Origin of the sequence: Pandoraea pnomenusa (genome assembly GCF_000767615.3) — a bacterium.
Classification (GTDB): domain Bacteria; phylum Pseudomonadota; class Gammaproteobacteria; order Burkholderiales; family Burkholderiaceae; genus Pandoraea; species Pandoraea pnomenusa.
On the sequence record NZ_CP009553.3, the window covers coordinates 288358 to 346028 of the forward strand.

Sequence of the window (57671 nt, forward strand, 5' to 3'; positions counted from 1 at the left end):
ATGGTCTGGGCGCTGTGGATCGAGTCCTTGTCGCTCGGGCCGAACATCATCAGCACCGGCCACCACCAGCGGTTCACTGCCTCCTGCACCATGTCGCGCTGGGCTTGCGTGCCGTTCATCATCGCGAGGAGGGCGTCGAAGCCCTGGCGCTGGTGGAACGATTCCTCCTTGCATACGCGGATCATGGCGCGTGCATAGGGGCCGTACGAACAGCGGCACAGCGGCACCTGGTTCATGATGGCGGCGCCGTCGACCAGCCAGCCGATCACGCCGACATCGGCCCACGTGAGGGTCGGGTAATTGAAGATGCTGGAGTACTTGGCCTTGCCCGAGTGAAGCGCATCGATCATTTCGTCGCGCGACGAGCCGAGCGTTTCGGCGGCCGAATACAGGTACAGACCGTGACCGGCTTCATCCTGCACCTTGGCCAGCAGAATGGCCTTGCGCTTCAGGCTCGGCGCGCGCGAGATCCAGTTGCCTTCCGGCAGCATGCCGACGACTTCCGAATGGGCGTGCTGCGAAATCTGGCGCACGAGCGTCTTTCGGTACTCGGCCGGCATGTAGTCCTGCGGCTCGATCTTCTGATCGGCGGCGATGCGCGCGTCGAAGCGGGCGTGTTGCTGCTGCTCCGCCTCGCTCAGGGCGCGCACGCCCTTGGGGCTGTTGCCGGCCAGGTCGATGGCTTGCGTATACATAGAGGAAGGCCTCCGCGACATGTGGGGATATGCATCGCATTATAAACCGACCGGCCGGTCGGTCAATAAATGTTTTCCATGATATGGCCGATGCGATCCATTTCGTTGGTCGGAGCGTTCCCGTCGGGGCGTTCCCGCCGCGGGGGCATGGAACGTGACGCCAACGCCAGTTACATATCGGTTGCCCTCGGGGAGGCGCCGAGCTTCGAGAGGGGGCAATCCATCGAATTTCAATTTTCAAACGGGGGAGAAGGGCATTAATTTCCACAGGAAACGTATCGCCGCGACGGACAGAAGCGGCATCCAGGGTCGAGATCGGACAGACGGCGCATGCCGCCAGTGCGGCTGCGACAGGCGCTGTGCTGTCCTTCCTGGGGCGCGCACTCGAATTGAACGCGGCCGCCAAACTTTCCCCGGTACCCGAATTCTTTCGTCTGGCCGGGCGCGCCGCATCCGGCAATCATCCAGAAATCAGGCTGCATCCGGCCTTTTCCGCATTGTTTGAGAATCCCGGCGAGCGGACCGGTGAGACGCTGACAACGAACAAATCCAAGGTGCTGACGTTGATGGCGGTCTTGCACGACCCGCGTTGCGTGAATCCCAACAATGGCGAGGTCCGTCCGACCTATACACAGTCAGTGATTGACTCGCTCGGTCGACAGCACGGGCTTCGCACGCAGGATGTGACAGTGGGCGAGGGCGTTGTGTTCAGCCCGAACGACGACACCTTGACGTTTCCCGGGGAGCCGCCTCTCGCGCTGGCCGGCATGCCGAGTCGCGTGATCGCGGCCCGGGAAGCGGCGATGGCGCGTCAGCCGAAGGCGCTGGCCTCCGATTTGAATACTTTGGTCCCGAAGCGCGACCCGGCCATCGGGGAACTGCAGGAATTGGCGTTGGGCGATATGCACGGGAACGTCCAGTTGTTGCATTTTTCAACTCGTCGGCGCCGGTGTGTTGAAAATCAACAACGAAGACATTTGGCTCCGGTGCATGAGCGCCTTGCAAGGATCGTCGAAGCACACGCCTTTCGGTCCGGGCGGCCAGTCCGTCGCTTCTCTGGACGACCGAGCGGCGGAATCGCTGAAGGAGAACGCGGAGCAGTTCAAGTTCCTTCTGTCCAGGGCCGTGGCTGCGGGGGACAATGCTGCCGCAGGGCTGGTGCTGTTGGGCGATCTGCTCAACGATCGTGGGCACAATGATTATTGCATGCTCTCGGCGATTGGCGTTCTGCGCAACATGGGCATCGACATGACCGTGATTGTCTCGAATCACGATGTCGAGTTCCTTCGGATCTACGATCGCGTGAAGTCGCTTCCGGGGACCGAGTCCTGGGGCAGCAAAGTCACGGAAATGAACAATTCGAACGTACTGCGGCTTAAACACGACTCGCTCGATTCGATGATTGCGATGATGGATCATGGCGACGCCGAAGAGCGCCTGCTTTATCGCAACGCGCTTATCGACATGGTGGAGAACACCTACCTCAAGTCCACGAAAATGCTCGCATGCAGTCGCGGCGATGCGGCCTATTACACGCATGGCGCGGGGCTCAGGCTGGTGACCGACGCGAATGAACGAAACGCAGGTGTTGCCGATGACAGCATCAGCTTTGGCGACAAGGTGACGATGATCAACCAGACGTGTTTGCCGGTGGCGCTGGAGAGCACCGACGCGTTTGACCGGACGTTTCTCACGGCAGAAGGTCACAGCCAGATGTCGGCGGATAATCGTACCGAAGAGAACTTCAACGCCGATGTGCTGGCCGCCACCGCGCTGGTGTGGGGGCACGGGGTCTCAGGGCACGGGGCAGCGCGAGTCGATCAGTTGTATTCCCGCCTGTCCGACGATTTCGCATTGGCGGATCAGTTCCGCCGGAACATTCATGGACACACGCCGTACGGGCCTGACGAGACGTTGTGCCTGGACGTGCTTCGGGAGCAGATTCACGAATTGCCCGCGGTAATGGCGCAACAGGGGCGCCCGGCAATGGTTGGGGCATTCGTCCGGAACTATTTGGACAATGCGGACCGACTCGACGGAAAAGTCCTGCTCGATGCCCTTGGCCTTCTCATGCGGGCATTGCAATCCACCGGCGCAATTGTGGGGGAGGAAACGCCGGGCGAAGCGGTCATCACGCATCTGTCGCAACGTCTGAATGTTGGTGTTTCCGACAACGTGGCGAAGTTCCTGCGGCAATTCGATCTCGAGAGCGAAAGGATCAACGAAGCGTTCCGCGACGGTGGGAACCATGCCGACGAGATCGGGAATGTGTTGGAAGACTTCGACAGGATGCCGTCAGGGGGCTATTCGCTGTTCGAGATCAACTTTGCGGTCGACCGATTTGTGGGACTCGCGCTGAAGCATGGGCTGATTCAGCAGGGCTCCGATGAAACTCAGCCGACGTCGTTTTCGAAACAGCTCGAAGCAAAAGGGTTCTCATTTTCGGAGACAACCGCCACGGCGCTTGATGCCTTGCAAGGGCAACGGGCCAGTGACGCAGGCGTGATCGACGCACAAAATTGCCTGAGCGCCGACGTGGAGGCGCGCAATGTGATGCGAACGCGCTTCGCGAACCTCGACAAAATGCGCTTTTACAACTCGCTTGACGGCAACAAAGGGAAGTTGGTGTTCGAGACCGATCACGAGGGGCACCAAACGAACGTGGCGAAGCGGATAAAGAATGAAGACTTCCCTGGCGACGCCGGGCCGTCTCCCGTCGGATACTTTGCTTACGAAAAGACCGCACTGGAGAGGCAAGTCTTTGCCATTCCGGCCGGTGTCCCGATCTCGTTCTACCAATGACGGGTTGATGGACATGGAGGCAGGCCTCGGCTTCTCGCGGGAAACCAATGATCTGCGCGTCGGCAGCTCGCTTTTCCATGTCCAATGCTTTGACTACGTGATTGGACGCTAAATCGCCGCGCCACCCAAACCGGGGAGAGGTCGCCCGGGCGTATCAACGCCCGGGCGTCTCGCAACGGCGCGTGGTTTCAGAAGTCCCAGATCACCGGGACCCAGCGATAGGCCTCGCCGTTGCGGGCAATCCGTCCCACCGATGGGAACGGCAGATGTGACGCCACGAGCAGGCCACGGTTCTGCGCGAGTTCCTCGAACAGGCCGATGCGCACGCGCGTCGACGCTTCAGGATCGTGCTCGAAGCCGTTCTGCCAGTCGGGATGGTCGAAGCCCACCGGGAACATGGCGTCTCCCGCGAAGGTCAGGCGTTCGTCACCCGACACGAGATCGACCACGCTGTGCCCGGGCGTATGGCCGCCCGTGATGCGAACGATCACGCCCGGCGCAACTTCACGCGTGTCCTCAAACATATGCAGTTGTTCACGGTACTCATTGTAGAAGCTTGTCGCCGTCGTGCGCAGCACGGCAGGCACCGGCGTCGGCATGACGGTGTGGGAGAAGTCCGGCGACGTCCAGAACGCGACTTCGGTCGCCGAGACGTGGATACGCACGTCCGGGCGCAAGCGCGACTTGACCTCGGGGACCAGCAGTCCGCCCACGTGATCCATGTGCATGTGGGTGACGATGATGTCGGTGACGTCCTCCAGCGCGATGCCCGCCGACTGGAGGCGCTGCGGAAACTGACCCGCGCGCGGGAAACCCGGGAATTGCCCGCCCAGACCGGCATCGACGAGGATGGTCTGACGGCCGCTGCGAACCACCATCACGTTGAGCGGCCAGTCGAAGGCGTCCGGCGGCATGTACATGCTGTCGAGCCACGCGGCCAGGTCTGGCGCGGCCACGTTGGTCGCCATGGTCGAGGTCGGCAGCGGCAGCACGCCGTCGCTGATCACCATCGCTTCGATGGTGCCGACGCGCAGTGCGTAGCGGGAAGGCACCAGATCGACGGGGCCGTTGTCGCTGGCAAACAGCGTGTTGACGGTGGTGGACATCGTATGTCTCCTGAAGAGCGGTCGGCGCTGCCGACCGAGTGCGGTTTCGTGGAAGCCCTTGAGTGAAGAGCGCGTGAGAGGCATCGTAGGCAGGGGATCGCGAGGGCGGTAGGTACCCCCGAGGAAGCTTGCTGTTGCGTCGCAGACACCAATGCCGTGGCCCCGCGCGGGCGGTGCATGCTTGTCGGCGCGCATGCGCTGCGGCAGAATGAGTCGCCCGCCGCTTTTCCGCCTCTGGCGTTCGCCATGACATGACCGACTCCCTGACCCTCTTCGAATGCCACCGTCCTCGCCTGCATGCGATCGCATACCGCATGCTGGGCGCCGTGGCGGAGGCGGAAGACGTGGTGCAGGAAGCCTGGCTACGCTGGTACGGCACCGATCGCCTCGCCGTGCAGAACGCCGAGGCGTGGCTCGTGGCCATCACCACGCGCTTGTCCATCGACCGCCTGCGTGCCGCGAAGGCTGAGCGCGAGCATTACACGGGGGTCTGGTTGCCGGAGCCGATGTTGATGTCCGCGCCATCGACGCCCGAGCAGGACCACGAGCGTGCCGACGATGTTTCCGTGGCGTTCCTGTACATGCTCGAGCGCTTGTCGCCCGACGCCCGGGCGGCCTTCCTGATGCGCGACGTGTTCGACGCCGACTATGAGGACATTGCCCAGACGCTGGGCAAGACCCCCGCCGCCGTGCGCCAACTCGTCAAGCGCGCCCGCCAGCAATTGCGCGAAGGCACGCCGCGCGAGGCGGTGCCGCGCGCCACGTTGCACCGCCTGTTGCTCGCCTTTGCCGACGCCATGCAGCGCAGCGACTTCCGCGGCCTGCACGCCCTGCTGAGCGACGACGCCGAGTTGATCGGCGACGGCGGCGGCAAGGTTGGCAGCTTCAGCAGCCTCATCGGCGGCAAACGCCTCGCGCAACTGTTCTACGCGGGCAAGCGGCGGTTTCGCGACGCCCTGCGCATCGAAGTGCTTCAGGTCAACGGCCAATGGGCGCTGCTGCGTTTCGTCGACGAGAAGCTGGAATCCGTGCAGTCGTACGAGACCGATGGCACGCGCTTCACCCGCATCCTGGTGCAACGCAATCCCGACAAGCTGGCCCGTATCGCCGCCCTGACGGAGCGGCGCTGACGCAGGTGTCGCCTCGGTGACCCGATGCTTTGGTGCCTGGTGGGCAACATGATGATCCCCTGCGCGAGACTACCGCCGCAGTGTGCCGGCTCCTACGATGAGGACCTCATCCACCTTGCCGAGGACACGCCATGTTGAAGATGAAATGGGGACCACTGCTTGTCGCGGCCGGTGCAATGCTGAGCCCGATCGCTCACGCCGCACCGCCGCAACCGATCGTGACCGAACTGATGGACAAGGCGCTGCCGGACATGCCCGGCAAGGACGCGCTGATGCTCACTGTCGACTACCCGCCCGGTGCTGCGGATCCGATCCATCGTCACAATGCCCATAGCTTCGTGTACGTGCTCGAAGGCAGCATCGTGATGCAGGTCCGGGGTAGCAAGGAAGTCACGCTCACGGCCGGCCAGACGTTCTACGAAGGTCCGGGCGACATCCACACCGTGGGCCGCAACGCCAGCCAGACCAGGCCTGCCCGGTTTCTGGTGGTGCTGATCAAGCCGCAGGGCGCACCCGCACTGATTCCGGCCAAGTGAGACTTTCTCGATAACCCCCTGTCACCACAGTTCTCTTGCACGCCATGCCGGGCGTGCTTCCTGGACGGCGTTTCCCTACGAAACGCCGTTTTTTTTGGCTTGATGTCACAGAACGCTCGGCTGGGCCGTCTTATCAGCAGGAACAACCACTGTGGCGCACTCACCATGTCGACACCTTCATCTGCCCCTGCCTCTGCCGCTACGCAGCCCTCCCGGTGCGCGGATTCGCTGGCCGACAGCTTTGCGACAAGCTATGCCGGCGTCGTCGCCTTCATCGCGGTTGCCACCGAGGGCAACTTCGCCAAGGCGGGCGACCGTCTTGGTATCGGCCGCTCGGCGATCAGCCGCAGCGTTCAGAAGCTCGAAGACCAGCTCGGCACACGGCTCTTCGTGCGCACCACGCGCAGCACTTCGCTGAGCGCCGAAGGCCGGCGTTTCTATGAGCGGTGCCAGCCGGGCGTGGAGCGAATCATTCAGGCCATGGACGACATGCGGGAGCTGCGCGAGGGGCCGCCGTCGGGCCGGCTTCGCATCTGCTCGACGGTCGGTTTCGGGCGGAAGATCGTGGCCCCGCTGCTCCACGGGTTTCGCGAAGCGAATCCGAACATCTCGATCGAGCTGGTGCTCGACGACGGCCCCACCGACTTCGCCACGGACCGCATCGACGTATCGTTCCGCAACGGTCGCATGGAAGACAGCCGGGTCATCGCCAAGAAAGTGATTCCCATGCAGATGATGCTGTGCGCGTCACCCGGTTATGTCGCCGAGCGCGGCCTGCCCACGAGCGTCGACGAGATTGCGAATCACCGCTGTGTGAACTTCCGACTGGCGTCGGGACGCGTTTTCGAATGGGAATTCAAGTCGGGCGGGCAACTGCGCAAGCTGTCGCCTAACGCCTCGCTGACCTTCAACGACGCGGACCTGGTCCTGCAATCGGTGCTGGACGGGCACGGCCTTGCGCAAATGGCGGCGTATCAGGTTTGCGACCACCTGCGCGCAGGCCGACTGGTTTCCTGTCTGCCGCAATATGCGCCCGATGATCGGGGGCACTTCATGTGCTTCCTGAGCCGCCAGCATCTGCCGGCCCGCATCCGTGTGTTCATTGACTACATGACGGAGCACATCCGGGCGATGGACCTGCAAATCCTGGACAACCCCGTGGTGAAGGCGGCGTAGGCGACCGCCCCCCGGCGAGTTATTGGGTCAGGCCCAGAATGCTTGGAATGCCGTCCTGCGTCATCTTGGAATACGGGCACAGGCGCTCGGTGTTGCGTACGAGTGCTTCGGCCACCTCTCTCGACATGTCAGGCAGGTGGATGTTGATTTCGGCCTGGAGGGCGAAAAGACCGTCGACGGGATCGCGGCCGAAGGTGATCGTCGCGGTGACCGAGGCGTCGGGAATGGACAGGCCCGCGCGTTCGGCCAGCATGCTGAGCGCGCCGTGAAAGCACGCTGCATAGCCTGCCGCGAATAGTTGCTCGGGGTTCGTGCCGCCCCCGGACCCTCCCAGCTCGACCGGCAGGCGAAGGTTCACGAACAGTTCGCCGTCGTCGGACGCAGCGATGCCGGAGGCGCGACCATGCGCGGCCTCCCCGCCGTGTACCGTCACGCTCGTGGCGTACAGGGGGTGAAAGTCCCTGCCACGGTACTTGTCCAGAAGACTGGGAGGGGGAGGCCGCAGTTTGCTCATGTCACGTCCAGGTGAGGGCCGCGAGTTCAATCGTTCGCGCGGCTGAACCAGGTGTCGAAGTCGATCTTGCCCAAACGCGGGCTGGCGCCGGGTACCAGCGTGTCATCGTCGAGCACGGCGCCGAAATAGCGCGCGCCCGGATCCGCCTGCACGGTGCGGTTATCGCCGATTTTGCGCATGTAGCATTGCGCCAAGTCGGCCAGCCGCATGCGCTGCGGGCCGGCAACTTCGACGATACCGTTGACCGGGGCGCCGAGCGCGGCGTCGGCCACGGCGATCGCCACGTCGTCGGAGGCGATCGGCTGCACGAAAGCCGTCGAGAGCCGCACCTGGTCGCCTTGCAAGCCCGATTGCACGATGCTGCCCAGAAATTCGAAGAACTGGGTGCAATGAACGATGGTGTAGGGAATGCCGCCCTGATCGATCAACGCTTCCTGCGCGATCTTGGCGCGGAAATAGCCACTCTCGGCCAGACGCTGCGTGCCTACGACCGACAGCGCGACGTGATGACGAACACCGGCCCGGGTTTCCGCGGCGAGCAGGTTTCGCGTCGACGTCTGGAAAAACGTCAGTACGGCCTCGTCTTCGAACGAGGGCGAGTTGGCCACGTCGACCACGGTGTCGACCCCGACGAGTGCGTCGTCCAGGCCTTCGCCGGTGATCGTGTTCACGTTCGTGGCAGGTGATGCCGCGATGGCCTCGTGACCGCGTTCGTTCAGTACTTTGACGAGTTTCCTGCCGATCAGGCCGGTGCCTCCGATGACGAGGATTTTCATGGATGCCCTCAGCTCAGGTTGGCCTTGTCCAGACCGTAGGCTTTGTCGGCCGAACCGGGCACGGTCCGAAAGCCCACGTTCAGACGGTTCCAGCCGTTAATCGCCATGATGGCGAAGCTCAGATCGGAAATTTCCTTCTCGGAGAGCTGGCTGCGTACGCGCTCGTAGACTTCGTCGGACACGCCTTGTGCGCCGAGCGTGGTCAGCGCTTCGGTCCAGGCGAGGCAGGCACGCTCGCGCGGCGAGAATTCAGTCGACTCGCGCCAGATGGCGACGTGATGCAGGCGCAATTCACGCTCCCCGTGAATCTTGGCTTCCTTGACATGCATGTCAAGGCAAAAGCCGCAGCCGTTGATCTGGGAGGCGCGGATATCGATGAGGTCCAGGATCGATTGCTCGATGGCGCTCGACTTCAGGAGCATGCCGAATTCGATGAACTTCTTGAATAGTTCGGGCGATTGGGCGAAAGCGTTCAGACGTTGACTCATGATGGCTACCTCGATGGGTTGACGCGTCCCGCCGATACCTGGCGAGAGTGGCGCATGTTTGAACAACGACTGAATCGTAGGCTTGCCGGCCCGACAGCAGAAGACCTCGACGAGGGAGCATCGTGTTGCACCAATGACAACAATCGCGCAACCGCATGTCGTGCCTCCCCTCGGGGCATAGCGCACGCACACCAGGCGCATCGCCTCGCCAGCGAATGCCCCCCGAATTGCCGGAGGCCGGCTCCCGGCACCGTTTTGCTATACTGCGAACGATTCTCATTTGCATAAACGATGCCTGTGCCGCTGAGCCTTTTCGGCCGCACCTGGCCCGGGACAGGAGGGGCGCATGCCCGCCGACGACACGCTGCCGCCCGATACCACGCTTACGACGCTTACCACGCTTACCACGCTTCGCGGCCTCTACAACGATCATCACGGCTGGCTGCATGGCTGGCTTCAGCGAAAGACCGGCTGCTCGCACCGCGCGGCCGACCTTGCGCACGACACGTTCGTGCGTATGCTGGAGCGCGATCCGCCGCGACGGCTGGCGTCGCCGCGCGCGTTCATCACGACCGTAGCCCAGCGGGTGCTTTACAACTTCTGGCGTCGCGAGCAGATCGAGCGCGCGTATCTGGACGCACTGGCACAGCAGCCCGAGTCGCTCGTACCGTCGCCCGAGGAGCGCGCCGTGGTGCTCGAGACACTCCTCGAGATCGATCGGTGTCTCGACGGCCTGCCGCCCCTCGTCAAACGCGCCTTCCTGCTCGCCCAACTCGACGGCCTCACCCAGGGGGAAATCGCCGACACACTCGGCATCTCGCTGGCGACGGTGAAACGTCATCTGGTGCGTGCCGGCACACAGTGCTTCTTCGCGATGGAGGCTTCATGACGCCGGTGCGCGCGGGCGGATTCGATGCCGGGGTTGCGCGACAGGCCGTTGAATGGTGGGTGACGCTGCATGCCGACGACGCCACCGACGCGCTTCGCGCGGCCTGCTTGCGCTGGCGCGAGGCGCACCCGGAACACGCACGCGCCTGGCAGCACATCGAGAACGCCGAACGCCGCATGCGTCATATGTCCGGCACGCTCGGTGCGTCCGTGGCGCAGGCGGCGTTGAATGCACCCCGCTCGCGCGGTCGCCGCCTGGCGGTGAAGGCACTCGTGGGCGTGCTGTTCGTGGGCACCGGCGCCTGGGTCGCCGGCGATCCACCGGCCGTGCAGTGGTGGCGCGCCGACGTCCGTACCGGAGCGGGCGAGCGTCGCACCCTGCAACTGGCCGACGGCACCACGCTCGTGCTCAATACCCGCAGCGCCGTGCGGCTGACGATGGCCGGGGGCGTGCGGCGCATCACGCTCGTCGACGGTGAAATCATGGTGAGCACCGGCAAGGACGCCGCTCATGTGCCGCCGCGCCCGCTCATCGTCGCGACGGCGCTGGGCACGCTATCGCCGATGGGCACGCGGTTCTCGGTGCGACAAGCGCCGCAGGCCGACGGCGCGACCGTGCAGGTGTTCGAAGGCGCGGTGCGCGTGGCGGCCAGGGAAGCGTCGGCGCCATCGGGGGCGCCGGGTGCCGCCGCCGCACGCATCGTACGTGCGGGCGAACAGGCGAGCTTCACCGCCGACGGCGTGAGCCCCGCCACGCCGCTGACATCAGGCGACGGTGCGTGGACGGAGGGCATGCTCGTCGCCGTGGACATGCGCCTCGATGTCTTCCTCGCCGAACTGTCGCGCTATCGCCGTGGCTACTTGCGCTGCGATCCGGCCGTGGCGGCGCTGCGAGTGTCCGGGACCTATCCGCTGGGCGATACCGACGCCGTGCTCGCTGTGTTGCCTCACGCGTTACCCGTGTCAGTGGCCTCGGTAACACGCTATTGGGTCAGCGTCGGGCCGCGCAGCTGAAATGCCGCCGCGTGCGCTCGGCATTTTTCTTCCCTGAATGGGCACATGTTTGAGCTGTTTCGCAGGTCTCGCGTGACAAGGGGAGTGAACCCCCTCTTTCCGTTGCCTGAACCAGACCTCTGCGAGACTTTTCATCATGGCCGTCGCTTCTCCCGAAATCCCCCACCTTAGGCGCTTCCGGTTCCCGTCGGGGTTCCGACGCGCGACGCGGGCACTCTCTCGGCTAGGTGCGCGCGGTTGCGCAGCTGCCGTGGACGTCAGCGGCCCGCAATGGCGGCTTCGCGTGAGTTGCGCAAGCGTTGCGGCGACTTTCGCAACGACGCTCGCCAGCGGTGTCGCGCACGCACAGACGGTCGGGCAAGCGCCCGCCGCCGCGTCGGCACCCTCGGCGCAGATCCGTACTTATGCCATCCCGGCCGGCCCCCTCGACGGCGTGCTTGCGCGGTTCGGCCGGGAGGCGGGCATTCTCCTCACGTATGCCCCCGCGCTCACTGTCGGACGGCAAAGTCCCGGCGTGCAAGGCCGCTTCGACGTGCCCGGTGCGTTCGGCCAACTGCTGGCGGGCACGGGGCTCACCGCATCGCCGCACGGTGCGGGCTATGCGCTGACGCCGCAAGGTGCCCCCGTTGCGGCGGCGATCGTCGCGGGCGGCAGCTCGGCGGACGTGGCGCTGCCGACGACGCATGTGCAGGCGCAGGCCTGGGCGGACGCGTATCGCATGCCCGTCGACGCGAATGTCTCGCGCTCCGACGCCCCCATCCTCGACATTGCGCAAGCCATCAACGTCGTGCCGCAGCAAGTGCTGGCCGACCAGCGCGCACGTACCCTCGACGACGCGCTCGTCAACGTGAGCGGCATCGTGCAAGGCAACACGCTGGCCGGCACGCAGGACACGTTGCTCAAGCGTGGCTTCGGCGGCAACCGCGATGGCTCGATCATGCACAACGGCATGCCGCTGGTGCAGGGGCGCGGGCTCAATGCCAACGCCGACTCGGTGGAGGTGCTCAAGGGGCCCACGTCGCTGCTGTACGGCATCATGGACCCGGGCGGCGTGATTAACGTGGTGAGCAAGCGTCCGCTGCTCAAGCCCTATACGGCGGTGAGCCTGGCGGGCACGACGTTCGGCCACGGCAAGCACGGCGCGCAGGAAACGCTCGATACCACGGGACCCATCGGCGATACGGGGCTGGCGTACCGACTGGTCGTCGACCAGAACAACCAGTCGTACTGGCGCGCCTTCGGCACCCAGCGCGAGACGCTGGTCGCGCCGACGCTCGCCTACTACGGGCGCGACACGCAGGTCGTGCTTTCGTACGAGTACCGCAACTTCCTCACGCCCTTCGATCGCGGCACGGTCATCGATCCGACCACCAACAAGCCGCTCGCCGTCTCCGCACGCGAACGGCTGGACGACGTCCATAACGAGATGACCGGTCAGTCGCACCTCGCCCAGATCACCGTCGACCACCAGTTCGACGCCGACTGGAAAGCGCACTTCGGCTACAGCTACAACAAGGAAACCTATGACGCCGGGCAATTGCGCGTGAACGGTATCAACACGGCCACGGGGGTGGTGTCCCGCAGCAACGACGCCACGCGCGGCTCGGTCAGCACCGACAGCTTCGGTATTGCCTATCTCGACGGCAAGGTACGGCTGGCCGGTATGCGTCACGACCTGCAATTCGGTGGCGATTGGGAATATCGGCGCATCTATCGCCGCGACCTGATCCGTCAGGCGGCCAGGTGCACGTTTTCGTACCTGAACCCGGTGTACGGCTGCGAGGTCATTCCGACGACCGTGTCGGCCAGCGACAGCGATCAGACCGACACACTGCACGACGCCTCGCTGTTCCTTCAGGACGCCGTTCACGTTACCGACCGGTGGATCGTCGTGGGCGGGGTGCGTCTGCTCACCTACAGCCAACTCGCCGGCAAGGGGCGCCCGTTCCGGGTGAATACGGATCTCGGCGATACCCAGTGGTTGCCACGCGCAGGCATCGTCTACAAGGCGACCAATGATGTGTCGCTGTACGGCAGCTATTCGGAGTCGCTCAAACCCACGTCGACCATCGCGCCGTTGTCGTCGGGCGTCGTCATCGACTCAAGCGTCGCGCCGGAGCACGCGAAGTCGTTCGAACTCGGGGTGAAGCTCGATATGCCCAACGGGCTGAGCGGCACGCTGGCCGTGTTCGACATCGACAAGCGCAACGTGCTGGTGTCGCAGTTCAACGATGCGACCAAGGGCATCGACTGGCGTACGTCGGGGGCGGCGCGCTCGCGCGGTGTCGAGCTCGATGTGTCCGGACGCATCGGGCAGCGCTGGAACGTGATCGCCAGCTACGCGTTCATCGACGCGAAGACGACCGACGATCCGCTCTACACCGGCAATACGCTGGCGAACGCGGCACGTCATACGGCGTCGCTTGCCGCGGTGTACGACTGGGGTGCCGTGCTCGGCCAGGGCGGGGGCAATTTGAGGCTCGGTGCCGTGGGACGCTACGTCGGATCGCGTCCGGGCGACTCGGCCAACAGTTTCACGTTGCCCGCGTATTTCGTCGCCGACGTGTTCGCCGCCTACGACGCGAAGATCGGGCGTCACCCGGTCCACTATCAGTTGAACGTCAAGAACGTGTTCAACAAGACGTATTACCCGTCGAGCGCCAGCCAATACTTCGTTGCGGTCGGCGACGCACGCTCGGCGACGCTCTCGGCCTCGTTCGAGTTCTGACAGGCGTGGTGAGGTCGACTCGGCGATGCGCGGCTCAGAGCAAATCGTCGCTCGGCAGCAAAGTGAAGGCGCCGGCCACGGCGTTGCGCCAGAAGGGCGCGTAGGGCTCCACGTCGAACGTCCGGGCTCGGCCATTCTCCTCACCCACCCAGCGCAGCGCCGGCATTGTGGGGGGGGTGGGCGTCTGTGGCACGGCGCCGGGCGGGGCCAGTTCGACACGAAAACTTGTGCTCGGCGAGGTCGCCTGATCGAAAATGCCAGCCATTCGCTCGGCGAATTCCGGACTGTGGATCACGATCGCCAATTCGGTGTTCAGACGCACCGAGCGTGGGTCCAGGTTGAACGAGCCGAGGATGACGTCGCGCCGGTCGATCACGTAAGCCTTGCCATGAAGACTTGCGCGCGATGAGCCACCGAAGGTCACGCGCCGCGGCGCGTGCTCGCCGCCGCCATCCCCGCGGATCGGTTTGAACTCGTACAGCGCGATACCTGCTTGCAGCAACGCCGGGCGATAGCGCGCATATCCGGCGTGGACCGGGACGACGTCCGTCGCCGCGAGCGAGTTGGTCAGCACGCGGACTTTCACGCCGCGGCTGGAAAGCGTCGACAGAAAACGTACGCCGCCGTCCATCGGCACGAAGTACGGGGAGATGATCAGCACCTCGCGCTGGGCGTTGGCCGCAAGCTGACGGAGTCTTGCGCCTGGCGCGCTTTTCGTTTCGGTGGCTGGGGCGTCCAGCTTGTCGGGCGTGTCCGCCGCGAGCTCGGCATTTGCCCAGAACAGTGGCACGCGGCCGCTGCGCAGGCCATCGGCGAGCGCGGGCTGGTGGAGCGCCTGGTGCCCGGCGGGCACGGCGTCTGCGTTGCGCCAGTGACGCGCCAGAGCCTCGCGTGTGGCGTCGAGCGTCTCCTGATCGATCTTCGACTGCACCTGCTTTAGCGGGTAGGACTGCGCGCTCGTCCAGAAATGATCGAAGCTTCGCGAGACGGCATCGACGACCGGACCCGCACAAAGCAGATCGAAGTCGCGAAAGGAGAGGTCCGGATTGGCGTCGAAGTATTCGTCGCCGAGATTGCGCCCGCCGACGATGGCCAGTTGGTTGTCGGCGACCAGCGCCTTGTTGTGCATGCGGCGATTCAACTGGTCGAACCGCGTCAGCAGGTTGCCCGCGCGCTCGAGGAGCGTCGTGTCGCGTGTGCCGAATGGATTGAAAACCCGGATCTCGATGTTGCGATGTCGGTCCAGGACAGCGAAGGCCGGATCCGTGTGGCGGCGATTGATGTCGTCCACCAGCATGCGAACGCGGACGCCTCGATCTGCCGCGTTGAGCAGCGATTGAAGCAACAGACGGCCGGTGATGTCTTCTCCGGCACTGTAATACTGCACGTCGAGACTGTGTTGCGCGGCTTGCACCAGCGCGAGGCGCGTGGTGAAGGCGGCCGAGCCCGTCGCGAGCAATTGGAAGCCGGACTGGCCAGGATGGGCCCGTACGGCGGGCGCCAATGCGCTGGCAAGCGCACTCGGCGTTGCGGAAGTGATATGCGTCGCCCATTGAGAGGGCTCGGGGGCGGACGCACCGTACTGCAGGCGGTGGCCAGGAGAGCGAGCGCCAGCAGTGGTGCCATTCGCCACGCGCGGGTCAGCGGGAGCGAGCGGAAGACGCGCGAAAGAGACATCTCGGACGCTCTATATATGGGAACAGTGGAGCGGGGCGGTGGCGGCGCAGTGCCGACGTCGATATCGCCTTTCCATAGTGGCAGGCTGTCAGGAAGCATATGCGATTTCGTTGGTCGCGTCGCCGGGGGATGCCCGGATAGCGTGGTCGCGTCTCCTCCATGTGTCTCGTTCCGTGGATCCTCGGCCCGCCCATGACGCGGGCTTTTTTTCGCTTTTCAAAATATTTTCACAAAGGGCTTGCCAGCGTTCGGGGTTTTCACTAATATCTCGTCTCTCGCAACGACGGCGACGCAGCGAAAGCGGTGAAGCGGTTGGGGCGACGGGCTGGAAAGCCCGGTGGTTAGTGGTTTTCGAGCAGGCAAGTCGCTACGGCGGCGAGCGAAGAAAGCGAAAAAACTGTTGACGACGACGAGAAGCTGCGACATAATCTCACTTCTCTGCTGCTGATGCAGCGACGCAAAAAAACGAAGCGACGGCGCGGTAAGTTGGCGACGAAGCGAAGTGTGATGCGATTGATCTTTAAAAATTGAACAACCGATAAGTGTGGGCACTCGATGAATAGTGCGTCTGCTTCGGCAGATTAGCTTTAAATTTATTGAGGCTCACATAGTAATAGGTAAGTTAAGTAATTAACTTGTCAGCATACTTTGAGAGCGACCGGTTCTAGCGATTTATCGCGAAAAACCGAAAACAGTAACAGGTTTAAACTGAAGAGTTTGATCCTGGCTCAGATTGAACGCTGGCGGCATGCCTTACACATGCAAGTCGAACGGCAGCACGGGTGCTTGCACCTGGTGGCGAGTGGCGAACGGGTGAGTAATACATCGGAACGTACCTTGTAGTGGGGGATAGCTCGGCGAAAGCCGGATTAATACCGCATACGCTCTGAGGAGGAAAGCGGGGGACCTTCGGGCCTCGCGCTACAAGAGCGGCCGATGTCAGATTAGCTAGTTGGTGAGGTAAAAGCTCACCAAGGCGACGATCTGTAGCTGGTCTGAGAGGACGACCAGCCACACTGGGACTGAGACACGGCCCAGACTCCTACGGGAGGCAGCAGTGGGGAATTTTGGACAATGGGCGAAAGCCTGATCCAGCAATGCCGCGTGTGTGAAGAAGGCCTTCGGGTTGTAAAGCACTTTTGTCCGGAAAGAAATCCTCTGGGTTAATACCTCGGGGGGATGACGGTACCGGAAGAATAAGCACCGGCTAACTACGTGCCAGCAGCCGCGGTAATACGTAGGGTGCAAGCGTTAATCGGAATTACTGGGCGTAAAGCGTGCGCAGGCGGTTTTGTAAGACGGATGTGAAATCCCCGGGCTTAACCTGGGAACTGCATTCGTGACTGCAAGGCTAGAGTATGGCAGAGGGGGGTAGAATTCCACGTGTAGCAGTGAAATGCGTAGAGATGTGGAGGAATACCGATGGCGAAGGCAGCCCCCTGGGCCAATACTGACGCTCATGCACGAAAGCGTGGGGAGCAAACAGGATTAGATACCCTGGTAGTCCACGCCCTAAACGATGTCAACTAGTTGTTGGGGATTCATTTCCTTAGTAACGTAGCTAACGCGTGAAGTTGACCGCCTGGGGAGTACGGTCGCAAGATTAAAACTCAAAGGAATTGACGGGGACCCGCACAAGCGGTGGATGATGTGGATTAATTCGATGCAACGCGAAAAACCTTACCTACCCTTGACATGTACGGAATCCTGCTGAGAGGTGGGAGTGCTCGAAAGAGAACCGTAACACAGGTGCTGCATGGCTGTCGTCAGCTCGTGTCGTGAGATGTTGGGTTAAGTCCCGCAACGAGCGCAACCCTTGTCCTTAGTTGCTACGCAAGAGCACTCTAAGGAGACTGCCGGTGACAAACCGGAGGAAGGTGGGGATGACGTCAAGTCCTCATGGCCCTTATGGGTAGGGCTTCACACGTCATACAATGGTCGGTACAGAGGGCTGCCAAACCGCGAGGTGGAGCTAACCCCAGAAAACCGATCGTAGTCCGGATCGCAGTCTGCAACTCGACTGCGTGAAGCTGGAATCGCTAGTAATCGCGGATCAGCATGTCGCGGTGAATACGTTCCCGGGTCTTGTACACACCGCCCGTCACACCATGGGAGTGGGTTTTGCCAGAAGTAGGTAGCCTAACCGCAAGGAGGGCGCTTACCACGGCAGGATTCATGACTGGGGTGAAGTCGTAACAAGGTAGCCGTAGGGGAACCTGCGGCTGGATCACCTCCTTTCTAGAGCATGCACTGGAAGTTGAGTGTTCACGCTTATCGGTTGTTGACTGCGTAGATCTAAGTCGGGTCTGTAGCTCAGGTGGTTAGAGCACCGTCTTGATAAGGCGGGGGTCGAAGGTTCAAGTCCTTCCAGACCCACCAAGCTTAACCACCGCCTGACCAAGTCGGCTGGTAAATGAGGCTTGATAGGGGGGCATAGCTCAGCTGGGAGAGCACCTGCTTTGCAAGCAGGGGGTCGTCGGTTCGATCCCGTCTGCCTCCACCAAAACCTTAGATCACATCGATGTCAGTCAAAAGTGTTTTACGTCTGCGGTAAATCCCTGAATGTGAACGTTTTTGAATGACAGCAATGTCATGCAGTATTTGTTCTTTAACAATTTGGAAGAAGAAGTAGTACAACGGAAGCGCGTTAGAGATGGCGCGTGGAAATTGTACGGGTTGTGATTGTATCAACCAGTATTTAAGTGATCGAAAGATGACTTGGAATACGGCACAACGCGAAAACTCAACCTATAAAGGATGTGTCGAGAGACGCACTCGTTATAGGGTCAAGCGAATAAGTGCATGTGGTGGATGCCTTGGCGATTACAGGCGATGAAGGACGCGATAGCCTGCGAAAAGTTGTGGGGAGCTGGCAAATAAGCATTGATCCACAAATGTCCGAATGGGGAAACCCGGCCTTTTAGGTCATCCTGGACTGAATACATAGGTCCAGCGAAGCAAACGCGGCGAACTGAAACATCTAAGTAGCTGCAGGAAAAGAAATCAACCGAGATTCCCAAAGTAGTGGCGAGCGAAATGGGACCAGCCTTCAAGATTTAGCACCGGTGTTATCAAAACGGAATGGAAAGTCCGGCCATAGTGGGTGATAGCCCCGTATGAGAAAACCCTGGTGTGGAACTAAGCTTGAGAAAAGTAGGGCGGGACACGTGAAATCCTGTCTGAAGATGGGGGGACCATCCTCCAAGGCTAAATACTCGTAATCGACCGATAGTGAACCAGTACCGTGAGGGAAAGGCGAAAAGAACCCCGGGAGGGGAGTGAAATAGATCCTGAAACCGCATGCATACAAACAGTCGGAGCCTCGTAAGGGGTGACGGCGTACCTTTTGTATAATGGGTCAGCGACTTACATTCAGTGGCGAGCTTAACCGAATAGGGAAGGCGTAGCGAAAGCGAGTCCGAATAGGGCGTTCAGTCGCTGGGTGTAGACCCGAAACCAAGTGATCTATCCATGGCCAGGTTGAAGGTGCGGTAACACGTACTGGAGGACCGAACCCACTAACGTTGAAAAGTTAGGGGATGAGCTGTGGATAGGGGTGAAAGGCTAAACAAACTTGGAAATAGCTGGTTCTCTCCGAAAACTATTTAGGTAGTGCCTCGTGTATCACCTTCGGGGGTAGAGCACTGTCATGGTTGAGGGGTCCATTGCGGATTACCTCGCCATAGCAAACTCCGAATACCGAAGAGTGCAATCACGGGAGACAGACATCGGGTGCTAACGTCCGGTGTCAAGAGGGAAACAACCCAGACCGCCAGCTAAGGTCCCTAAATATTGCTAAGTGGGAAACGAAGTGGGAAGGCTAAAACAGTCAGGAGGTTGGCTTAGAAGCAGCCACCCTTTAAAGAAAGCGTAATAGCTCACTGATCGAGTCGTCCTGCGCGGAAGATGTAACGGGGCTAAGCAATATACCGAAGCTGCGGATGCGAGCTTGCTCGCATGGTAGGAGAGCGTTCTGTAAGCCTGTGAAGGTGACTTGTAAAGGTTGCTGGAGGTATCAGAAGTGCGAATGCTGACATGAGTAGCGATAAAGGGGGTGAAAGGCCCCCTCGCCGTAAGCCCAAGGTTTCCTACGCAACGTTCATCGGCGTAGGGTGAGTCGGCCCCTAAGGCGAGGCAGAGATGCGTAGCTGATGGGAAGCAGGTTAATATTCCTGCACCGTCGTATGATGCGATGGGGGGACGGATCGCGGAAGGTTGTCCGGGTGTTGGAAGTCCCGGTCCCTGCAGTGGAGAAGGCGCTTAGGCAAATCCGGGCGCGTAATTCAAGGCTGTGGGGCGAGCGAACTTGTTCGCGAAGCAATTGGAAGTGGTTCCAAGAAAAGCCTCTAAGCTTCAGTCATACGAGACCGTACCGCAAACCGACACAGGTGGGCGAGATGAGTATTCTAAGGCGCTTGAGAGAACTCGGGAGAAGGAACTCGGCAAATTGGTACCGTAACTTCGGGATAAGGTACGCCCTTGTAGCTTGACTGGCCTGCGCCAGGAGGGTGAAGGGGTTGCAATAAACTGGTGGCTGCGACTGTTTAATAAAAACACAGCACTCTGCAAACACGAAAGTGGACGTATAGGGTGTGACGCCTGCCCGGTGCCGGAAGATTAAATGATGGGGTGCAAGCTCTTGATTGAAGTCCCGGTAAACGGCGGCCGTAACTATAACGGTCCTAAGGTAGCGAAATTCCTTGTCGGGTAAGTTCCGACCTGCACGAATGGCGTAACGATGGCCACACTGTCTCCTCCCGAGACTCAGCGAAGTTGAAGTGTTTGTGATGATGCAATCTACCCGCGGCTAGACGGAAAGACCCCATGAACCTTTACTGTAGCTTTGCATTGGACTTTGAACCGGTCTGTGTAGGATAGGTGGGAGGCTTTGAAGCAGGAACGCTAGTTTCTGTGGAGCCGTCCTTGAAATACCACCCTGGCTTGTTTGAGGTTCTAACCTAGGTCCGTAATCCGGATCGGGGACAGTGCATGGTAGGCAGTTTGACTGGGGCGGTCTCCTCCCAAAGTGTAACGGAGGAGTACGAAGGTACGCTAGGTACGGTCGGAAATCGTGCTGATAGTGCAATGGCAAAAGCGTGCTTAACTGCGAGACTGACAAGTCGAGCAGGTGCGAAAGCAGGTCATAGTGATCCGGTGGTTCTGTATGGAAGGGCCATCGCTCAACGGATAAAAGGTACTCTGGGGATAACAGGCTGATACCGCCCAAGAGTTCATATCGACGGCGGTGTTTGGCACCTCGATGTCGGCTCATCTCATCCTGGGGCTGTAGCCGGTCCCAAGGGTATGGCTGTTCGCCATTTAAAGAGGTACGTGAGCTGGGTTTAAAACGTCGTGAGACAGTTTGGTCCCTATCTGCCGTGGGCGTTGGAAGTTTGAAGGGGGCTGCTCCTAGTACGAGAGGACCGGAGTGGACGAACCTCTGGTGTACCGGTTGTCACGCCAGTGGCATCGCCGGGTAGCTATGTTCGGAAGAGATAACCGCTGAAAGCATCTAAGCGGGAAACTCGCCTTAAGATGAGACTTCCCTGGGAACTCGATTCCCCTTAAGGGTCGTTCAAGACCAGGACGTTGATAGGTCAGGTGTGGAAGCGCAGTAATGCGTTAAGCTAACTGATACTAATTGCCCGTGAGGCTTGATCCTATAACCAGTGTGTTTTTCCTGGTGTGAGTATCGCTGTGCCGATACACTCGCAACCCAACATTGTTGTACTACGCTTCTTCCGAATTGGTTTTGTTGCACACACCGTGCAGCAGAACATACAAGTTATGCCTGATGACCATAGCGAGTTGGAACCACCCCTTCCCATCCCGAACAGGACCGTGAAACGACTCCACGCCGATGATAGTGCGGATACCCGTGTGAAAGTAGGTAATCGTCAGGCTCCCCCTAAAAACCCCTTGCTACACAGTAGCAAGGGGTTTTTGCTTTGCATCCGCGATTTGTGTGGCCAGTGCCTGGAGATTCGCGGCTCCAGTGGGTGGCCCAGGTTCGCTCGCCGGATGAAACTCCAGCGGCGAACGTGCTGCTGCGATTTGCAGCCTGATCGGGGCGTGCAAGCCTAATAACTCGATCCCCAGGCCTATCTGAGCCATATACTTGCACGCACCGCGCGTCACCCGGTCAGCCGGAACAACGCTTTGCTGCCGTAGAGCATGACCGTCTTGGCGCACTAAAGGGATAATGCCATCGACGCCCGAAACTTCGGAGATGCGATGGCCAAGTCGCTCCAGCTCTACACCTTGCATGTGCAATTGCAGTACATCAGACCGGCGATTTGGCGCCGGATCGAGGTCGAAGGAACCGAGTCGCTGCGCAAGCTGCACCACATCCTGCAAGCCGCCTTCGGCTGGTCGGACGCCCATCGGCACGACTTCCTGATCGACGACGACACCTATGCTCAGCTCGACATTGATGCGGGCTTGGAGTTCATGGACCTGGACAGGACACTCGACGACCGGAAAGCCAAAGTGCATAAGGTGCTGCGACCGGGGTCCCGCATGCTCTACCGATATGACTTCGGCGACGGCTGGGATCACGACATCGTGGTCGAGAAAATTGAGACCATTGACAGAGAACCCTGGGGTGTCGCTCAGGTCATCGACGGCGCACGCGCCTGCCCGCCCGAGGACGTGGGAGGACCGCCCGGATACGAGGTCTTCCTCACCGCGCTACTTGACAACCCTGATGGCGAAGAAGCCGACCATTACCGTAGCTGGGTTGGCCCTGGCTTCGACCCCGAACTGTTCGATATACGCGCGGCAAACGCTGCGCTAATGCGTATGACGTCCAACCGCTGGGGCAACCGATAATGCCGTCAAGACCGCACTGACGAGGCGCTTGCCGTTGTGCGCTCGGATGCTGGCGTATATGGTGGTGTGATGACGTCCAATGGAGGGTTCGTTACTCATCCCCCGTCGACCCGCGCCTCATTTTATGGAGAGCCGCCCGATTTCCGCGATGCGGGCATCTGTGCTGGAACGTGTGACGTATTCCAAAAATCGCGATGCATTTGGTTCTGCAGGGGGGGGCGAACTCGAGAAGTGGCGCGCGGGCGGGGAGGGGCGTCCGTCACGTATCCACTCGGGGTACCCAAAGCCAAACTGTAAGTTGGATGCGTGGTGTATCCCTCCCCTCGGTCAGTCGGCGTTTCTCAGCGTCCCCCGTGGACATCGCCATGCGCGATTCCCGCAAACGCACGAAGGGGGTCTTGAGTGGTGCTGCCGCGTATTACGCCGCGGATGTTCCACACGCGGCTTCGCACATTCCATAAAATCAATGACTTATCGAATTTATCAGGAATTTGGGGGCTCACTGGCACAAAATCTGCGTAATCATCGCGTGGAAGGTGTTGACAAGGCGGGGGGACATCTCCATAATTGCAAATTCTCTGCGGAGGGGTGCCCGAGTGGCTAAAGGGGGCAGACTGTAAATCTGTTGGCTTACGCCTACGTTGGTTCGAATCCAACCTCCTCCACCAGAATGCGGAAGTAATAAGCGCCGGAAGATGAGTCTCCGGCGCTTGTTACCAAGAGGCGAGAGTCAGAATCCAAGCGGGTGTAGCTCAATGGTAGAGCAGAAGCCTTCCAAGCTTATGACGAGGGTTCGATTCCCTTCACCCGCTCCAGGTGACGCGCAGTAGATGTAAAGGATTCGCCCATGTGGCTCAGTGGTAGAGCACTCCCTTGGTAAGGGAGAGGTCGGCAGTTCGATCCTGCCCATGGGCACCACAAGATAGTGTGAAGCGCGGCAATCAACATGCCGAGCAACCTCGGCAATAGATAACCCGTTAGGAGTCGGAAATGGCAAAGGAAAAATTCGAGCGGACTAAGCCGCACGTGAACGTCGGCACCATCGGTCACGTTGACCATGGCAAGACCACCCTGACGGCCGCTATCGCAACGGTTCTGTCGTCGAAGTTCGGCGGCGAAGCCAAGAAGTACGACGAAATCGACGCGGCGCCGGAAGAAAAGGCACGCGGTATTACCATCAACACCGCGCACATCGAGTACGAAACGGCTAACCGCCACTACGCACACGTTGACTGCCCGGGCCACGCCGACTACGTCAAGAACATGATTACCGGTGCTGCCCAGATGGACGGCGCCATCCTGGTTTGCTCGGCTGCCGACGGCCCGATGCCGCAAACGCGCGAGCACATCCTGCTGGCCCGTCAGGTCGGCGTGCCGTACATCATCGTGTTCCTGAACAAGTGCGACATGGTCGACGACGCCGAGCTGCTCGAGCTGGTCGAAATGGAAGTTCGCGAACTCCTGTCGAAGTACGACTTCCCGGGCGACGATCTGCCGATCATCAAGGGTTCGGCCAAGCTGGCGCTGGAAGGCGACAAGGGCGAACTCGGCGAAGTGGCTATCCTGAACCTGGCCGAAGCGCTCGACACGTACATCCCGACGCCGGAGCGCGCCATCGACAAGGCCTTCCTGATGCCGGTGGAAGACGTGTTCTCGATCTCGGGCCGCGGTACGGTTGTGACCGGTCGCGTTGAGTCGGGTGTCATCAAGGTCGGCGAAGAAATCGAAATCGTCGGTATCACCCCGACGGTGAAGACGACCTGCACGGGCGTGGAAATGTTCCGCAAGCTGCTCGACCAAGGTCAGGCTGGCGACAACGTCGGTATCCTGCTGCGCGGCACGAAGCGTGAAGAAGTTCAGCGCGGTCAAGTGCTGGCCAAGCCGGGTTCGATCACGCCGCACACGGAATTCACGGGCGAAGTGTACGTTCTGTCGAAGGATGAAGGTGGTCGTCACACCCCGTTCTTTAACAACTACCGTCCGCAGTTCTACTTCCGTACCACGGACGTGACGGGCTCGATCACCCTGCCGGAAGGCAAGGAAATGGTTATGCCGGGCGATAACGTTTCGATCTCGGTCAAGCTGATCGCTCCGATCGCCATGACCGAAGGTCTGCGTTTCGCAATCCGCGAAGGTGGCCGTACCGTCGGCGCCGGCGTGGTTGCAAAGATCGTAGCTTAAGCCGGTACCTTAACGGTCCGCGCTTACGGGGTCAGCTTTTGGCGGCTGGCCCCTCTGCTGTTTTAGGGGTATAGCTCAACTGGCAGAGCGTCGGTCTCCAAAACCGAAGGTTGGGGGTTCGATTCCCTCTGCCCCTGCCAAACAACTGTCTGCAAGCTGGAAATGGCGAATTCTCCCGTAGAAACTGTACGTACGACTGGCGACAAGCTGCTGCTGGCTCTGGCCGGAGTGCTCGTCATTGCAGGCGTCGTGGCGTTCTACGCGCTGGAGCAACAGGCGCTGTATGTGCGCGTTGCTGCCATCGTCGTCGTTCTGGCCATCGCGGCAGGTGTTGCATTGGCATCGCAAACTGGCAAAGGCTTCCTGGCTTTTGCCAAGGATGCGTATCGGGAAGTGGGTAAGGTCGTTTGGCCGACCCGTAAAGAGGCCGCCCAAACGACCGCGATCGTCTTCGCGTTCGTCATTGTCATGGCGCTGTATCTCTGGATCAGCGACAAGACGATCGAGTGGGCGGTATTCTCTTTGATTCTTGGCTGGAAGTGATATGTCTGATACCGGGGCTGCACCGAGTAAGAAGCGCTGGTACGTCGTTCATGCGTATTCCGGCATGGAAAAGAGCGTAGCCAAGGCGTTGAAAGAGCGCGTTGTGCGCGAGGGTATGGAAGACTACTTCGGCGAGATTCTCGTTCCGACCGAAGAAGTTGTTGAAATCAAAGGTGGCCACAAGTCGGTCACCGAGCGTCGTTTCTTCCCCGGCTATGTGCTGTGCGAGATGGAAATGACGGACGACACCTGGCATTTGGTGAAGAACACGCCGAAAGTCACGGGTTTCGTTGGCGGCACGGGTAATCGTCCGATTCCGATCCGTAAGGAAGAGGTCGACGCGATCATGTCGCAAATCAAGGACGGGGTGGAAAAGCCGCGTCCCAAGACGTTGTTCGAAGTGGGCGAGCTGGTTCGAGTCAAGGATGGTCCTTTCACGGACTTCAACGGCTCAGTCGAAGAAGTGAACTACGAAAAATCCCGCCTCCGTGTGTCCGTCACTATTTTCGGACGAGCGACTCCGGTAGAACTGGAGTTCGGACAGGTCGAAAAGATCTAAGAATAAAATGCGCCGGCGCGACGTCCGGCGCGTTTTTGCGTTTGGTGACAACCGTCGCCGAGGAGCGCCAGTAACCGAATTCCCGGTGAAAACGCGCTATGACTCAACCCCGAATATGCGCCACATATTCGCTCCGGAGTAAACCATGGCAAAGAAAATCATCGGCTTTATCAAGCTGCAGATTCCTGCAGGTAAAGCCAACCCGTCGCCCCCCGTGGGCCCGGCCCTGGGTCAGCGCGGCCTGAACATCATGGAGTTCTGCAAGGCGTTCAACGCCCAGACGCAGAGCCTCGAGCCGGGTCTGCCGATTCCGGTGGTGATCACCGCTTTCGCAGACAAGAGCTTCACGTTCGTCCTGAAGACCCCGCCGGCAACGGTGCTGATCAAGAAGGCTGCCAACCTGCAAAAGGGTTCGAGCAAGCCGCACACCGACAAGGTGGGCAAGATCACCCGCGCACAAGCGGAAGAAATCGCGAAGACCAAGATGCCTGACCTTACCGCCTCCGATCTGGACGCCGCGGTTCGCACCATCGCTGGCAGCGCACGTTCGATGGGCATCACGGTGGAGGGTCTGTAATGGCTAAGATCTCGAAGCGTCAACAAGCACTGGCCGCAAAGGTCGATCGCAACAAGCTGTACCCGGTCGGCGACGCTCTGGCCCTGGTCAAGGAATGCGCAAGCGCCAAGTTCGACGAGTCGATCGACGTCGCCGTGCAACTGGGCGTGGATGCGAAGAAGTCGGACCAGGTGGTTCGTGGTTCGGTGGTTCTGCCCGCCGGTACCGGCAAGTCGGTTCGCGTCGCTGTTTTCGCCCAGGGCGAAAAGGCCGAGCAAGCCAAGGCCGCCGGTGCTGAAATCGTCGGTATGGAAGACCTCGCCGAGCAGATCAAGGCCGGCAACATGGACTTCGACATCGTGATCGCTTCGCCGGACACGATGCGTATCGTCGGTACGCTGGGTCAGATCCTCGGCCCGCGCGGCCTGATGCCGAACCCGAAGGTCGGCACGGTCACCCCGGACGTGGCCACGGCAGTGAAGAACGCCAAGGCCGGTCAGGTCCAGTTCCGCGTCGACAAGGCCGGTATCATCCACGCGACCATCGGCCGCGCTTCGTTCGAACCGACCGCGCTTCAACAGAACCTGTCGGCTCTGCTGGAAGCCCTGACGAAGGCCAAGCCGGCTTCGAGCAAGGGTGTCTACCTGCGCAAGATCGCCCTGTCGAGCACGATGGGCGTTGGCGTGCGCGTGGACCAGGCCAGCCTCTCGGCCTAAGCAACAGTATCGCAATCGCAGGGTGATGGCGTCCCCTGCGATGGCTGGGATCCATCGGATCGACAGCCGGTAGCAAAAGACTTTGGGCGGAAGCGGTTTCTTTGGAAAGCGCTTCCGGTTATCAAAGACCGTTGGCGGGAATGGGCAAGTCCTGACGCTCCCTTAATACGCCAGCCAACGCAGATGGCGAACCCGAACAAGTTATGCAGTCACACCGCCGTGTCCGGGAAACCGGGCGCGGAGGTAGAAACTCCAGACATGTCGGTAAGCCGTTAGTGGAACGGCGTCACCATGAGGTGATGTCAATTTTGGAGGTTAACCGTGGCACTTAATCTTGATGATAAGAAAGCCGTCGTGGCTGAAGTATCGGCGCAGGTCGCCGGCGCTTCGACCATCGTTGTGGCTGAATATCGCGGAATCACGGTTGGCGATCTGACGAAGCTTCGCGCCAATGCGCGTCAGCAAGGCGTCTACCTGCGCGTTCTGAAGAACACGCTGGCTCGCCGCGCGGTGGAAAACACCCCGTTTGCTGATCTGGCTGAGCAGATGACCGGTCCTCTGATCTACGGTATCTCGACGGATCCCGTAGCCGCTGCGAAAGTCCTGAACGACTTTTCGAAGGGCAACGACAAGTTGATCTTGAAGGCCGGCTCGTACGACGGCAAGGTGATGGACAAGGCAGGCGTGCAAGCGCTGGCCTCGATCCCGAGCCGCGACGAACTGCTCGCGAAGTTGCTGGGTGTCATGCAAGCGCCGGTTTCCGGCTTTGCTCGCGTCCTGGCTGCCGTGGCAGAGAAGAAGCAAGCGGAAGCTGCTTAAGTCTCTCCCCGGTTACACGATCGCTGACTTCGGTCCGAACACAATCTAGGAGTTTTACAAATGGCAATCACGAAAGACGAAATCATCGAAGCCGTAGGCGCGATGTCGGTTATGGAACTGAACGACCTTGTCAAGGCGTTCGAAGAGAAGTTCGGCGTGTCGGCAGCTGCCCTGGCAGTGGCTGGCCCGGCTGGCGCTGGCGGCGGTGCTGCTGCTGCTGAAGAGCAAACCGAATTCAACGTCATCCTGGCGGAAGTCGGTGCGAACAAGGTCGGCGTCATCAAGGCCGTCCGCGAAATCACCGGCCTGGGCCTGAAGGAAGCCAAGGACCTGGTCGATGGCGCTCCGAAGGCTGTCAAGGAAGGCGTCGACAAGGCTGCCGCCGACGAAGCCAAGAAGAAGCTGGAAGAAGCCGGCGCCAAGGTCGAAGTCAAGTAATTCGACTCTGCGCGTAGGGAAGGCTGGCGACGAAATGTCGTCAGCCTTTTTGTGCTTTCTGGAGATGCAAAACCCGCAAGGCGGGCGCAGATTTCGAAAGCCGGTGCCATTCGGCGCCAAGTCATTGAAAGCAAAGTCATTTCGCCGCAGCTAGCGCGACCCGCGCCGTTTCAAACGGCCGTTCCGTGAGCGCCGGATGCAAGCGCCGGGCCGGTTCGAGGCAGCGCCAAAATGACTGAGAGGCCAAAGAAAAGATCGTGCGGGCGCGCTGCCGGCGACGATTTTCTCTTTGTCTTCTGAAGCGACTGCAGAAGGCAAGTTTGGTCGGGCGACGGGCAACACAGGCATCCGTCGCCGTCAGCCAGCGGTTGGTAGCGGCCAACCACCAAGCTCGTTGCTCCGCGGCAAGCCCGCCGTGGGGAACGTCTGGTCTCAGTCGATGAACACCCGTTGTCGATGCCTGCCGTCGTCGCCAGCGTAGTGATTCGGAGATCGTAATGCACTATTCCTTCACCGAGAAGAAACGCATTCGCAAGAGTTTTGCGAAGCGTCCGACCGTGCACAAGGTGCCGTTTTTGCTGGCAACCCAGCTCGCCTCGTACACATCGTTCTTGCAAGCCGACGCGCTTGCAACGGAGCGGAAGCCGGAGGGTCTGCAAGCAGCCTTCTCCTCCATTTTCCCGATCGTTTCTCACAACGGGTTCGCACGCCTGGAGTTTGTCAGCTATGTGCTGGGCACTCCCGCGTTCGATGTCAAGGAATGTCAACAGCGCGGCCTGACCTTTTGCTCGGCCCTGCGCGCCAAGGTTCGTCTGGTGATTCTCGACAAGGAATCGCCGAACAAGCCGGTCGTCAAGGAAGTCAAGGAACAGGAAGTGTACATGGGCGAAATTCCGCTCATGACGTCGACGGGTTCCTTCGTCATCAATGGCACCGAACGTGTCATCGTCTCGCAGTTGCACCGTTCGCCGGGCGTGTTCTTCGAACACGACAAGGGCAAGACGCACAGCTCGGGCAAGCTGCTGTTCTCCGCGCGTATCATCCCCTACCGCGGCTCGTGGCTGGACTTCGAATTCGATCCGAAGGACATCCTGTATTTCCGCGTCGACCGTCGCCGCAAGATGCCGGTCACGATCCTGCTCAAGGCCATCGGCCTCACGCCGGAACAGATCCTCGCGAACTTCTTCGTGTTCGACAACTTCAAGCTGATGCCGGAAGGCGCGCAGATGGAGTTCGTGCCGGAGCGTCTGCGCGGTGAAGTGGCTCGCTTCGACATCACGGATCGCGACGGCAAGGTCATCGTCCAGAAGGACAAGCGCGTCAACGCCAAGCACATCCGCGATCTGGAGAACGCCAACACCAAGTTTATCTCGGTGCCGGAAGACTACCTGCTCGGCCGCGTGCTCGCGAAGAACGTGATCGATGGCGACACGGGCGAAGTGATCGCCAACGCCAACGACGAAATCACCGAAAGCGTGCTGCTCAAGCTGCGCGAGTCGGGTGTGTCGGACATCCAGACGCTGTACACGAACGATCTGGACCAGGGTTCGTACATCTCGGCCACGCTGCGCATCGACGAGACCGCCGACCAGACGGCCGCGCGTATCGCGATCTATCGCATGATGCGCCCGGGCGAGCCGCCGACCGAAGATGCCGTCGAGGCCCTGTTCAACCGTCTGTTCTACAGCGAGGAAGCGTACGACCTGTCGAAGGTGGGTCGTATGAAGTTCAACCGCCGTGTCGGCCGTGACGAAGTGCTCGGACCGATGACGCTGGAAGACGACGACATTCTCGCGACCATCAAGATCCTCGTGGATCTGCGTAACGGCCGTGGCGAAGTGGACGATATCGACCACCTCGGCAACCGTCGCGTGCGTTGCGTGGGCGAACTGGCCGAGAACCAGTTCCGCGCCGGTCTCGTGCGTGTCGAGCGCGCTGTGAAGGAACGTCTGGGTCAGGCCGAATCGGAAAACCTGATGCCGCACGACCTGATCAACAGCAAGCCGATCTCGTCGGCCATTCGCGAGTTCTTCGGTTCGTCGCAGCTGTCGCAGTTCATGGACCAGACCAACCCGCTGTCGGAAATCACGCACAAGCGTCGCGTTTCCGCACTGGGCCCGGGCGGTCTGACGCGCGAGCGTGCAGGCTTCGAAGTGCGCGACGTGCACCCGACCCACTATGGCCGCGTGTGCCCGATCGAAACGCCGGAAGGTCCGAACATCGGTCTGATCAACTCGCTGGCGCTGTACGCCCGCCTGAACGAATACGGCTTCCTCGAGACGCCGTATCGCAAGGTGGTGGACGGCAAGGTCACCGACCAGATCGACTACCTGTCGGCCATCGAGGAAGGTCGCTACGTGATCGCCCAGGCGAACGCGTCGATCGGCGCGAACGGCGAACTCACCGACGAACTGGTGTCGTCGCGTGAAGCGGGTGAAACGCTGATGGTCACGCCGGACCGCATCCAGTACATGGACGTGGCGCCGTCGCAGATCGTGTCGGTGGCTGCCTCGCTGATTCCGTTCCTCGAGCACGATGACGCGAACCGCGCATTGATGGGTTCGAACATGCAGCGCCAGGCCGTGCCTTGCCTGCGCCCGGAAAAGGCGGTCGTGGGTACGGGTATCGAGCGTACCGTGGCAGTCGACTCGGGTACGACGGTTCAGGCATTCCGCGGTGGCGTGGTCGACTACGTCGACGCCGGCCGTGTGGTGATCCGCGTGAACGACGACGAAGCCGTGGCCGGCGAAGTCGGCGTGGACATCTACAACCTGATCAAGTACACGCGTTCGAACCAGAACACCAACATCAACCAGCGCCCGATCGTGCGCGTGGGTGACAAGGTGGCGCGCGGCGACGTGATCGCCGACGGTGCATCGACCGATCTGGGCGAACTGGCGCTGGGTCAGAACATGCTGATCGCGTTCATGCCGTGGAACGGCTACAACTTCGAGGATTCGATCCTGATCTCGGAGCGTGTCGTTGCGGAAGACCGTTACACGTCGATCCACATCGAAGAACTGAACGTGGTCTCGCGCGATACGAAGCTCGGACCGGAAGAAATCACGCGCGACATCTCGAACCTGGCGGAAGTGCAACTGAGCCGTCTGGACGAGTCGGGCATCGTGTACATCGGTGCGGAAGTCGAAGCCGGCGACGTGCTGGTGGGCAAGGTCACGCCGAAGGGCGAAACCCAGCTCACGCCGGAAGAGAAGCTGCTGCGCGCGATCTTCGGCGAGAAGGCCTCGGACGTGAAGGACACCTCGCTGCGCGTGCCGTCGGGCATGAGCGGCACGGTCATCGACGTGCAGGTGTTCACGCGCGAAGGCATCCAGCGCGACAAGCGCGCCCAGCAGATCATCGACGATGAACTGAAGGGCTACCGCCTCGACCTGAACGACCAGCTGCGTATCGTGGAAGGCGACGCATTCCAGCGTCTGGAGCGTTTCCTGGTCGGCAAGACGGCCAACGGCGGTCCGAAGAAGCTCGCCAAGGGCACCAAGATCACCAAGGAATACCTGGCCGATCTGGATCGCTACCACTGGTTCGACATCCGTCTGGCCGACGACGAAGGCGCCCAGCAACTCGAGCAGATCAAGGAATCGATCGAGCAGAAGCGTCACTCGTTCGACCTGGCCTTCGAAGAGAAGCGCAAGAAGCTCACGCAGGGCGACGAACTGCCGCCGGGCGTGCTGAAGATGGTCAAGGTCTACCTGGCGGTCAAGCGTCGTCTGCAGCCTGGCGACAAGATGGCCGGTCGTCACGGTAACAAGGGCGTGGTCTCGAAGATCGTGCCGATCGAGGATATGCCGTACATGGCCGACGGCCGTCCGGCGGACATCGTGCTCAACCCGCTCGGCGTGCCGTCGCGGATGAACGTGGGTCAGATTCTCGAATCGCACCTGGGTTGGGCCGCGAAGGGTCTGGGCTGGCGTATCGGCGAAATGCTGCAGGCGCACACCAAGGTCCAGGAAGTTCGCAAGTTCCTGACGCAGATCTACAACGAGAGCGGTCAGCAAGAAGATATCGACAGCCTGTCGGACGAAGAAGTGATGACGCTGGCGCACAACCTGCAGAACGGCGTGCCGTTCGCAACGCCGGTGTTCGATGGTGCGCATGAAGAGGAAATCCGTCGCATGCTGGATCTGGCGTTCCCGGATCACATCGCGAAGGAACTCGGCATGACGCCGTCGAAGAACCAGGTCACGCTGTTCGACGGCCGTACTGGCGAAGCCTTTGAGCGTCCGGTGACCTGCGGCTTCATGCACATGCTCAAGCTGCACCACTTGGTCGACGACAAGATGCACGCCCGTTCGACCGGTCCGTACTCGCTGGTGACGCAGCAACCGCTGGGCGGCAAGGCCCAGTTCGGTGGTCAGCGCTTCGGTGAAATGGAAGTGTGGGCGCTGGAAGCTTACGGCGCGTCGTACGTGCTGCAGGAAATGCTGACGGTGAAGTCGGATGACGTGACGGGTCGTACGAAGGTGTACGAGAACCTGGTCAAGGGCGATCACATGATCGATGCCGGCATGCCGGAGTCGTTCAACGTGCTGGTCAAGGAAATCCGTTCGCTCGGTATCGATATCGACCTGGAGCGCGGTTAATCGCGTTCAGGCAAATAGGAGAAAGCAATGAAAGCTTTGCTCGATCTATTCAAGCAAGTCCAACAGGACGAACAGTTCGAAGCGATCAAGATCGGTCTGGCCTCGCCGGACAAGATCCGCTCGTGGTCGTTCGGCGAAGTGAAGAAGCCGGAGACGATCAACTACCGGACGTTCAAGCCCGAGCGCGACGGCCTGTTCTGCGCAAAGATCTTCGGTCCGATCAAGGACTACGAATGCCTTTGCGGCAAGTACAAGCGCCTGAAGCACCGTGGCGTGATCTGTGAGAAGTGCGGCGTGGAAGTCACGCTGGCGAAGGTGCGCCGCGAGCGCATGGGCCACATCGAACTGGCCTCGCCGGTCGCGCACATCTGGTTCCTGAAGTCGCTGCCGTCGCGTCTGGGCATGGTGCTCGACATGACGCTGCGCGACATCGAGCGCGTGTTGTACTTCGAAGCGTACGTGGTCATCGACCCGGGCATGACGCCGCTCAAGAAGAACCAGATCATGACCGAGGAGGATTACTACAACAAGGTCGAGGAATACGGCGACGAGTTCCGTGCCGAGATGGGCGCGGAAGGCGTGCGTGAGCTGCTGCGCGAGATCAAGATCGACGAGCAGGTGGAACACCTGCGCGCCGAGCTGCAGGCCACGGGGTCGGAAGCCAAGATCAAGAAGTACGCCAAGCGCCTGAAGGTGCTCGAGGCCTTCCAGCGTTCGGGCATCAAGCCCGAGTGGATGGTGCTCGAAGTGCTGCCGGTGCTGCCGCCCGAGCTGCGCCCGCTGGTGCCGCTCGACGGTGGCCGCTTCGCGACCTCGGACCTGAACGATCTGTATCGCCGCGTCATCAACCGTAACAACCGTCTGAAGCGTCTGCTCGAGCTCAAGGCCCCGGACATCATCGTGCGCAACGAAAAGCGCATGCTGCAGGAATCGGTGGACTCGCTGCTCGACAACGGTCGTCGCGGCAAGGCGATGACCGGTGCGAACAAGCGCCCGCTCAAGTCGCTGGCCGACATGATCAAGGGTAAGAGCGGTCGTTTCCGTCAGAACCTGCTGGGTAAGCGCGTGGACTACTCGGGCCGTTCGGTGATTACCGTGGGCCCGACGCTCAAGCTGCATCAGTGCGGCCTGCCCAAGCTGATGGCGCTCGAACTCTTCAAGCCGTTCATCTTCCACAAGCTGGAAGTGATGGGCGTGGCCACGACCATCAAGGCCGCGAAGAAGGAAGTCGAGAACCAGACGCCGGTGGTGTGGGACATCCTCGAAGAGGTGATCCGCGAGCATCCGATCATGCTGAACCGCGCACCGACGCTGCACCGCCTGGGTATTCAGGCGTTCGAGCCGGTGCTGATCGAAGGCAAGGCCATCCAGCTGCACCCGCTGGTCTGCGCGGCGTTCAACGCCGACTTCGACGGTGACCAGATGGCCGTTCACGTGCCGCTGTCGCTCGAAGCGCAGATGGAAGCCCGTACCCTGATGCTGGCCTCGAACAACGTGTTGTTCCCGGCCAACGGCGATCCGTCGATCGTGCCGTCGCAGGATATCGTGCTGGGCCTGTACTACGCGACCCGCGAGAAGATCAACGGCCGCGGCGAAGGCCTGTCGTTCGTCGACGTCTCGGAAGTGCTGCGTGCGTACGACAACAAGGAAGTCGAACTGGCTTCGCGCGTGAACGTGCGTATCACGGAGTACACGGTCGACGCGGAAACCGGCGAGAAGACGCCGAAGATCACGCTGTACCCGACGACCGTCGGCCGCGCGATCCTGTCGGAAATCCTGCCGCCGGGCCTGCCGTTCTCGGTGCTGAACAAGTCGCTCAAGAAGAAGGAAATCTCGAAGCTGATCAACACGGCGTTCCGTCGTTGCGGTCTGCGCGAGACGGTGATCTTCGTCGACAAGCTGATGCAGTCGGGCTTCCGTCTGGCAACGCGCGCCGGTATCTCGATCTGCGTCGACGACATGCTCGTGCCGACGAAGAAGGAAGAGCTGATCAGCGAAGCGTCGAAGAAGGTCAAGGAATACGACCGTCAGTACATGTCGGGTCTGGTCACGGCGCAAGAGCGTTACAACAACGTCGTGGACATCTGGGGCGCGACCGGTGACGCGGTGGGCAAGGCGATGATGGAGCAGCTCTCGAAGGAGCCGACCGTCGATCGCGATGGCAACACCGTCGATCAGGAATCGTTCAACTCGATTTACATGATGGCCGACTCCGGCGCTCGCGGTTCGAGCGCCCAGATTCGCCAGCTCGCGGGGATGCGTGGCCTGATGGCCAAGCCGGACGGCTCGATCATCGAGACGCCGATTACCGCGAACTTCCGCGAAGGCCTGAACGTGCTGCAGTACTTCATCTCGACCCACGGTGCACGTAAGGGTCTGGCCGATACGGCACTGAAGACGGCAAACTCGGGTTACCTGACGCGTCGTCTGGTCGATGTGACGCAGGATCTGGTCGTGGTCGAGGACGATTGCGGCACGAGCAACGGCGTGGCGATGAAGGCGCTGGTCGAGGGCGGTGAAGTGGTCGAAGCCCTGCGCGACCGTATCCTGGGTCGTGTGGCCGCAGCCGACGTCGTGAATCCGGAAACGCAGGAAACGGTGTACGAAGCGGGCACGCTGCTCGACGAAGACGTCGTCGACATGATCGAAACGCTGGGCGTGGACGAAGTGCGCGTGCGCACGCCGCTCACCTGCGATACGCGCTTCGGTCTGTGCGCCGCCTGCTATGGCCGCGATCTGGGCCGTGGTACGCGCGTGAACGTCGGTGAAGCCGTCGGCGTGATCGCGGCACAGTCGATCGGTGAGCCGGGCACGCAGCTGACGATGCGTACGTTCCACATCGGTGGTGCGGCGTCGCGTGCGGCGGTGGCCTCGTCGATCGAAGCCAAGTCGAACGGTACGGTGCGTTTCACGGCGACCATGCGTTACGTGACGAACGGCCGTGGCGAGCAGATCGCGATTTCGCGTTCGGGCGAAATCCTGATCACGGACGATCATGGCCGTGAGCGCGAGCGTCACAAGGTGCCGTATGGCGCCACGCTGCTGCAACTGGACGGTGCTCAGGTCAAGGCCGGTGCCCAGCTGGGTACGTGGGATCCGCTGACGCGCCCGATCATTACCGAACACGGCGGTTACGCCAAGTTCGAGAACGTCGAGGAAGGTGTCACGGTTGCCAAGCAGATCGACGATGTGACGGGTCTGTCCACGCTGGTCGTGATCGATCCGAAGCGTCGTGGTCCGGCGTCGAAGAACGTGCGTCCGCAGGTCAAGCTGCTCGACGAGAATGGTGTGGAAGTGAAGATCCCGGGTACCGATCACGCGGTGACGATCGGCTTCCAGGTGGGCGCACTGATCACCATCAAGGACGGTCAGCAAGTGCCGGTGGGTGAAGTGCTCGCACGTATCCCGACGGAAGCGCAGAAGACCCGCGATATTACCGGGGGTCTGCCGCGTGTGGCCGAACTGTTCGAAGCGCGTGCACCGAAGGACGCCGGCATTCTGGCCGAAGTCACGGGTACCACGTCGTTCGGCAAGGACACGAAGGGCAAGCAGCGTCTGGTCATTACCGACCTCGACGGCAACCAGCACGAATTCCTGATTCCGAAGGAAAAGCAGGTGCTGGTGCACGACGGCCAGGTGGTGAACAAGGGCGAAATGATCGTGGACGGTCCGGCCGATCCGCACGACATCCTGCGTCTGCAGGGTATCGAGGCGCTGTCGCGTTACATCGTTGACGAAGTGCAGGACGTGTACCGCTTGCAGGGTGTGAAGATCAACGACAAGCACATCGAGGTGATCGTTCGCCAGATGCTGCGTCGTGTGCAGATCACCGACAACGGCGATACGCGCTTCATCATCGGCGAACAGGTCGAGCGCTCGGACATGCTGTACGAGAACGACGCCATGATCGCCGAAGGCAAGCGTCCGGCGCAGTACGAGAACGTGCTGCTGGGTATTACGAAGGCGTCGCTGTCGACGGACTCGTTCATCTCGGCGGCGTCGTTCCAGGAAACGACGCGCGTGCTGACCGAAGCCGCCATCATGGGCAAGAAGGACGACCTGCGTGGCTTGAAGGAAAACGTCATCGTCGGCCGTCTGATTCCGGCAGGTACGGGTCTGGCGTATCACAAGGCCCGCAAGGCCCGCGAGACGTCGGACCGCGAGCGTCACGACCAGATCGCTCTGGAAGAGGCGTTTGCGCCGATGCCGAATTCGGTGGAAGCCCCGACGGCCGAGTAATCGGCTGTGGGCGGCGCCCGCGCGAGCGGGTGCTGCCGCCGGATCGCCGGATCGTCAGCAAATTGACCCCCAGGGGTTGGACAGTCGTCCGACCCCTGGGGGTTTTTTATTGCGCGCACGCCACGGCGCACCCGAGCGAATTCACATCGCGTTCCGAATCCGCCGATTCCCAAGGCGTCGCGGAGACGCTTCCCGGGCGGTTGTGTGGCCGGCCCGCGAGCGAGCCGTTGCGCCATTTCCTCCTTATCGTTGCGGCGCGGGCCTGTCGGCCCGACCCGCCGGCCGGCGCGTGCCTCGGCGCGTCCCGGCGACATTCGTCAACTTTTCATCATGACTCGTGATCGGTGCCGGGGGATTCTCCCCCCGAAGTCGCCGAGGTAACAGGACGCGTTCGCCAGCGAGCTCGATGCAGGCCCGATCGACAGCATCGACAAGCGAACTGCGATGTTGATGTCCGAGCTTGATGGAGAGAATGATGCACAAGACTTATCGTCTCGTTTTCAGTCGCAGGACAGGCACTTGGGTTGCTGTCGCGGAGATTTGCACGGGGCAGGGCAAGGCAGGCAGGTCGAGGTGCGGTGCGGCATTGAAGCGGGCGAGTGTGCTGCTGTGCGGGGGGGCGGCGCTTTGTCTGGCGTCATTGTGCAATCCCGCTTTCGCGGGCTTCAGCGATGGAGGGGGCACGGGTTGCCCCAGTCAATACACTTTCAAGATGATGATCGCCTACGGCACGGACGCGATCGCCGGGCAAGGGGAGGGGTGCTCCGGTTGGAATGTGCATGAGGCGCCCGTGGCGATTGGCGCCTACTCAATCGCCACGGCGAACTTCGATACCGCGCTGGGCGCCTATGCCGCGGCCGGCGAGAAAGGGAAGAATGACAAGTGGAACACCGCGATCGGCACACACGCATTCGCCAGCCATGCCGGCACGGGGCTCGGCGCGAGTACCAGAGCCGTTGGTGATTTTTCCGCCGCTGTCGGCCATTGGGCGCAAGCGGAAGCGGAGCAGTCCCTCGCACTGGGGTATCAGTCGAAGGCCACGTCCAAGTGGTCTGTGGCGCTTGGCGCGCATTCGACGACATCCGACCCGGCAGGCACAAAGGGCGTTGACATCAATGGCGTGGCCTACACCTTCGCGGGCGTCTCGCCGGAAGGAACGGTAAGCGTCGGAACGCCAGACTATTCGCGCACGATTACCAACGTCGCTGCCGGCAGAATCAATGAGACAAGTCTCGACGCCATCAACGGTTCGCAATTGAGCGCAACCAATCGCGCGCTCTCGGAGGTCAATACCGATCTGTCGACATTCAAGATCCGAATGTCCTCAGGCCAAACTGCGGCCGAGCTGAATATTGTTTCGCTCTCATCGGGTATCAACTCCCTGTCGACGGCAGTACGCCCGGCAATCGTCGCCTTCGAAAACACCGTGCACTACGACGACGCGGCGCGTCAAAGCGTGACGCTTGGCGATGCCGTCGTGAGACATCCCGTTTTGGTGCGCAACGTTGCCGATGCGCAGGACGGTACCGACGCCGTCAATTTGCGGCAGCTCCTGAACACGAACGGTACTGTCCGTTCGTTATCGACCGGCGTCGATTTGCTGGCACAGAACATGAGTTCGCTGTCCACCGGCCTGAACACGGCGATGGGGCTGGCGACCGACCTTGAAAGGATGGCGCGGTACGACGACGATACTCACGAAAAGCTCACGTTGGGTCGCACGCAATCCGCGAGGGCCGTGAAACTGACCAATGTGGCAGACGGGATGGAGCCGAGCGACGCGGTCACCACCCGGCAGTTGAAGCTCACCGACGGACGTGTGGCGTCGCTGTCCACCGGCGCGGATTCGCTCTCGAGTGGCATGAGTGCCCTGTTCACTGGGGTGAGCGAGCTGTCGAGCGGACTGAGCACGATCGGCGCGCTGGCCGGTCAGGCCCGAGGTGCGGTGCTCTACGACGACGATTCGCAGGCGTCGGTCACGCTCGGTCATCTGCTGTCTCTCACGCCGGTCAAGCTGACCAACGTGGCCGACGGCGTCGACGCGAGCGACGCGGTGACGGTCGGGCAGTTGAGTGTGACCACCAAAAGCGTGAGATCGCTCTCGACGAGCACGGCGCTCCTGACCACGGGAATGAGTTCACTGTCCACGGGAATGGGCAAGATCAGCGCGCTGGTCTCGGATATGAGCAATGTCGTGCATTACGACGACGACGATCAGGAGTCGGTCACGTTCGGTAATCTGCTCTCGATGAAGCCGGTGACGCTGACCAACGTGGCGGACGGCACCGGGCTGAGCGACGCGGTGACCGTGCGGCAATTGAGTCAGACCAACAGCCATGTAAACTCGCTCTCGTCAGGGGCCGCCGCGACGACAAAAAAGATTGGTTCGCTCTCGACCGGACTCAGGAAGATGGTTGCCTTGACGGCGGGCATCGAAACGTCCGTACAGTACGACGACGACACGCAGGAATCGGTGACGTTCGGGAATCTGGTATCGACGAAGCCGGTGATATTGGCCAATGTTGCGGAAGGCGTGAATCCGACGGATGCGGTCAACATGCGCCAGATGAGCGCGACGAACCGTAACGTCGGATTGCTGTCGACCGGCATGGCGGCCTTGTCCAGGCATGTGAGTTCGCTCTCGACGGGACTGAGCGACATCGCGGAGCTGCAGGGCGACGTACTCGATGTCGTGAAGTACGACAACGCCATACATTCGTCGGTGACGCTGGGGGAAGAGTCTCCAAGGGCGCGGTGAAACTCACCAACGTGGCCGACGCGGAAAGGGAGAACGACGCCGTCAACTTCGGTCAGTTGAGTGCCGCCACTCGCGATGTGACCTCGTTGTCCAGCGGCTTGAGCACGACGCAGAGCAATCTGGCGTTGCTGTCGAGCGGGGCGCAGCATGCGATCACGTACGACGATACGACACGCGAGCTGGCGACGCTGGGCGGCGTCGGGGCGAAGCCGGTGAAGCTGACCAATCTTGCTGACGGCGAGAGCGTCACCGATGCCGTCACCTTCGGGCAATTGAGGGCGACGAAAAGTCACGTCGCATCCGTCGCGAGCCATCTCGACAGCCGCGTCGGTTCGCTATCGACGGGCATGGCGACACTCGCCGACGGTGCATTGACGCTTGCGGAGAGTCTGACGTCGCTATCGACCAGTTTCGACAGCCACGCCGGTTCGGTCTCGACCGGACTGAGCACGACGAACAGCCACATCGCATCGCTCACGAGGGACCTCGACGGGCGCGTCAGCTCACTCTCGTCGGGGGTGGCGACACTTGCGGACGGTGCATTGACGCTTGCGGAGAGTCTGACGTCGCTCTCGACCAGTTTCGACAGCCACGCCGGTTCGGTCTCGACCGGACTGAGCACGACGAACAGCCACATCGCATCGCTCACGAGGGACCTCGACGGGCGCGTCAGCTCACTCTCGTCGGGGGTGGCGACACTTGCGGACGGTGCATTGACGCTTGCGGAAAGTCTGACGTCGCTCTCAACCAGTTTCGACAGCCATGCCGGTTCGGTCTCGACCGGACTGAGCACGACAAACAGCCACATCGCATCGCTCGCGAGCGATCTCGACGGGCGCGTCGTTTCGCTGTCGACCAGCTTCGAAAGCCATGCCGTTTCGCTGTCGACAGGCGCGGTGACGCTCGCGGAGAGTTTGACGTCGCTCTCGACCAGTTTTGACAGTCACGCGAGTTCGCTGTCGACCGGATTGAGCACGATGAGCAGCAATCTGGCGTTGTTGTCGGGTGGGATTCAGCACGCCATCACGTACGACGACGAGACACGTGAGCGCGCAACGCTGGGCGGTGCGCAGGCGAAGCCGGTGAAGCTGACCAATCTTGCCGACGGCGAGAGCACCACCGACGCGGTGACCTTCGGACAATTGAGCGCGACGAACAGTCACATTGCGTCGGTCGCGAGCGATCTCGAAGGGCGTGTCGTTTCGCTGTCGACAGGCGCGGCGACGTTTGCGGAGGGCGTGACGTCACTGTCGACCAGCTTCGAAAGCCATGCCGTTTCGCTGTCGACAGGCGCGGTGACGCTCGCGGAGAGTTTGACGTCGCTCTCGACCAGCTTCGATAGTCATGCGAGTTCGCTCTCGACGGGGGCGGTGACGCTGGCCGAAAGCATGACGTCGCTCTCGACCAGTTTTGACAGTCACGCGAGTTCGTTGTCGACCGGATTGAGCACGATGAGCAGCAATCTGGCGTTGTTGTCGGGTGGGATCGGGCACGCCATCACATACGACGACGAGACGCGCGAGCGTGCAACGCTGGGCGGTGCGCAGGCGAAGCCGGTGAAGCTGACCAATCTTGCCGACGGCGAGAGCACGACCGACGCGGTGACTTTCGGACAATTGAGTGCGGCGAAAAGTGAGATCGCATCAGCCGCGAGCGATCTCGATGGGCGCGTCGGTTCGCTCTCGTCGGGGGTGGCGACACTTGCTGATGGCGCATTGACGCTTGCGGAGAGTCTGACGTCACTCTCGACCAGTTTTGACAGTCACGCGAGTTCGCTGTCGACGGGTGCAGCGACGCTGGCGGAAAGCATGACGTCGCTCTCGACCAGTTTTGACAGTCATGCGAGTTCGCTGTCGACCGGATTGAGCACGATGAGCAGCAATCTGGCGTTGTTGTCGGGTGGGATCGAGCACGCCATCACGTACGACGACGGGACACGTGAGCGCGCAACGCTGGGCGGCGCGCAGGCGAAGCCGGTGAAGCTGACCAACCTTGCGGACGGCGAGAGCACCACCGACGCGGTGACCTTCGGGCAGCTGAGCACGACAAACAGCCACATTACGTCGCTCACGGGCAATCTCGTCAGCCACGTCGATTCGCTCTCGACGGGCGTGTTATCGCTTGCGCAAGGCCTGACGTCGCTCTCGACGGGCTTTGAAAACAGGGCACTCTCGCTCTCGACCAGCGTTGAGACCCACGCCGGCTCGCTGTCGTCGGGATTGAGCACGATGGAAAGCAATCTGGCCCTGTTGTCGAGCGGAATGCCGCATACCATCACATACGACGATACGACACGCGAGCGCGTGACGCTGGGCGGTGCGCAGGCGAAGCCGGTGAAGCTGACCAATCTTGCCGACGGCGAGAACACGACCGACGCGGTGACCTTCGGGCAACTGAGCACGACAAACAGCCACATTACGTCGCTCACGGGCAATCTCGTCAGCCACGTCGATTCGCTCTCGACGGGCGTGGTATCGCTTGCGCAAGGCCTGACGTCGCTCTCGACGGGCTTTGAAAACCGGGCACTCTCGCTCTCGACCAGCGTTGAGACCCACGCCGGCTCGCTGTCGTCGGGATTGAGCACGATGGAAAGCAATCTGGCCCTGTTGTCGAGCGGAATGCCGCATACCATCACATACGACGATACGACACGCGAGCGCGTGACGCTGGGCGGTGCGCAGGCGAAGCCGGTGAAGTTGACCAATCTTGCCGACGGCGAGAACACGACCGACGCGGTGACCTTCGGGCAACTGAGCACGACAAATAGCCACATTACGTCGCTCACAGGCAATCTCGTCAGCAATGTCGATTCGCTCTCGACGGGTGCGATGGCGCTCACGGAAGGGCTGACGTCACTCTCCGCCGGCCTCAGCCAGATGGCCGAGCTGGCGAGCGCCACCGAAAACTTTGTGCAGTTCGATGACGAGCGGCGATTGAAGGTGACCCTGGGCGGCAGGCGGGCGACCAAGCCCGTGTCACTGTCCAATGTGGCCGACGGCACGAAAGCGACCGATGCCGTCACGGTCAGGCAATTGAGCGTGACAAACAGTAACGTCATGCAAATGTCCACGGGCATGGCCAACTTCGAGGCCAACGTTGCTTCGCTTTCCACGGGGGTGAGCGAGATTGACAGCACGGTCGACGTGCTGGTCTCGGAGATCGCGGTCGCCGTGCAGTACGACAATGCGGCGAAGACCAAGCTTCGGCTCGGCGGCCTGTCGAAAACCCCGGTGTCGCTTGGCAACGTGGCCGAGGGCCTCCGGCCGAATGACGCGGTGAACGTAGCGCAGCTCGGCGCCACGAACAGTAATGTGGCGTCGCTCTCGACCGGGCTGGCCAGCCTTATCGTGCCTTCGGTCCAGTTGCGTTCCGGCAAGGGGCGCAAACACAGGACGTTTATCCTCGGCGGCGTACCCACCACGGGTGAGAACAACGCGGATGGACCGGTGACACTGACCAATGTCGCCGATGGCTTCAATCCCGATGACGTGGCTTCCTACCGGCAATTGGTCGCGACCAACAGCAATGTCGGCAGTCTGTCGACCGGCATGATCGCGGTCGGTGCGCGCGTCGATTCGCTTTCGACCGGCCTGGGCCACATTCAGCAAAGCGTTGGGGCGATCGAAACTGGCGCCGTGCTGTACGACGACACGACGCATGCCACGCTGACGCTCGGCGGCACTACGGCGAAGCCTTCGGTGCGAATTCTCAACGTTGCCGACGGCGTCGAAGCCAGCGACGCCGTGAACTTCCGTCAGCTGAGTGACGTAAATGACCAGTCGGCGTCGCAAATCGCACTTGTCGATGACCACGTCGCGCAGTTCTCGGCGACTGTCGACGCCCATCTGGATTCGCTGTCGACCGGACTCAGGGCCCTGGCCTCCCTGTCGAGCGGCACCGGCAGCGGCGTGGTGTACGACGGCGACCGGCGCGACAAGGTGACGTTCGGCGATTCGGGCGTGGCGCCGGTCGCGCTGACCAATGTCGCCGACGGCGCACACCGGTTCGATGCCGTCAACTTCGGTCAGTTGAGCACGACCAACAACAACGTCCTGCAGCTCTCCACGGGCATGACAGCGTTCGAGGACAGTCTGGGATCGCTCACCTCGGCGTTGGGCTCGGTCGACGGGACCGTCGAGAAGCTCGTCTCCGAGGCGGCGGTCGCGGTGCAGTACGACACGCCGAACCGCACCAAACTCCGGCTCGGCGGTCTGACCAAGACCCCCGTGCTGGTGGCCAACGTTGCTGCCGGCGTGGCCCCTACCGACGCCGTCAACGCCGGTCAGCTCGCGGCGACCAACAGCGACGTGGCGTCGCTGTCGACAGGTCTGGCCGGGCTCATCACGCCCGACACCGCATTGCGCAGCGGCCACGACGTCCGGCACCCGAAGCTGCTGCTGGGCGGACGCGCCGCGCTGCACAGCGACGGCTCCCCCGCGCCGGTCACGCTCGATAACGTGGCCGATGGGGAACACGCGGGAGAGGCGGTCAACTTCGGCCAACTGAGTGCGACCAACAGCCACATGGGATCGATCTCGACGAGCATCGACAGGCAGGTAGGCTCGCTTTCGACCGGATTGCGCAAGATCGAGAAGCTCGCGGGCGAGGCGGACAATGGCGTGTTCTACGACGACGCATCGCATTCGACACTCACCCTCGGCGACACCGTGACCGCCAAACCAGTCACGTTGACCAACCTGGCCGACGGCGCGAAGCCGAGCGACGCCGTGACGTTCCGGCAACTGAGTGCGACCAACCGCAGCGTGGATGCGCTCTCGACCGGGTTGCTCGCCACGCACGAGCACATGCGCTCGCTCTCGACCGGGATGACCCGGGCCGAGAAGCGCCTCACGACGCTGGAATCGAACTCCGACGACTATGTCGGCTACGACGGCCAGGCGCGCGACACGCTCACGCTCGGCGATACGGTGTCGCGGCGCGCCGTGCGAGTCCGCAACGTGGCCGATGGCGTGGAGGCGGGCGATGCAGTCAACGTCGCCCAGTTGAGTCAGACCAATCGCAACGTGGGATCGCTCTCGACGGGACTGGACCTCTCGCGGCGCGCGCTGACGTCGCTGGCGAGCGATGTGGAGCACAGCGCGCGCTATGACGACGCGTCGCGCTCGCAACTGACCCTTGGCGGCACCGGGGCGACAGCCCCAGTGACCCTGACCAATCTGGCCGACGGTAAGCGTCCGGCCGACGCCGTCAACTATGGGCAACTGAGCGAGACCAACAGCCACGTGAGTTCACTGTCGACGGGACTGAGCAAGCTCGCTTCGATGTCGCCGTCGGGCAGTCAGGCGGTGCGGTACGACGATCCGATGCATGCGCGCGTGACGCTCGGTGGGGCGGATGCGCACAGTGGCGTCGTGCTCGGCAATCTCGCCGCCGGTGTTGCAGGGACTGACGCCGTCAACGTGAGCCAGTTGCAGGCGACGGACAGCCGCGTCACGTCGCTCTCGACCGCCGCGTCGACCGGCATCAGCGACGCGCTCAGCGCGGTGAGTCGGCTGGCGTCGCGCCTGGGCGAGGGCACGGAGGCGTCGTCGTCCCCGGTCGCGCCGGGCGAGGCTGGGGTGCCTGCGGTGCCGGTGGAGTCGATGGTCAAGGCATCGACCCGCCGGATGCTCGGTGCGCCCGCGCCGCAGCCTGCGCCGGCGAGCGTGTCGTACGTCGGGGTGAACGACAATGGCGCGCCGAAGGGCAACCTGCGCGGGGAGGGCGCTTCGGGCAAGCGTGCGACGGCCATCGGCATCGACGCCGCCGCAAGCGGCGAAAGCAGCGTCGCGCTCGGGGAAAGCGCGAAGGCTTCAGGGATGAATGCCACCGCCATCGGTCACGCGGCGGCCGCGACGCAGGCCGGGGCCGTCGCCCTGGGCGAGGGCGCCATGGCCTCGGGTGCGAATGCCGTCGCGATCGGCGCCAACGCCGTCGCGTCGGAGCCGGGGACGGTCTCCATCGGGGCGCCGGGCACCGAGCGGCGGCTGACCCACCTGGCCCCGGGCCGGCGACCGACCGATGCGGCAACCGTGGGACAACTCGCAGGCATGCAGGCGGGCATCGATCAGGTCGCCAAGCGCGCCTATTCGGGAATCGCGGCCGCCACGGCGCTCGCGATGATTCCGGAAGTGGACCCGGGAAAGCGCGTTGCGTTGGGCGTGGGCACCGCGACTTTCCAGGGGCGGGCGGCGACCTCGATCGGCGCTTCGGTACGCTTTACCGACAATCTGAAGGCCCGGCTCGGCGTGGGAATCAGCGGTCAGGGCAATACCTACGCTGCCGGTGTCTCATATCAATGGTGACGTGCCGCTGCCAGCCGGCGGTCGTTGCCCGGCGCCGGCGAAATCCCGGCGGCGGCGCTCAGAATCCGAAGTGCCCCTGCACGTAGACCATGCGCGGCGCACCGACCATGATGCCGCCGTTCTGGTCGGTGTTGCGCGTGTAGAAGCGCTTGTCGAACACGTTGTTCACGCCCACCGTCACGTCGGCATTCTTGTAGAACGGCAGCTTGTACATCGCTTGCAGGTTCCAGGTGCGATAGCCGGGCACCTTGCCGTTCATGCCGTCGGCGGAGGGCGCCTCGGTGTTCGCCAGATCCGAGTACTGCGAGCTCTGATGCGTGGTCGAGACGTTGAATGTCCATTGGCCGACGGTGTAACGCGCGCCCAGCGTATCGGTGAAGCGCGAGTAGAACGGCACGTCGAGGCCGGCGGTCGCGCCCGACTTCTGGATGGCGCGCACGTACGTGAAGTTGGCGTAGAGGTTCAGGCCGCGCAGGGCGCTGTCGCGATCGAACGTGTAGTCGACGGCGGTTTCGACACCGTCGTGGTTCGTCGCGCCGATGTTCTGGAACGTGGCCGGGCTCACGCCGGGCACCTGCAGAATCTGGTTGTCGAACTTCATCTTGAACGCTGTCAGTTCGGCCTTCCAGCGCGCGTCCGTCCAGCGCGTGCCGATTTCATACGTGCGCGCCACTTCCGGCTGCAGCGGGTTCGATGCCGACATCGAATTGAGCTGCGTGTTCTGCACCGGACCGAATGACGTGCTGTAGTCGGCGAAGATCGTCCATGCGCTGTTGACCAGATACGACAGATTGACCGACGGCAGCGGCTTGTTGTTGTCGGTACGGTAAGTGGCCCCCGAGGTCTTGTCCACCCGCTGCGAGCGGATCATTTCGTAACGCACACCCGGCGTGAAGCGCCAGTTGCCCCAGGCCATGCGGTCGTCCAGGTAGAAGGCGTTGGCGCTCGTGTAGTTGTAGAACGTTTGCGTGGCGGTATTGCGCCCGGTCGCGAGGTTCGTGCTCCAGCTGTTGTCGTCGCCGCGTTCGCGAATGAAGCGGTAGCCCACGGTCACGTCGTGCGCGGTCGGGCCGACGAACAGGCGCTGCGTGAAGCGCGGCTCGACGCCGAACGTCTGGTAATTGCGCGGCTGGTGCATGAGCGTGAGCGACGACGTGGGGCTGGTCAGCGTACTCTGGCGATAGCTCTCGTTGTAGAACGTGCGGATCTCGAACTCCTGCGTCTCGGAGATCGTGTTCAGATAGCCGAAGTCGAGGCCGGTGCGGTTGCCGCTCCAGTAGTCGTTCGGCCGCGTGTTCTGGAACGGGTCGGCGTCGTATTGCGCGGCGGTCAGTCCGCCGGGCGTCCTCGACTTGGCGTCGAAGTACGAAACCTTGCCGTACACCTGCTGGCTCGGCGTGATGTCGTAGCGCCATTTCAACGCCAGATCGTTCACGTGCTCGTCGCTGCCCTTGCGCCAGTCGCGCCCCGCCATGCCCGAATACAGCAGCGCGAGGCCCAGGCCGTTGTCCATCTGCGTGCCCAGGAATACGCCGTACTGCGTGTTGGCGCCGCCGCCGGAGGTGTACATGTTCTGACGTACGGTCGCATCGGCGCTCAGCCCCGGCTTGTTGGGGATCGAGCGCGTCTTGAAGTTGATCACGCCGCCCACGTTCTGCGGGCCGTAGCGCACGGCGCCGCCGCTGCGCACCACGTCGATGCTCTCGATGTTGAAAAGGCTCACCGGCGCGAACGACAGCTGCGGCTGACCGTAAGGGGCGACGGCGAGCGGAATGCCGTCGAGCAGTACGGTCGAGCGCGGCGAGAAGCGCCCGGTCAGGCCGCGCACGCCAATGTTCAGGGAGATCGCGCTGCCGGCAGTGCTGGAATTGTCGGTGGACTGCACGCCGGGAATGCGCCGCATCACGTCGCCGATGCTCGCGGCACCCGAGGCCTCGATGTCCTGCTTCTTCACGACCGTGCGCGCGCCAGGGAACGTCTTGGCGCTGTTGTCCAGTCCGGTGCCGAGCCAGTCGCCCGACACGTTCACCGCGCCGAGTTCGACGTCGGCCTTCGCTTCGGGGGCGCTGGCCGGGACACCCGCGGCGCTGGCCGGTTGCGCATGCGCCGTGCCGGGCGTACCCACGAGCAGCGCGGCGGCGCCGGCGAGCAACGTGAGGGCGCCGAGGGCACCGCGGGAAGCATGAGCAGCGTGGGATGCTTGGGAAGCACGGCGACTTGCGGACATCTTCATCGTTGACCTTCGTGACTGCGAGAGTGTGTGGAGCGCGGCCGCAGGCGCAAGCCATGGGCCACGGCGTCAGATTTTGGGTTCGGGCGGCCTGCGCGGCCTGTAATGCCATGTAATAAAGCGAGGCGAATTATAAATGCAAATCACTCTCATTTCTGCCTTGTGTTCTCAACGGATGATTGAGCGTGGCGGCCAAGCGACATGTCGCGGGCCGGATCCGATGGAATGCGACGGAATGCGACGTAATGCGACGGAATGCCGGACGGGCCATCGGTGGGGGAGTGGCGGCGAACAGGCGGCACATCGGCCGAAGGGGGGCGGTCGGGGCGTGCGGCACCGCGTACGCTCCGGCGGGTCGCCGAGGGCCGCTACGGCGCCAGTTGCCGCCCGCGATGGCGGATTATCCAGTTTTGCTAATCAATCGCCCAGAATCGATTGATTGTGGATGAAGCGGCGCGGCCGCAAGAATAGAGGCTGACTACGGACAAGACGCGTCGCCCGCGCCGGGCGGCGCCATGGAGACAACGCGATGCCCAGGCTCGACGCCTCGACTCACCAGGCCCTCGCCCGCGAGCTGCACGAGGCCGAGCGCACCCGCACGCCGGTGATGCAATTTTCCCGTCGCTACCCCGAGATGACCATCGCCGACAGCTACGCGATCGCGCAGGCTTGGCTGGCGCTGAAGTTCGCGCAGGGGCGGCGGACGATCGGCCACAAGATCGGGCTGACCTCGCGCGCCATGCAGGTGGCGGCGCAGATCACCGAACCCGATCACGGCACGCTGCTCGACGACATGCTCGTGGCCGACGGCGCCACGCTCGAGGCGTCGCGCTTCATCGTGCCGCGTCTCGAAGTGGAGCTGGCGTTCATTCTGGCCAAGCCGCTCAAGGGCCCGGGCGTGACACTCTTCGACGTGCTCGACGCCACCGCGTGGGTCACGCCCGCGCTGGAGCTGATCGATGGCCGCATCGAGCTGTTCGATCGCGAGACGAAAGCGCCGCGCAAAGTGTTCGACACGATTGCCGACAACGCCGCGAATGCCGCCGTGATCCTGGGCGGACGCCCGGTGAAGCCGGACGCCATCGACCTGCGATGGGCGGGCGCGCTGCTCTATCGCAACGGCGTGATCGAAGAGTCGGGGCTGAGCGCGGCGGTGCTCAATCATCCCGGTAACGGCATCGCCTGGCTGGCCAACAAGCTGGGCGCCTTCGACGAAGGCCTGCAGGCCGGCGAGATCGTGCTCGCGGGCTCGTTCACGCGACCGGTGGCCTGCGTCGCCGGTGACGTCTTCCATGCCGACTACGGCCCGCTCGGCGCGATCGGCGTGCGCTTCGTCTGAGCCTGCGCGTCTGCACCGGCTTGTTCCCCCACGTCTTCCCGTCACCTCTCACGGAGCCCGACGACATGAAAACGCCTCCGAATCCCTTCAAGCAGGCCCTCGCCCGCGGCGAGCGCCAGATCGGCCTGTGGATGGGACTCGCCACGCCCTACGCCGCGGAGCTCTGCGCGGGCAGCGGCTTCGACTGGCTGGTGATCGACGGCGAACACGCGCCCAACGACCTTCGCACCATGCTCGCGACGTTGCAGGCGATGGCGCCTTACCCTTCGCATCCGGTGGTGCGCCTGCCGCACGGCGATGCCACGCTCATCAAGCAGGTGCTGGAGATCGGCGCGACGACGCTGCTCGTGCCGATGGTCGAGTCGGCGCAAATGGCGCGCGCCCTCGTGAGCGCCACGCGCTATCCGCCGCACGGCGTTCGCGGCGTGGGCAGCGGTCTGGCGCGCTCGTCGCGCTGGAACCGCTATGAGGATTATCTGCACGCGGCGAACGACACCACGTGCCTGCTCGTGCAGGTGGAGACGGCCGACGCGCTTGCGCAGGTGGATGCCATCGCCGCGGTGGACGGCGTGGACGGCGTGTTCATCGGCCCGGCCGATCTTGCCGCGTCGATGGGATATCTCGGTCAGGCCACGCACCCCGAGGTGCGCAAGGCCATCGAGGACGGCGTCTCGCGCATCCGCCGCGCTGGCAAGGCGGCAGGCATTCTATGCGTCGACGAGACGCTGGCGCGCCATTACCTCGATGCAGGCGTGACCTTCATGGCCGTCGGCATCGACACGACCCTGCTCGCGAGCGCCAGTCGCGCGCTGGCCATGAAATTCGCCCCCGGCTCGCGCGGCGACTGAGCGTATCGCCATTGTCCTTCGGGCGCGCGACCGCGGTGCGCGCCTCGCCCCCTTCCCAACGAGAGATGGCATGAGTGCTTCCCGTATTGACGTCGCCGGCGTATCCGTGTCGCCGGACCACTATATCGATGGCCGCCGCGTGGCGTCCGACGACACGTTCGCCTGCGTTTCCCCGATCGACCAGCGCCATCTCGGCGACATCTCGAGCGGCGCTCAGGCGCATGTCGATGCGGCGGTGACGTCGGCCTCGCTGGCGTTTCCCGCATGGGCGGCGCTCGGGGCCGAGGGACGACTGCCGTTCCTTCGGCGCTTTGCCGAGGCGATCGGTCGCCGCGCCGACGCGTTCGCCACGCTCGAGAGCCATGATGCCGGCGTGTTGCGCTCGCGCATGGCGCATGGCGTCGTGCCGCGCGCCATGCAGAACATTGCGTGGTTCGCCGAGCATGCGCTGTCGTTGCAGGACCGGACGATCGACACGCCGCAGGCCCGCCATTGGGTGCGCCACGATCCGGCGGGTGTCGTTGCCGTGATCACGCCGTGGAATTCGCCGCTGCTGCTCGCGACGTGGAAGATCGGTCCGGCCCTGGCGGCAGGCAACACCGTCGTGCTGAAGGCGCCCGAATGGGCGCCGCTCACGTCGTCGCTGCTTGCCGACTGTGCGCAGGAGGCGGGATTGCCCCCGGGCGTGTTCAACCTGTTGCAGGGCGCGGGCGCGCTGACTGGCGCGGCGCTCGTGAGCGATGCCCGGCTGGCGCGCATCTCCTTCACGGGCTCGGTCGCCACCGCGAAATGGATCGCGAAGACGGCGGCGGAGAATCTCGTGCCGTGCAGCCTGGAACTTGGCGGAAAGTCGGCGTTCATCGTGCTGGCGGACGCCGATCTCGATGCGGCGGCCGCGACGGCCGCACTGATGTATCGCAATGCCGGACAGGTGTGCCTGGCCGGCACGCGGCTGCTGGTTCACGCCGACATCGCGCCGGCCTTCATCGAGAAATTGCGCCAGATCGTCGAGCGTCTGGTGGTGGGCGATCCGCGCGACGCCACGACCGAAGTCGGGCCAATCATCCACATGCGGCAACTGGAGCGCGTGCAGGGCTTCGTCGAACGGGCCGTCGCGGGCGGCGCGCGGGTACTGTGGGGCGGCGCGCGGCACCCCTACGGCGAACAGTACTTCGCACCGACGCTGCTCACCGATCTGCATCAGCAGGACGAGATCGTGCAGCAGGAAGTGTTCGGGCCCGTGCTCACCCTGCAGACCTTCGCCAGCGACGATGAGGTGGTCGACATGGCCAACGGCACCGATTACGGCCTGGGCGGCGTGTGCTACGGCGAAGAGGCACACGCCATGGCGATCGCGCAACGCGTGCGCACGGGCTTCATCTGGATCAACAGCTTCGGCATTCGCGATCTGGCCGCGCCGTTCGGCGGCATCAAGCGTTCGGGCATCGGCCGCGAAGGGGGGGACTGGAGCTTCGAATTCTTCTGCGACGTGAAGGACGTCGTAGTGCCCAGGCAACCGTTCAAGGCGAGCTTCAGCCATCGCTGAGCGCCGCACACGACAAGACAACGAGACGAGAGGAGAGCAGCATGGGACAGATCGTCGGCGCGGCGCTGGTGTCGCACCACCCCGGCCTGATGCAGTGTGAGGAATTCCGCGTGTTGCAGGGCGCGGGGGCGGATTCGGACCTGATTGCCGGGTACGCGCGTGTGCGCGAGCGTATCGTGGCGGCGCGCCCGGACGTCATCGTGATCTTCGATTCGCACTGGTTCACCACGGGCTATCACCTGATCGACGGCGGCGCGCATTACGCCGGCATGTACATCTCCGACGAGATGCCGTGGTACCTGCATGGCGTGCCTTACGACTATCGCGGCCATCCGGAGCTGGCGCTGACCGTGGAGGCCGTCGCCCGCGAGCGCGGGGTGCGTGCGCGCGCGGTGCAGCACCCGGACCTGCCGCGCCATTACCCGACGATCAACGTGATCAGGCAGATGCGTCTGGACGCCTGGCCGATCGTCACCGTGAGTTCGTGCCAGAACTGCGAGACGCAGCACTTCCTGCAATCGGGCGAGGTGATCGGCGAAGCCATTCGCCGCAGCCCGCTGCGGGTGGTGATGCTTGCCTCGGGCGCGCTGAGCCACAGGTTCAACGGCATCGACTGGAAACCGAATCATCCGCGCATTTTTCACGAAAGCAACGTGTCGCGTCCGGAGAACATCGAGAGCGACAAGCGCGCAATCGCCGCAATGCGCGAGGGACGCCATGACCGGATTCTCGCCGATTGGGACGAGGACTACCGCAAGCGCCCGTGGGAGGCGCACGGCGCGCACTATCTCCAGATGGTCGGGGCGCTGGGCGGGGAGGCCTGCCGCAGCGCCGGTACGGTGCTCTCCGACTACGAGAACGCGCGCGGCACGGGCAACGTGCACATCTGGTTCGACACCATCTGACGAGGCCATCCATGGATTTCGAATTTCCGTTGCGTGAGTTACCTGCCGTGATGCGGGGGCCGCGCGTCGAGCGCCGACGCGTGCTGCTGGGCGGGAGCGCCTTCTGGGGCACCCTGATCGAGGACGGCGCGCAGCACGGACTTCTGCGGCTCGACGACGGGCGCATCGTCGACCCGCAGACGGTCGCGCACCTGCCGCCGGTGGACCCCTCGAAAATCATCGCCGTGCATATCTCCTATCGCTCGCGTAGCATGGAGACGCGCAACAAGCCCAGGCCGACCGACACCCCGACGTATTTCACCAAGCCGCCGACTTCGCTCAACGGGCACGGCGGGCAGATTCTCAAACCGGCGGACTGTCGCTATCTGAATTACGAAGGCGAGTACGCCGTGGTGATCGGGCGCACGTGCCGCAATGTGTTGCCCGACGAGGCATGGGACTACATCGAGGGATTCTGTCCGGCGCTCGACATGGGGCTGCAAGACTTCCGCGACACGGACCAGGGCTCGATGCTGCGGGTCAAGGGCGCGGATACGCTGCTGCCCATCGGACCGGGCATCGTGCGTGGCGTGAACCTGTTCGAGCAGACGTTGCGCACCTATCGCAACGGTCGGGTGGTGCAGGAGGCGCACATCGGCGACGAGACGATCTGGGGGCCGCATTACGTGATCGCGGACATTGCGCGGCACATCACGCTGGTGCCCGGCGACGTGATCCTGATGGGCACGCCGTGCCACTCGCGCTCGGTGGATGCGGGCGACCTCGTGGAATGCGAGATCACCGGACTGGGACGCCTCTCGGGGGCCGTGGTCCGGATCGAGGCGCCGCGCGCGGCGGCGCTGGGAGTGGGGCACGCGCCGGGCGACAGCCCCGAAGTGCGCCGCGTGGCGCTGGGATTCGACGAGCGGGTGCCGGAGCGGTTCAAGGAAAACTACCGGCTTGCCGCGAGGCAGCCGGGGTGAGGCGAGCGGCGCGAACGGAATGCGCGGCGCCACGGGAATGCATCAAAAGACAGGAGTGAACGGATGAAGGTGACGATCATTGGCGCGGGCGCCATTGGCGGCTTGCTCGGCACGAAGCTCGCCGCCGCGGGCGAGGCGCAGGTCAGCGCGCTGGCGCGCGGCGCGACACTGGCGGCGCTGCGCGAGCGCGGCTGGCGGGTGAAACAGGGCGACGCGCTGACCGCCGCGCCGGTGGCAGCCGCGCACGCGCTCGACGATGCCGCGAAGCTCGGCGTGCAGGATCTGGTGATCATCGCGGTCAAGGGGCCCGCGCTCGCGCAGGTCGCCGCGTCGATGGCGCCGCTCATCGGAACGCAGACCATGGTGCTGCCGGCGATGAATGGCGTGCCGTGGTGGTTCTGCCACGGGGTGGCGCCGTTCGGCGACGCACCCCTTGCCAGCGTGGATCCGGACGGGGCGATCGGTGCTGCCATTCCGATGGCGAGCGTGATCGGCTGCGTGGTGCACGCGAGCGCGGCAACGCCCGAGCCGGGGCTGGTCGATCACAGGATGGGGCGCGGGCTCATCGTCGGCGAGCCGGGTGGCGGCACCAGCGAGCGTGTGCAGCGCCTGGCCGGCGTGCTCGCGCGCGCAGGTTTCGAAGTGAAAGCCTCGGAGAACGTGCGGCTCGATATCTGGTACAAGCTTTGGGGCAACCTCACGATGAACCCCGTGTCTGCCATCACCGGCGCCACGATCGACCGGCTGCTGGACGACCCGCTCGTGCGCGCATTCTGCTCGTCGGCCATGCGCGAGGCGGCGGCGATCGGCGCGAAGATCGGCTGCGTCATCGACCAATCGCCGGAAGATCGTCACGAAGTGACGGCCAAACTCGGCGCATTCAAGACGTCGATGCTGCAGGACGTGGAAGCGCATCGTCCCATCGAACTCGACGCCCTGGTGAGCGTGGTGCGCGAAATCGGCGAGCGTGTGAACGTGGCGACACCGAACATCGATGCGCTGCTCGGTCTCACGCGCCTGTTCGGGCGCGTGCACGGGTTGTACCCGCAGTGAGCGTTTCGCCGGATCGCACCGCATCCGGCGCATCGAAAACAAGGGGCGCCTCGGCGCCCCTTGTGCTTTTTCGACACGGACTGCGATCGATCGGCCTGGACATCCCATGACCCGACGAACCACTGGCCTGACGGTTCTGCCGCTGCCGGCACATCGCTGCATTTCGCGGCATATCGCGGCATATCGCGGCATCGCCCGACGCCTCAGCGCACGCCCGTGTGTCGGTACACCTGACTCAGCGCGATCAGACCCGCGGCGGCGGCGGCCATCATGTAGAAGCTCGGAGCGAGCTTGCTGCCCGTCGCATCGATCAGCCACGTCAAAATGAACGGCGCGAAGCCGCCGAAGCATGTCACCGACAGGTTGTACGAGAGGGAGAGACCCGTCGTGCGCGTCTTCACCGGGAAGATCTCCGAGGCCAGCGCCGGCAGCGGGGCGAAATACATCGTCATCAGCACGCCGAGCAACGTCTGGAGCGCAAGCATCACGCCGAAGCCGGGATACGTGGAGAGCACCCAGAACATCGGCCAGATCAGGACCAGCAACGCGCCCGCGGCAATCATCATTGGCCTGGCGCGGCCCACCCGGTCCGACCATGCCCCCACCCACGGCGAGAGCAGCATCTGCACGATGCCGGTCGCGACCGTCGCCGCGAACGCGACCGACGCCGGCAGTCCCAACTGCTTGATCGCGTACGTCGGCATGTAGAGCACGAGGTAAGTCGAGACGGTGGCGACGACCACCGCGCCAACGGCCAGCAGCAAGCGCATCTTCTGATGGCCCAGCGTGTCGCGCAGCGGCGTCTCGGTCGGCTCGGCTTCCAGGAACTCGGGCGTCTCGCTCACGTGCCGCCGAATGTAGTACGCCACCGGGCCGATCAGCAGGCCGAACAGGAACGGCACGCGCCAGCCCCAGCTCTGCATCTGCTCGGGCGACAGCGTGCTCGTGAGCACGGCGCCGAAGCCCGCGGCGAGCAGCGTCGTCAGCCCCTGGCTGGCCACCTGAAAGCTCGCGAAGAAGCCGCGCCGCTGCGGAGCGTGCTCGGCCAGGAACGCGGTCGCGCTGCCGAACTCGCCGCCCGCCGAGAATCCCTGGATCATTCGCGCCAGCACGATGCCCACGGGCGCGAGCAGGCCGATCGTCTCGTACGTCGGCATGAACGCGATGATCGCCGTGCCGACCATCATCAGCAAGATGGTGAGCGTGAGCGCTTCGCGGCGTCCCCGGCGATCCGCATATACGCCGATCACGATGGCGCCGAGCGGTCGCATGAAGAACGACACGCCGAACGTGCCCAGTGTGAGCAGCAACGAGGTCGTGTCGTCGTGCGTGGGGAAGAACAGCTTCGCGATCGTGACCGCGAAGAAGCCGTACACCACGAGGTCGAACCATTCGAGCGCGTTGCCGATGGACGCGGATATGACCGCTCGCCAGGGGTGCGAAGCGGTGTTGGCGCCGATGGGGGTATCGGCGGCAGTGGCAGTCGTCATGTTCTCTCCAGTCATTGTTATGTTGCGGGCATGCTTATGCTTCTCCGGAGGCATGCGCTCCGTGATCCGTTGGCGGCCTGTGCGAGGCTCAGTCGTTCGTCAGCACCCGCGCGATGGCTTGCGCCACCGTGTCGACGTTGCGCGTGTTCAGCCCCGCCACGCACATGCGCCCGGAGCGCAGCAGGTAGACACCGTGCGTTTCGCGCAAGGCGTCGGCCTGCGCGGCGCTCAGTCCCGTGTAGGTGAACATGCCGCGCTGCGCGAGATAGCGAGAGAGCTTCTCGCCGCTCACGTGGGGCGCGAGACGTGCATGAATCTGCGCGCGCATCGTGGCAATGCGGGTGCGCATGCCGTCGAGTTCGTCTTCCCACGCGCGACGCAACGTGGGGGTCGTGAGCACCTGCGCGACGAGTCGCGCACCATGAGTGGGCGGGTTGCTGTAGTTCGCGCGCACGGTGCCCGTGAGCTGTCCGAACACGCGCGATGCGTCATCCGCCGTGGCGCACACGACCGACAACGCGCCGCATCGCTCGCCGTACAGCGAGAAATTCTTCGAGAACGAGTTGGCGACGACCGTCGGCACGCCCGCCTCGGTCAGGGTGCGCACGGCGAATGCATCGGCGTCCAGACCGTCGCCGAAGCCCTGGTAGGCCATGTCGACGAAGGCGATCAGGCCGCGCGACTGTAATACCGGTGCCAGCGTGCGCCATTGCGCCTGCGTGAGGTCGACCCCGGTGGGGTTGTGGCAGCAGGCGTGGAGCAGCACGATGCTGCGCGAGGGCAGGGCCGCGATCGTCTCGAGCATGGCGTCGAAGCGCAGGCCGCCGGTGGCATCGTCGTAGTACGGGTACGACTGCACCGCAAAGCCGGCGCTCTCGAAGACCACGCGATGGTTGTCCCAGCTCGGATCGCTGATCCAGATGCCGCTGTCCGGGAAGTAGCGCCGCAGGAAGTCGGCCCCCACCCGCAGCGCACCGCCGCCGCCCAGGGTCTGCAGTGTGGCGATGCGCCGCTCGCGCCGCGCGGCGCTGTCGTCGCCGAAGACGAGCGCCTGCACCGCGTCGCGATAGGCCTGCGTGCCCGCCATCGGCAGATACGGACGTGGGCCGATGTCGGCGAGCACGGATGCCTCCGCTTCGCGGACCGCCTGCATGACCGGCAGGCGGCCGGCATCGTCGAAATAAATGCCGATGGACAGATTGACCTTGTGCTGGCGGGG

At 62.8% G+C, this 57671-nt stretch carries 35 protein-coding genes, 6 tRNA genes, 3 rRNA genes and 2 pseudogenes (2 of these 46 only partly in view); 36 read left to right on the top strand and 10 right to left on the bottom strand.

Annotation, left to right across the window (positions count from 1 at the left end; translation table 11 throughout):
- Together paaA and LV28_RS25335 are read right to left on the bottom strand one after the other, a co-directional pair.
- Positions 1 to 695 carry the 5' portion of a 1,2-phenylacetyl-CoA epoxidase subunit PaaA gene (gene paaA / locus LV28_RS25330; protein ID WP_025250159.1) on the bottom strand. Its footprint begins 313 nt before the window's first position, so only the first 695 of its 1008 coding nucleotides appear in the window; it begins with the start codon at positions 693 to 695; the stop codon falls past the left edge of the window.
- 635 nt (positions 696 to 1330) lie between these two features.
- On the bottom strand, positions 1331 to 1624 hold the full coding sequence (locus LV28_RS25335) for a hypothetical protein (protein ID WP_038619166.1): 294 nt from the start codon (positions 1622 to 1624) through the stop codon (positions 1331 to 1333).
- 61 nt (positions 1625 to 1685) lie between these two features.
- Between LV28_RS25335 and LV28_RS25340 the strand changes: the two genes are divergently transcribed.
- Positions 1686 to 3497, top strand: a complete 1812-nt coding sequence (locus LV28_RS25340; RefSeq protein ID WP_038619163.1) for a hypothetical protein — start codon at positions 1686 to 1688, stop codon at positions 3495 to 3497.
- Positions 3498 to 3685: 188 nt separating this feature from the next.
- On the opposite strand, the gene LV28_RS25345 is transcribed toward LV28_RS25340, so the two are convergent.
- Positions 3686 to 4603 carry an MBL fold metallo-hydrolase gene (locus tag LV28_RS25345; protein WP_023598513.1) on the bottom strand — a complete coding sequence of 306 codons (918 nt, stop codon included), beginning with the start codon at positions 4601 to 4603 and terminating at the stop codon, positions 3686 to 3688.
- Positions 4604 to 4854: 251 nt separating this feature from the next.
- Between LV28_RS25345 and LV28_RS25350 the strand changes: the two genes are divergently transcribed.
- The 3 genes from LV28_RS25350 (at position 4855) to LV28_RS25360 (ending at position 7445) form a co-directional block, all read left to right on the top strand.
- Positions 4855 to 5733 carry an RNA polymerase sigma-70 factor gene (locus tag LV28_RS25350; protein WP_038619160.1) on the top strand — a complete coding sequence of 293 codons (879 nt, stop codon included), beginning with the start codon at positions 4855 to 4857 and terminating at the stop codon, positions 5731 to 5733.
- Positions 5734 to 5864: 131 nt separating this feature from the next.
- Positions 5865 to 6269: a cupin domain-containing protein gene (locus tag LV28_RS25355; protein WP_023598515.1), complete on the top strand. Its 405-nt coding sequence runs from the start codon at positions 5865 to 5867 to the stop codon at positions 6267 to 6269.
- A 165-nt stretch (positions 6270 to 6434) separates the two neighbouring features.
- Positions 6435 to 7445, top strand: a complete 1011-nt coding sequence (locus tag LV28_RS25360; protein ID WP_023872522.1) for a LysR family transcriptional regulator — start codon at positions 6435 to 6437, stop codon at positions 7443 to 7445.
- A gap of 19 nt (positions 7446 to 7464) precedes the next feature.
- On the opposite strand, the gene LV28_RS25365 is transcribed toward LV28_RS25360, so the two are convergent.
- From LV28_RS25365 to LV28_RS25375, 3 genes are read right to left on the bottom strand one after another with little or no spacing between them, the layout of a single operon-like run.
- Positions 7465 to 7959, bottom strand: coding sequence for an Ohr family peroxiredoxin (locus tag LV28_RS25365; RefSeq protein WP_023598517.1), 495 nt, complete (start codon positions 7957 to 7959; stop codon positions 7465 to 7467).
- Positions 7960 to 7985: 26 nt separating this feature from the next.
- On the bottom strand, positions 7986 to 8735 hold the full coding sequence (locus LV28_RS25370) for an SDR family oxidoreductase (RefSeq protein ID WP_023598518.1): 750 nt from the start codon (positions 8733 to 8735) through the stop codon (positions 7986 to 7988).
- Positions 8736 to 8743: 8 nt separating this feature from the next.
- A complete protein-coding gene (locus tag LV28_RS25375) occupies positions 8744 to 9223 on the bottom strand; it encodes a carboxymuconolactone decarboxylase family protein (protein WP_023598519.1) in 480 nt (159 codons plus the stop codon).
- 346 nt (positions 9224 to 9569) lie between these two features.
- Between LV28_RS25375 and LV28_RS25380 the strand changes: the two genes are divergently transcribed.
- From LV28_RS25380 to LV28_RS25390, 3 genes are all read left to right on the top strand, one after another.
- Entirely contained in the window at positions 9570 to 10112 is a 543-nt protein-coding gene (locus tag LV28_RS25380; RefSeq protein WP_023598520.1) for a sigma-70 family RNA polymerase sigma factor, read from the top strand.
- Positions 10109 to 11125, top strand: coding sequence for a FecR domain-containing protein (locus LV28_RS25385; RefSeq protein ID WP_023598521.1), 1017 nt, complete (start codon positions 10109 to 10111; stop codon positions 11123 to 11125). Before LV28_RS25380 ends, LV28_RS25385 begins: the two co-directional genes overlap by 4 nt.
- A gap of 136 nt (positions 11126 to 11261) precedes the next feature.
- Positions 11262 to 13853 (top strand): TonB-dependent siderophore receptor, encoded by a 2592-nt coding sequence (locus LV28_RS25390; RefSeq protein ID WP_081326790.1) that lies wholly within the window; start codon positions 11262 to 11264, stop codon positions 13851 to 13853.
- A gap of 34 nt (positions 13854 to 13887) precedes the next feature.
- On the opposite strand, the gene LV28_RS25395 is transcribed toward LV28_RS25390, so the two are convergent.
- Entirely contained in the window at positions 13888 to 15312 is a 1425-nt protein-coding gene (locus LV28_RS25395) for a phospholipase D family protein (RefSeq protein WP_257125734.1), read from the bottom strand.
- 923 nt (positions 15313 to 16235) lie between these two features.
- On the opposite strand from LV28_RS25395, the gene LV28_RS25400 reads away from it, so the two are divergent.
- The 23 genes and pseudogenes from LV28_RS25400 to LV28_RS25500 all read left to right on the top strand — a co-directional run bounded on the left by LV28_RS25400 (position 16236) and on the right by LV28_RS25500 (position 46079).
- Positions 16236 to 17768: ribosomal RNA gene (locus tag LV28_RS25400) — 16S ribosomal RNA — on the top strand.
- Between the two features lie 64 nt (positions 17769 to 17832).
- Positions 17833 to 17909, top strand: a tRNA-Ile gene (locus tag LV28_RS25405).
- Between the two features lie 48 nt (positions 17910 to 17957).
- A tRNA-Ala gene (locus LV28_RS25410) sits at positions 17958 to 18033 on the top strand.
- 281 nt (positions 18034 to 18314) lie between these two features.
- Positions 18315 to 21192, top strand: a 23S ribosomal RNA gene (locus LV28_RS25415).
- Between the two features lie 128 nt (positions 21193 to 21320).
- A 5S ribosomal RNA gene (gene rrf, locus LV28_RS25420) occupies positions 21321 to 21433 on the top strand.
- The 16S, 23S and 5S rRNA genes sit together here with 2 tRNA genes alongside, the layout of an rRNA operon.
- 122 nt (positions 21434 to 21555) lie before the next feature.
- Positions 21556 to 21701 (top strand): annotated as a pseudogene (locus tag LV28_RS49205) (transposase domain-containing protein); the annotation flags it as partial.
- 63 nt (positions 21702 to 21764) lie between these two features.
- Complete coding sequence (locus tag LV28_RS25425; protein WP_038619152.1) at positions 21765 to 22361, top strand: plasmid pRiA4b ORF-3 family protein; 597 nt, start codon at positions 21765 to 21767, stop codon at positions 22359 to 22361.
- A 582-nt stretch (positions 22362 to 22943) separates the two neighbouring features.
- Positions 22944 to 23029: transfer RNA gene (locus LV28_RS25430), tRNA-Tyr, on the top strand.
- Positions 23030 to 23102: 73 nt separating this feature from the next.
- Positions 23103 to 23176, top strand: a tRNA-Gly gene (locus LV28_RS25435).
- Positions 23177 to 23204: 28 nt separating this feature from the next.
- Positions 23205 to 23279, top strand: a tRNA-Thr gene (locus LV28_RS25440).
- 72 nt (positions 23280 to 23351) lie between these two features.
- On the top strand, positions 23352 to 24542 hold the full coding sequence (tuf, locus tag LV28_RS25445) for an elongation factor Tu (protein WP_023593795.1): 1191 nt from the start codon (positions 23352 to 23354) through the stop codon (positions 24540 to 24542).
- 64 nt (positions 24543 to 24606) lie between these two features.
- Positions 24607 to 24682, top strand: a tRNA-Trp gene (locus LV28_RS25450).
- 22 nt (positions 24683 to 24704) lie between these two features.
- Positions 24705 to 25085: a preprotein translocase subunit SecE gene (gene secE, locus LV28_RS25455; protein ID WP_023593796.1), complete on the top strand. Its 381-nt coding sequence runs from the start codon at positions 24705 to 24707 to the stop codon at positions 25083 to 25085.
- Position 25086: 1 nt separating this feature from the next.
- Positions 25087 to 25644 (top strand): transcription termination/antitermination protein NusG, encoded by a 558-nt coding sequence (gene nusG / locus LV28_RS25460; protein ID WP_023872516.1) that lies wholly within the window; start codon positions 25087 to 25089, stop codon positions 25642 to 25644.
- Positions 25645 to 25789: 145 nt separating this feature from the next.
- Positions 25790 to 26221 carry a 50S ribosomal protein L11 gene (gene rplK / locus LV28_RS25465; RefSeq protein WP_010804164.1) on the top strand — a complete coding sequence of 144 codons (432 nt, stop codon included), beginning with the start codon at positions 25790 to 25792 and terminating at the stop codon, positions 26219 to 26221.
- Positions 26221 to 26916: a 50S ribosomal protein L1 gene (gene rplA, locus LV28_RS25470; protein WP_023593798.1), complete on the top strand. Its 696-nt coding sequence runs from the start codon at positions 26221 to 26223 to the stop codon at positions 26914 to 26916. The genes rplK and rplA overlap by 1 nt, the downstream gene beginning before the upstream one ends.
- Before the next feature lie 321 nt (positions 26917 to 27237).
- Complete coding sequence (rplJ, locus tag LV28_RS25475; protein ID WP_010804162.1) at positions 27238 to 27735, top strand: 50S ribosomal protein L10; 498 nt, start codon at positions 27238 to 27240, stop codon at positions 27733 to 27735.
- Between the two features lie 60 nt (positions 27736 to 27795).
- Positions 27796 to 28173 (top strand): 50S ribosomal protein L7/L12, encoded by a 378-nt coding sequence (gene rplL, locus LV28_RS25480; protein WP_023593799.1) that lies wholly within the window; start codon positions 27796 to 27798, stop codon positions 28171 to 28173.
- 497 nt (positions 28174 to 28670) lie between these two features.
- Complete coding sequence (gene rpoB / locus LV28_RS25485) at positions 28671 to 32777, top strand: DNA-directed RNA polymerase subunit beta (RefSeq protein ID WP_023872515.1); 4107 nt, start codon at positions 28671 to 28673, stop codon at positions 32775 to 32777.
- 27 nt (positions 32778 to 32804) lie between these two features.
- Complete coding sequence (gene rpoC / locus LV28_RS25490) at positions 32805 to 37016, top strand: DNA-directed RNA polymerase subunit beta' (RefSeq protein ID WP_023593801.1); 4212 nt, start codon at positions 32805 to 32807, stop codon at positions 37014 to 37016.
- Positions 37017 to 37491: 475 nt separating this feature from the next.
- Positions 37492 to 37611 (top strand): annotated as a pseudogene (locus LV28_RS49560) (ESPR domain-containing protein); the annotation flags it as partial.
- 117 nt (positions 37612 to 37728) lie between these two features.
- A complete protein-coding gene (locus tag LV28_RS25495) occupies positions 37729 to 39774 on the top strand; it encodes a hypothetical protein (protein ID WP_058371615.1) in 2046 nt (681 codons plus the stop codon).
- Positions 39771 to 46079, top strand: coding sequence for a YadA-like family protein (locus tag LV28_RS25500; protein WP_058371616.1), 6309 nt, complete (start codon positions 39771 to 39773; stop codon positions 46077 to 46079). Before LV28_RS25495 ends, LV28_RS25500 begins: the two co-directional genes overlap by 4 nt.
- A gap of 58 nt (positions 46080 to 46137) precedes the next feature.
- On the opposite strand, the gene LV28_RS25505 is transcribed toward LV28_RS25500, so the two are convergent.
- Positions 46138 to 48312, bottom strand: coding sequence for a TonB-dependent receptor family protein (locus tag LV28_RS25505; RefSeq protein WP_031627035.1), 2175 nt, complete (start codon positions 48310 to 48312; stop codon positions 46138 to 46140).
- 526 nt (positions 48313 to 48838) lie between these two features.
- Here LV28_RS25505 and hpaH point away from each other — a divergent pair.
- From hpaH to LV28_RS25535, 6 genes are all read left to right on the top strand, one after another.
- Positions 48839 to 49648, top strand: a complete 810-nt coding sequence (hpaH, locus tag LV28_RS25510; RefSeq protein WP_025250169.1) for a 2-oxo-hept-4-ene-1,7-dioate hydratase — start codon at positions 48839 to 48841, stop codon at positions 49646 to 49648.
- Positions 49649 to 49713: 65 nt separating this feature from the next.
- Complete coding sequence (gene hpaI, locus LV28_RS25515; protein WP_038619136.1) at positions 49714 to 50496, top strand: 4-hydroxy-2-oxoheptanedioate aldolase; 783 nt, start codon at positions 49714 to 49716, stop codon at positions 50494 to 50496.
- Positions 50497 to 50566: 70 nt separating this feature from the next.
- The gene (locus tag LV28_RS25520) at positions 50567 to 52042 is read left to right on the top strand and encodes an aldehyde dehydrogenase family protein (protein WP_023593806.1); all 1476 of its coding nucleotides are present in this window, start codon (positions 50567 to 50569) and stop codon (positions 52040 to 52042) included.
- A gap of 41 nt (positions 52043 to 52083) precedes the next feature.
- Positions 52084 to 52947: a DODA-type extradiol aromatic ring-opening family dioxygenase gene (locus LV28_RS25525; protein WP_023593807.1), complete on the top strand. Its 864-nt coding sequence runs from the start codon at positions 52084 to 52086 to the stop codon at positions 52945 to 52947.
- An 11-nt stretch (positions 52948 to 52958) separates the two neighbouring features.
- A complete protein-coding gene (locus LV28_RS25530) occupies positions 52959 to 53909 on the top strand; it encodes a fumarylacetoacetate hydrolase family protein (RefSeq protein WP_023593808.1) in 951 nt (316 codons plus the stop codon).
- A 63-nt stretch (positions 53910 to 53972) separates the two neighbouring features.
- On the top strand, positions 53973 to 54962 hold the full coding sequence (locus LV28_RS25535; protein WP_025250174.1) for a 2-dehydropantoate 2-reductase: 990 nt from the start codon (positions 53973 to 53975) through the stop codon (positions 54960 to 54962).
- Positions 54963 to 55165: 203 nt separating this feature from the next.
- On the opposite strand, the gene LV28_RS25540 is transcribed toward LV28_RS25535, so the two are convergent.
- The gene (locus LV28_RS25540) at positions 55166 to 56452 is read right to left on the bottom strand and encodes an MFS transporter (protein ID WP_023593810.1); all 1287 of its coding nucleotides are present in this window, start codon (positions 56450 to 56452) and stop codon (positions 55166 to 55168) included.
- Between the two features lie 88 nt (positions 56453 to 56540).
- Positions 56541 to 57671 carry the 3' portion of an amino acid aminotransferase gene (locus LV28_RS25545; RefSeq protein ID WP_038619133.1) on the bottom strand. Its footprint extends 69 nt past the window's final position, so 1131 of the gene's 1200 nt are visible here — the last part of the coding sequence; its start codon lies beyond the right edge, outside the window; the stop codon is at positions 56541 to 56543.

Coding starts and splice junctions, on each gene's coding strand:
- LV28_RS25365 (WP_023598517.1), bottom strand. CDS start 7,959: ATGAGCAAACTGCGGCCTCCCCCTCCCAGTCTTCTGGACAAGTACCGT.
- LV28_RS25385 (WP_023598521.1), top strand. CDS start 10,109: ATGACGCCGGTGCGCGCGGGCGGATTCGATGCCGGGGTTGCGCGACAG.
- hpaH (WP_025250169.1), top strand. CDS start 48,839: ATGCCCAGGCTCGACGCCTCGACTCACCAGGCCCTCGCCCGCGAGCTG.
- LV28_RS25525 (WP_023593807.1), top strand. CDS start 52,084: ATGGGACAGATCGTCGGCGCGGCGCTGGTGTCGCACCACCCCGGCCTG.
- LV28_RS25360 (WP_023872522.1), top strand. CDS start 6,435: ATGTCGACACCTTCATCTGCCCCTGCCTCTGCCGCTACGCAGCCCTCC.
- LV28_RS25495 (WP_058371615.1), top strand. CDS start 37,729: ATGATGATCGCCTACGGCACGGACGCGATCGCCGGGCAAGGGGAGGGG.
- rplA (WP_023593798.1), top strand. CDS start 26,221: ATGGCTAAGATCTCGAAGCGTCAACAAGCACTGGCCGCAAAGGTCGAT.
- secE (WP_023593796.1), top strand. CDS start 24,705: ATGGCGAATTCTCCCGTAGAAACTGTACGTACGACTGGCGACAAGCTG.
- LV28_RS25540 (WP_023593810.1), bottom strand. CDS start 56,452: ATGACGACTGCCACTGCCGCCGATACCCCCATCGGCGCCAACACCGCT.
- LV28_RS25340 (WP_038619163.1), top strand. CDS start 1,686: ATGAGCGCCTTGCAAGGATCGTCGAAGCACACGCCTTTCGGTCCGGGC.
- rplL (WP_023593799.1), top strand. CDS start 27,796: ATGGCAATCACGAAAGACGAAATCATCGAAGCCGTAGGCGCGATGTCG.
- LV28_RS25380 (WP_023598520.1), top strand. CDS start 9,570: ATGCCCGCCGACGACACGCTGCCGCCCGATACCACGCTTACGACGCTT.
- LV28_RS25530 (WP_023593808.1), top strand. CDS start 52,959: ATGGATTTCGAATTTCCGTTGCGTGAGTTACCTGCCGTGATGCGGGGG.
- hpaI (WP_038619136.1), top strand. CDS start 49,714: ATGAAAACGCCTCCGAATCCCTTCAAGCAGGCCCTCGCCCGCGGCGAG.
- LV28_RS25370 (WP_023598518.1), bottom strand. CDS start 8,735: ATGAAAATCCTCGTCATCGGAGGCACCGGCCTGATCGGCAGGAAACTC.
- LV28_RS25335 (WP_038619166.1), bottom strand. CDS start 1,624: ATGCAACAACTGGACGTTCCCGTGCATATCGCCCAACGCCAATTCCTG.
- LV28_RS25355 (WP_023598515.1), top strand. CDS start 5,865: ATGTTGAAGATGAAATGGGGACCACTGCTTGTCGCGGCCGGTGCAATG.
- rpoB (WP_023872515.1), top strand. CDS start 28,671: ATGCACTATTCCTTCACCGAGAAGAAACGCATTCGCAAGAGTTTTGCG.
- LV28_RS25390 (WP_081326790.1), top strand. CDS start 11,262: ATGGCCGTCGCTTCTCCCGAAATCCCCCACCTTAGGCGCTTCCGGTTC.
- rplK (WP_010804164.1), top strand. CDS start 25,790: ATGGCAAAGAAAATCATCGGCTTTATCAAGCTGCAGATTCCTGCAGGT.
- LV28_RS25375 (WP_023598519.1), bottom strand. CDS start 9,223: ATGAGTCAACGTCTGAACGCTTTCGCCCAATCGCCCGAACTATTCAAG.
- LV28_RS25505 (WP_031627035.1), bottom strand. CDS start 48,312: ATGAAGATGTCCGCAAGTCGCCGTGCTTCCCAAGCATCCCACGCTGCT.
- tuf (WP_023593795.1), top strand. CDS start 23,352: ATGGCAAAGGAAAAATTCGAGCGGACTAAGCCGCACGTGAACGTCGGC.
- LV28_RS25520 (WP_023593806.1), top strand. CDS start 50,567: ATGAGTGCTTCCCGTATTGACGTCGCCGGCGTATCCGTGTCGCCGGAC.
- LV28_RS25425 (WP_038619152.1), top strand. CDS start 21,765: ATGGCCAAGTCGCTCCAGCTCTACACCTTGCATGTGCAATTGCAGTAC.
- nusG (WP_023872516.1), top strand. CDS start 25,087: ATGTCTGATACCGGGGCTGCACCGAGTAAGAAGCGCTGGTACGTCGTT.
- LV28_RS25535 (WP_025250174.1), top strand. CDS start 53,973: ATGAAGGTGACGATCATTGGCGCGGGCGCCATTGGCGGCTTGCTCGGC.
- LV28_RS25345 (WP_023598513.1), bottom strand. CDS start 4,603: ATGTCCACCACCGTCAACACGCTGTTTGCCAGCGACAACGGCCCCGTC.
- LV28_RS25350 (WP_038619160.1), top strand. CDS start 4,855: ATGACCGACTCCCTGACCCTCTTCGAATGCCACCGTCCTCGCCTGCAT.
- rpoC (WP_023593801.1), top strand. CDS start 32,805: ATGAAAGCTTTGCTCGATCTATTCAAGCAAGTCCAACAGGACGAACAG.